Source organism: Shewanella sp. M-Br (genome assembly GCF_036245925.1).
Lineage (GTDB): Bacteria > Pseudomonadota > Gammaproteobacteria > Enterobacterales > Shewanellaceae > Shewanella > Shewanella oncorhynchi.
The window spans coordinates 173,015-230,685 of record NZ_BJBV01000001.1 but is presented as its reverse complement, the minus strand read 5'-3'; the positions used below and the strand labels follow the sequence as shown (position 1 = coordinate 230,685).

Annotated in this window: 48 protein-coding genes and 1 pseudogene (2 of these 49 running past the window's edge); 34 read left to right on the top strand and 15 right to left on the bottom strand. The window is 46.0% G+C overall.

The genetic code is table 11. The features are described 5' to 3' along the window. Both AAA952_RS01005 and AAA952_RS01000 read right to left on the bottom strand, forming a co-directional pair. On the bottom strand, nucleotides 1-2,035 hold the 5' portion of the coding sequence (locus tag AAA952_RS01005) for a phosphopantetheine-binding protein (protein ID WP_338253605.1). It extends 6,149 nt beyond the left edge of the window; only the first 2,035 of its 8,184 coding nucleotides appear in the window; its start codon is at nucleotides 2,033-2,035; its stop codon lies beyond the left edge, outside the window. Further along, nucleotides 2,032-2,901, bottom strand: a complete 870-nt coding sequence (locus AAA952_RS01000; protein ID WP_338253603.1) for a transcriptional regulator — start codon at nucleotides 2,899-2,901, stop codon at nucleotides 2,032-2,034. Before AAA952_RS01000 ends, AAA952_RS01005 begins: the two co-directional genes overlap by 4 nt. 636 nt (nucleotides 2,902-3,537) lie before the next feature. On the opposite strand from AAA952_RS01000, the gene AAA952_RS00995 reads away from it, so the two are divergent. After that, nucleotides 3,538-4,407: a 4'-phosphopantetheinyl transferase family protein gene (locus AAA952_RS00995; protein WP_338253601.1), complete on the top strand. Its 870-nt coding sequence runs from the start codon at nucleotides 3,538-3,540 to the stop codon at nucleotides 4,405-4,407. A gap of 88 nt (nucleotides 4,408-4,495) precedes the next feature. Then, nucleotides 4,496-5,041 carry a hypothetical protein gene (locus tag AAA952_RS00990; protein WP_338253599.1) on the top strand — a complete coding sequence of 182 codons (546 nt, stop codon included), beginning with the start codon at nucleotides 4,496-4,498 and terminating at the stop codon, nucleotides 5,039-5,041. 138 nt (nucleotides 5,042-5,179) lie between these two features. Here the strand turns inward: AAA952_RS00990 and AAA952_RS00985 are convergent, their stop codons facing one another. After that, the gene (locus AAA952_RS00985) at nucleotides 5,180-7,168 is read right to left on the bottom strand and encodes an alkyl/aryl-sulfatase (RefSeq protein ID WP_338253597.1); all 1,989 of its coding nucleotides are present in this window, start codon (nucleotides 7,166-7,168) and stop codon (nucleotides 5,180-5,182) included. A gap of 123 nt (nucleotides 7,169-7,291) precedes the next feature. Between AAA952_RS00985 and AAA952_RS00980 the strand changes: the two genes are divergently transcribed. Beyond that, nucleotides 7,292-8,233, top strand: a complete 942-nt coding sequence (locus AAA952_RS00980) for a LysR family transcriptional regulator (RefSeq protein WP_338253595.1) — start codon at nucleotides 7,292-7,294, stop codon at nucleotides 8,231-8,233. 82 nt (nucleotides 8,234-8,315) lie between these two features. Here AAA952_RS00980 and queF read toward each other — a convergent pair whose 3' ends face one another. Beyond that, nucleotides 8,316-9,173, bottom strand: coding sequence for an NADPH-dependent 7-cyano-7-deazaguanine reductase QueF (gene queF, locus AAA952_RS00975; RefSeq protein WP_263180963.1), 858 nt, complete (start codon nucleotides 9,171-9,173; stop codon nucleotides 8,316-8,318). A 59-nt stretch (nucleotides 9,174-9,232) separates the two neighbouring features. On the opposite strand from queF, the gene syd reads away from it, so the two are divergent. Then, on the top strand, nucleotides 9,233-9,883 hold the full coding sequence (syd, locus tag AAA952_RS00970; protein ID WP_028760624.1) for a SecY-interacting protein: 651 nt from the start codon (nucleotides 9,233-9,235) through the stop codon (nucleotides 9,881-9,883). Nucleotides 9,884-9,978: 95 nt separating this feature from the next. Here the strand turns inward: syd and AAA952_RS00965 are convergent, their stop codons facing one another. Together AAA952_RS00965 and AAA952_RS00960 are read right to left on the bottom strand one after the other, a co-directional pair. Then, nucleotides 9,979-10,752: a Zn-ribbon-containing protein gene (locus AAA952_RS00965; protein ID WP_263179966.1), complete on the bottom strand. Its 774-nt coding sequence runs from the start codon at nucleotides 10,750-10,752 to the stop codon at nucleotides 9,979-9,981. Beyond that, nucleotides 10,752-11,135 carry a hypothetical protein gene (locus AAA952_RS00960; RefSeq protein ID WP_263179968.1) on the bottom strand — a complete coding sequence of 128 codons (384 nt, stop codon included), beginning with the start codon at nucleotides 11,133-11,135 and terminating at the stop codon, nucleotides 10,752-10,754. Before AAA952_RS00960 ends, AAA952_RS00965 begins: the two co-directional genes overlap by 1 nt. Nucleotides 11,136-11,299: 164 nt before the next feature. On the opposite strand from AAA952_RS00960, the gene AAA952_RS00955 reads away from it, so the two are divergent. Then, the gene (locus AAA952_RS00955; protein WP_028760621.1) at nucleotides 11,300-11,707 is read left to right on the top strand and encodes a DUF3192 domain-containing protein; all 408 of its coding nucleotides are present in this window, start codon (nucleotides 11,300-11,302) and stop codon (nucleotides 11,705-11,707) included. 11 nt (nucleotides 11,708-11,718) lie between these two features. Here the strand turns inward: AAA952_RS00955 and AAA952_RS00950 are convergent, their stop codons facing one another. Then, entirely contained in the window at nucleotides 11,719-11,952 is a 234-nt protein-coding gene (locus AAA952_RS00950; RefSeq protein ID WP_028760620.1) for a DUF2789 domain-containing protein, read from the bottom strand. Between the two features lie 150 nt (nucleotides 11,953-12,102). Here AAA952_RS00950 and AAA952_RS00945 point away from each other — a divergent pair, with 150 nt between their 5' ends. Together AAA952_RS00945 and AAA952_RS00940 are read left to right on the top strand one after the other, a co-directional pair. Beyond that, entirely contained in the window at nucleotides 12,103-12,741 is a 639-nt protein-coding gene (locus tag AAA952_RS00945) for a GNAT family N-acetyltransferase (protein WP_028760619.1), read from the top strand. Then, the gene (locus tag AAA952_RS00940) at nucleotides 12,734-13,039 is read left to right on the top strand and encodes a DUF962 domain-containing protein (protein WP_263196743.1); all 306 of its coding nucleotides are present in this window, start codon (nucleotides 12,734-12,736) and stop codon (nucleotides 13,037-13,039) included. The genes AAA952_RS00945 and AAA952_RS00940 overlap by 8 nt, the downstream gene beginning before the upstream one ends. 1,734 nt (nucleotides 13,040-14,773) lie before the next feature. On the opposite strand, the gene AAA952_RS00935 is transcribed toward AAA952_RS00940, so the two are convergent. After that, a complete protein-coding gene (locus AAA952_RS00935) occupies nucleotides 14,774-15,160 on the bottom strand; it encodes a DUF3301 domain-containing protein (protein ID WP_263165811.1) in 387 nt (128 codons plus the stop codon). Further along, a complete protein-coding gene (locus AAA952_RS00930) occupies nucleotides 15,157-16,170 on the bottom strand; it encodes a DUF3549 family protein (protein ID WP_338253585.1) in 1,014 nt (337 codons plus the stop codon). The genes AAA952_RS00935 and AAA952_RS00930 overlap by 4 nt, the downstream gene beginning before the upstream one ends. Nucleotides 16,171-16,332: 162 nt before the next feature. Between AAA952_RS00930 and AAA952_RS00925 the strand changes: the two genes are divergently transcribed. After that, nucleotides 16,333-16,653, top strand: coding sequence for a YqcC family protein (locus AAA952_RS00925; RefSeq protein ID WP_028760615.1), 321 nt, complete (start codon nucleotides 16,333-16,335; stop codon nucleotides 16,651-16,653). After that, a complete protein-coding gene (truC, locus tag AAA952_RS00920; protein ID WP_113938962.1) occupies nucleotides 16,640-17,485 on the top strand; it encodes a tRNA pseudouridine(65) synthase TruC in 846 nt (281 codons plus the stop codon). The genes AAA952_RS00925 and truC overlap by 14 nt, the downstream gene beginning before the upstream one ends. 121 nt (nucleotides 17,486-17,606) lie before the next feature. Here the strand turns inward: truC and AAA952_RS00915 are convergent, their stop codons facing one another. Continuing rightward, complete coding sequence (locus tag AAA952_RS00915) at nucleotides 17,607-17,801, bottom strand: hypothetical protein (RefSeq protein ID WP_105249725.1); 195 nt, start codon at nucleotides 17,799-17,801, stop codon at nucleotides 17,607-17,609. A 121-nt stretch (nucleotides 17,802-17,922) separates the two neighbouring features. On the opposite strand from AAA952_RS00915, the gene AAA952_RS00910 reads away from it, so the two are divergent. The 4 genes from AAA952_RS00910 (at nucleotide 17,923) to AAA952_RS00895 (ending at nucleotide 22,956) form a co-directional block, all read left to right on the top strand. Further along, nucleotides 17,923-18,387 (top strand): flavodoxin, encoded by a 465-nt coding sequence (locus AAA952_RS00910; protein WP_113938961.1) that lies wholly within the window; start codon nucleotides 17,923-17,925, stop codon nucleotides 18,385-18,387. Then, entirely contained in the window at nucleotides 18,339-19,820 is a 1,482-nt protein-coding gene (locus AAA952_RS00905) for a PTS transporter subunit EIIC (RefSeq protein WP_113938960.1), read from the top strand. The genes AAA952_RS00910 and AAA952_RS00905 overlap by 49 nt, the downstream gene beginning before the upstream one ends. Before the next feature lie 165 nt (nucleotides 19,821-19,985). After that, a complete protein-coding gene (gene purU, locus AAA952_RS00900; protein WP_173497916.1) occupies nucleotides 19,986-20,852 on the top strand; it encodes a formyltetrahydrofolate deformylase in 867 nt (288 codons plus the stop codon). Nucleotides 20,853-21,024: 172 nt separating this feature from the next. Further along, entirely contained in the window at nucleotides 21,025-22,956 is a 1,932-nt protein-coding gene (locus tag AAA952_RS00895) for an HD domain-containing phosphohydrolase (protein ID WP_338253578.1), read from the top strand. 134 nt (nucleotides 22,957-23,090) lie between these two features. Here the strand turns inward: AAA952_RS00895 and dapD are convergent, their stop codons facing one another. The 3 genes from dapD to map are packed head-to-tail and all read right to left on the bottom strand — an operon-like array spanning nucleotide 23,091 to nucleotide 27,383. Then, nucleotides 23,091-23,915: a 2,3,4,5-tetrahydropyridine-2,6-dicarboxylate N-succinyltransferase gene (dapD, locus tag AAA952_RS00890; RefSeq protein WP_028760609.1), complete on the bottom strand. Its 825-nt coding sequence runs from the start codon at nucleotides 23,913-23,915 to the stop codon at nucleotides 23,091-23,093. A gap of 21 nt (nucleotides 23,916-23,936) precedes the next feature. Next, nucleotides 23,937-26,522 (bottom strand): bifunctional uridylyltransferase/uridylyl-removing protein GlnD, encoded by a 2,586-nt coding sequence (gene glnD / locus AAA952_RS00885; RefSeq protein ID WP_168823186.1) that lies wholly within the window; start codon nucleotides 26,520-26,522, stop codon nucleotides 23,937-23,939. A 30-nt stretch (nucleotides 26,523-26,552) separates the two neighbouring features. Further along, a complete protein-coding gene (gene map, locus AAA952_RS00880) occupies nucleotides 26,553-27,383 on the bottom strand; it encodes a type I methionyl aminopeptidase (protein ID WP_226058787.1) in 831 nt (276 codons plus the stop codon). A gap of 283 nt (nucleotides 27,384-27,666) precedes the next feature. Between map and rpsB the strand changes: the two genes are divergently transcribed. The 17 genes from rpsB to tilS all read left to right on the top strand — a co-directional run bounded on the left by rpsB (nucleotide 27,667) and on the right by tilS (nucleotide 47,668). Further along, nucleotides 27,667-28,395 carry a 30S ribosomal protein S2 gene (gene rpsB / locus AAA952_RS00875; protein ID WP_028760607.1) on the top strand — a complete coding sequence of 243 codons (729 nt, stop codon included), beginning with the start codon at nucleotides 27,667-27,669 and terminating at the stop codon, nucleotides 28,393-28,395. Between the two features lie 120 nt (nucleotides 28,396-28,515). Then, a complete protein-coding gene (gene tsf / locus AAA952_RS00870) occupies nucleotides 28,516-29,367 on the top strand; it encodes a translation elongation factor Ts (RefSeq protein WP_028760606.1) in 852 nt (283 codons plus the stop codon). 68 nt (nucleotides 29,368-29,435) lie between these two features. Further along, a complete protein-coding gene (pyrH, locus tag AAA952_RS00865; protein ID WP_006080981.1) occupies nucleotides 29,436-30,173 on the top strand; it encodes a UMP kinase in 738 nt (245 codons plus the stop codon). 21 nt (nucleotides 30,174-30,194) lie between these two features. Continuing rightward, complete coding sequence (gene frr / locus AAA952_RS00860) at nucleotides 30,195-30,752, top strand: ribosome recycling factor (protein WP_012088724.1); 558 nt, start codon at nucleotides 30,195-30,197, stop codon at nucleotides 30,750-30,752. Between the two features lie 81 nt (nucleotides 30,753-30,833). Beyond that, on the top strand, nucleotides 30,834-31,661 hold the full coding sequence (locus AAA952_RS00855) for an isoprenyl transferase (protein WP_212600030.1): 828 nt from the start codon (nucleotides 30,834-30,836) through the stop codon (nucleotides 31,659-31,661). Nucleotides 31,662-31,682: 21 nt separating this feature from the next. Further along, the gene (locus AAA952_RS00850; RefSeq protein WP_105249720.1) at nucleotides 31,683-32,540 is read left to right on the top strand and encodes a phosphatidate cytidylyltransferase; all 858 of its coding nucleotides are present in this window, start codon (nucleotides 31,683-31,685) and stop codon (nucleotides 32,538-32,540) included. Between the two features lie 4 nt (nucleotides 32,541-32,544). Beyond that, nucleotides 32,545-33,735 (top strand): 1-deoxy-D-xylulose-5-phosphate reductoisomerase, encoded by a 1,191-nt coding sequence (ispC, locus tag AAA952_RS00845; protein ID WP_338253569.1) that lies wholly within the window; start codon nucleotides 32,545-32,547, stop codon nucleotides 33,733-33,735. A 39-nt stretch (nucleotides 33,736-33,774) separates the two neighbouring features. Then, complete coding sequence (rseP, locus tag AAA952_RS00840) at nucleotides 33,775-35,145, top strand: sigma E protease regulator RseP (RefSeq protein WP_338253568.1); 1,371 nt, start codon at nucleotides 33,775-33,777, stop codon at nucleotides 35,143-35,145. A 31-nt stretch (nucleotides 35,146-35,176) separates the two neighbouring features. Then, nucleotides 35,177-37,657 carry an outer membrane protein assembly factor BamA gene (gene bamA / locus AAA952_RS00835; RefSeq protein ID WP_338253566.1) on the top strand — a complete coding sequence of 827 codons (2,481 nt, stop codon included), beginning with the start codon at nucleotides 35,177-35,179 and terminating at the stop codon, nucleotides 37,655-37,657. Nucleotides 37,658-37,721: 64 nt separating this feature from the next. After that, on the top strand, nucleotides 37,722-38,219 hold the full coding sequence (locus AAA952_RS00830) for an OmpH family outer membrane protein (RefSeq protein WP_028760600.1): 498 nt from the start codon (nucleotides 37,722-37,724) through the stop codon (nucleotides 38,217-38,219). 3 nt (nucleotides 38,220-38,222) lie between these two features. After that, nucleotides 38,223-39,248 carry a UDP-3-O-(3-hydroxymyristoyl)glucosamine N-acyltransferase gene (gene lpxD / locus AAA952_RS00825; protein WP_105249717.1) on the top strand — a complete coding sequence of 342 codons (1,026 nt, stop codon included), beginning with the start codon at nucleotides 38,223-38,225 and terminating at the stop codon, nucleotides 39,246-39,248. Between the two features lie 31 nt (nucleotides 39,249-39,279). After that, a complete protein-coding gene (gene fabZ, locus AAA952_RS00820; RefSeq protein WP_006080990.1) occupies nucleotides 39,280-39,744 on the top strand; it encodes a 3-hydroxyacyl-ACP dehydratase FabZ in 465 nt (154 codons plus the stop codon). After that, nucleotides 39,741-40,511, top strand: coding sequence for an acyl-ACP--UDP-N-acetylglucosamine O-acyltransferase (lpxA, locus tag AAA952_RS00815; RefSeq protein ID WP_028760598.1), 771 nt, complete (start codon nucleotides 39,741-39,743; stop codon nucleotides 40,509-40,511). Before fabZ ends, lpxA begins: the two co-directional genes overlap by 4 nt. 241 nt (nucleotides 40,512-40,752) lie before the next feature. Continuing rightward, the gene (gene lpxB, locus AAA952_RS00810) at nucleotides 40,753-41,931 is read left to right on the top strand and encodes a lipid-A-disaccharide synthase (RefSeq protein WP_338253562.1); all 1,179 of its coding nucleotides are present in this window, start codon (nucleotides 40,753-40,755) and stop codon (nucleotides 41,929-41,931) included. Beyond that, entirely contained in the window at nucleotides 41,931-42,563 is a 633-nt protein-coding gene (rnhB, locus tag AAA952_RS00805) for a ribonuclease HII (protein ID WP_338253560.1), read from the top strand. The genes lpxB and rnhB overlap by 1 nt, the downstream gene beginning before the upstream one ends. A 150-nt stretch (nucleotides 42,564-42,713) precedes the next feature. After that, nucleotides 42,714-46,187 carry a DNA polymerase III subunit alpha gene (dnaE, locus tag AAA952_RS00800; protein WP_338253558.1) on the top strand — a complete coding sequence of 1,158 codons (3,474 nt, stop codon included), beginning with the start codon at nucleotides 42,714-42,716 and terminating at the stop codon, nucleotides 46,185-46,187. Nucleotides 46,188-46,228: 41 nt separating this feature from the next. Continuing rightward, nucleotides 46,229-47,668 (top strand): tRNA lysidine(34) synthetase TilS, encoded by a 1,440-nt coding sequence (tilS, locus tag AAA952_RS00795; protein ID WP_338253556.1) that lies wholly within the window; start codon nucleotides 46,229-46,231, stop codon nucleotides 47,666-47,668. 140 nt (nucleotides 47,669-47,808) lie between these two features. On the opposite strand, the gene dgcS is transcribed toward tilS, so the two are convergent. Continuing rightward, on the bottom strand, nucleotides 47,809-48,699 hold the full coding sequence (gene dgcS, locus AAA952_RS00790) for a diguanylate cyclase DgcS (protein WP_338253554.1): 891 nt from the start codon (nucleotides 48,697-48,699) through the stop codon (nucleotides 47,809-47,811). A 170-nt stretch (nucleotides 48,700-48,869) separates the two neighbouring features. On the opposite strand from dgcS, the gene AAA952_RS00785 reads away from it, so the two are divergent. After that, nucleotides 48,870-50,816 (top strand): monovalent cation:proton antiporter family protein, encoded by a 1,947-nt coding sequence (locus tag AAA952_RS00785; protein ID WP_212600036.1) that lies wholly within the window; start codon nucleotides 48,870-48,872, stop codon nucleotides 50,814-50,816. 110 nt (nucleotides 50,817-50,926) lie between these two features. Here the strand turns inward: AAA952_RS00785 and cspE are convergent, their stop codons facing one another. Beyond that, on the bottom strand, nucleotides 50,927-51,136 hold the full coding sequence (cspE, locus tag AAA952_RS00780) for a transcription antiterminator/RNA stability regulator CspE (RefSeq protein ID WP_006080998.1): 210 nt from the start codon (nucleotides 51,134-51,136) through the stop codon (nucleotides 50,927-50,929). 567 nt (nucleotides 51,137-51,703) lie between these two features. Here cspE and AAA952_RS00775 point away from each other — a divergent pair. The 3 genes and pseudogenes from AAA952_RS00775 to AAA952_RS00765 all read left to right on the top strand — a co-directional run. After that, nucleotides 51,704-53,578, top strand: a complete 1,875-nt coding sequence (locus AAA952_RS00775; RefSeq protein WP_338253547.1) for a DUF885 domain-containing protein — start codon at nucleotides 51,704-51,706, stop codon at nucleotides 53,576-53,578. 261 nt (nucleotides 53,579-53,839) lie between these two features. Then, nucleotides 53,840-57,060: pseudogene (locus AAA952_RS00770) on the top strand (DEAD/DEAH box helicase). Between the two features lie 49 nt (nucleotides 57,061-57,109). After that, nucleotides 57,110-57,671, top strand: the 5' portion of a protein-coding gene (locus tag AAA952_RS00765; protein WP_028760589.1) for a phosphatase. The gene runs 203 nt beyond the window's last position; 562 of the gene's 765 nt are visible here — the first part of the coding sequence; its start codon is at nucleotides 57,110-57,112; the stop codon falls past the right edge of the window.

Genomic DNA, 57,671 nt, shown 5'->3' with positions numbered 1-57,671 from the left:
CCGCATCGGCATCGAATGCCGGAATAGGGTAGAGGATATTGGATAACGGAGTTTGACCGTGGTGAGCAAATACTTTATCGCTGGCCATCACTTGCTGGCGCATTTCTGGGAAATGGCAGGCGAGTTCGCGGCCCATGTTGAGGTACTGTGAACCTTGACCAGCAAACAGGGCGGCTACTTTCTTTGATTCATCTTTAGCAACTAAAGCTTTTGCGCGGTAGCTGATCCCAGAAGGTAACTGCCACGCCTCGCTTGCATTGCTTTCTAGGTGCCCGCTTTCTAAATGCGCACTGCTTTCTAGATGAGAGATGGCTTGATTTAACTGAGCTTGCAGCTGTGCGATATCCTTAGCCACAAAACCTAAACGGGCATCTGCGTCTGCCAGCGGGCGCAGCGGATATTGCTGAGCGATAGCGTTCAGGCTCGCAGCGCTGCTCTTATTCGCTTTCGTGTTCACGCTTTGGCTCAGCGCAGCTTTTAACTCGCTAAGCAGCGCGGCTTTATTGGCTGCGGCAAACAATAGTGTCTGCGGCACACTGCGCTGACGATATTGCTCGTCACGGCTGTGCTCAGGTTTGTATTCTTCTAATACGAGATGGAAGTTGGTGCCGCCAAAACCAAAGGAGCTCACGCCTGCACGGCGCGGCGTTGCATCGGCGCGCTGGAACCATGGGCGAGTTTCGGTATTTAAATAGAATGGCGAGCTTTCAATATTCAGTTTTGGATTAGGCTTGCTGACGTTAATGGTCGCAGGCAATACCTTGTGGTGCAGTGCCAGCGCGGCTTTTATCACCCCGGCAGTACCTGCGGTGGATTTTGTGTGGCCCACTTGGGATTTCACTGAACCTAACGCGATATGTTGATTGGTGTCGTTGCCTTGGGCAAATACCGATTTTAAGCCATTAAATTCAGCCACATCACCTGCGGCAGTGCCCGTGCCATGGGCTTCAACTAAGCCAATGCTGTGCGGGGCAAAACCGGCATCGTCGTAAGCGCGCTCCAATGCTTTAGCTTGGCCTTCAGGGCGCGGCGCATAAATACTCTTAAATTTACCGTCCGATGAGGCGCCAACGCCTTTGATGACGGCATAAATCCGGTCGCCATCGCGTTCGGCATCTTCAAGGCGCTTAAGCGCTACCATGCCGATACCTTCGCCGATCATCATACCTTTTGAATCGATATCAAAGGGTTGAATGGTTTCATTGGTAGTGAAGGCAGGCGTTTTTGAGAAGCTCATGTACATGGACGGCGAGTTGTCGGTACAGACACCGCCGGTTAACATCATGTCGCTGCGACCTTCGGTCAGTTCAGTCAACGCCATACGCATAGCGGCAAGCGAGCCCGCGCAGGCAGCATCGACCACACAGTTCATGCCGCCAAAATCAAACCGGTTGGCTATACGGCCTGCAATCACGTTGCCGAGCGATCCAGGGAAAGAGTTTTCTTCCCAGTGGATATATTGGTCTTGGAACTTTTTGATCAGCATTTCGCTGTCTTCATCGCTCAGGCCGCTGCTTTTGAATACTTTTTTAAGCACTGGATATTGCAGGCGCGAGTTTAAGCTCTGACTGATTTTTTGACCACCGCCCACGCCTAGCGTGATGCCGATACGATCGCGATCGTAATCGGTGGGCAGATTGGCATCGGCAAGCACTTCTTTGGCGACAATCAGCGACAGCAGTTGTGAGGTATCTGTCAGCTCTAAAATATTGGGCGGTAGACCGAACTCCATGGGATTAAAGACGACTTCAGGCAAAAAACCACCGCGTTTACAGTAGCTTTTATCGGCTTTGCTTTTGTCTGCATCGTAGTAATCTTCGGCGCGCCAATGGGTGTCTGGGATGTCAGTAATGGCATCGATTTTTTCGCTGATCAAATCCCAAAATTTATTTAAATAACGCGAGTTGGCGAAGATACTGGCCATGCCGACGATGGCAACGGGCATATCTTTTAAACGTTTGTTGAGTCGTTTATCTTTTTTTGACTCTTTCGTAGAATCAGTTGCTGAATTAGGTACAGAAGGGGTATGGCTCATAAAGAGTCTCCACGGGTCGACCTAGATACGGTGACCTTGTTTTGGGATTCAGCCGCGCTTGTCTTTGGCGTGCCATGGGCACCGGGAAAACGGGCTAAGAAGGTGTGATAGTTGCGAACGAGCAACTTTCGTAAATGAAACGGCCCATGTTTGAGGACATAGGCGATATATCTATTGGTCGCTTGGGTATTGCTGTCTTGATAAATATCGAGGTAAATCCAATCACTTGCTGTGTCTACGCCTAATAGTACTGAGCTTGGAGCTTGCTCAGTGAGCTGCGGCGGTATGGTGAGAGAGACCACTTGCACCACAGTATTGCCGTCGGTACTCGGCAATGCGAGCGCCTTAGCCAAGGTTTCTGGATTGACCGTATAGGTTTGGATATCGCTGCCTTGCGTCACAGGCAATTGATTAAAATAGCGTTCGGGGACTTGCGGTGCTTCAAATTCATCGAGCCGCGATATGCCATAGCGCTTTAAGCAACGGGCAAGGCCGGAGCGCGACACATTGGGATTAATAAAGGTTTGGGTGACGTTGAGCAATCTATCTAAGGTGAGTTTGAGTTGATAGCGTAATCCCACCACCACATATTCTTCCATCGGCGTGAGCGTGGTATTGAGGTGATGGGGCGTGTTCGAACTGTTACTAATGGACTCACGCTTCCGCCATTTGCGGACTGTTGCCTCAGTAATATTTAAAATTTTTGCCAGCTGGCTGACGCTCAGATCCGATTGCTGGATAAAGAGTCGCATTTCAGGCGTGGTGGTGGCGTTGCGATGCCGAGGTGCGCTGTCTTTTTTCGCCGCTTGAGTCGTGCTCTTGGGGGCGTAAGACGGCGCTTTAGATTGAGAGTCGCGAGCTGCCATTAATAATAATTATCATCCGACATAATCTATTGGGACTGAGAAGCCATTTTGGCTGAGTCAGCTGTGGCACTCTTGACGAACATAGTGACACTTATCGTAAAACCTGTACTTATCATCTGCATCACTTAATGGGGATGCAGATTACCTGAGGTTTCGGGTCGATACAATCATCTGGGACTGGAATTTATTGGCTTTCGTTGAGTAATGGTATTTTCTGTGCGTTATGTTGGGTTTTTACTGACCGCTTGGGCTTTTTAATACTTTGATGGTGGAAGAGTTAAATTTTTAGGATCGATAAAGGCCGCTTTTTTGAGTTCGCGGGGTAAAATAGCCCAATATTGGCTTACGTCCCTTTCGTCATGAATGAGACTGTGCGGCTAAACCTATTAATTTGGGCGCAAAACCTTGGCGCAATTGCAGCAAAAATTTGCGGCTAGGATGGCGTTTAGAGTCGTTCTAAGAATTGCTCTTATTAGAGTGTGGCTAAGAATTGAAATAGGGCTTAGTTGAAACTATTTAAGATGCATAATGAACTCAAATAATGATGAACCCAGATAAGAATGTTGCTAAGTGCTCTCCCAAAAGCCAGACAATGATAATCATCAGCCGCAAGGCTTTGTCCTGCAAGGCTCTCAAATGACCGACTCCAGTACATCTAGCAAAAACGGCGTGAATGTGGATCTATTTTTTATTCCACTGAGCGATATTTCATCGCCGCAAACATCACTCGCTCAGTCTTGGTTAAGTGATGATGAACTCGCCAAGGTCGCGCGTTATCACGATCCCAAGGCGCAAATGAAGGGATTACAGGTCAGGGCAGCGTTGCGGGCCGTGTTATCTCGCTATGCGGATTTATCGCCACACGAGTGGTGTTTTGAATATGGCGCTAAGGGGAAGCCGAGTTTAACGGCAAAATTGCAACAGCAAACGGGGCTTGAGTTTAACCTAAGCCATAGCGGCGATTGGTTATTGATTGGTGTGACTCAGTTTCATGGTGTTGAGTCTGGTTTATTTGGGGTCGATATTGAAAGATCGCGGCCGAAGACGGATATCTATCCAATCCTAAATCATTATTTTTCCGCCCAAGAAACTGCGGCTTTGTTGACCCTTGTCGATGAAGCGAGTCAACGGCAGCGCTTTTTCGATTTATGGGCGTTAAAGGAGTCCTATATCAAGGCGACAGGTCTAGGTTTAGCGCAGTCGCTTAAATCCTTCGGCTTTGATCTAAAGCCATTCGATAAATTGGTGGCCGGATCGGTTGAGCTTAGATGCCAAGATGCAGCGTTGATGCCGTTCTATGGCGTGGCGCCTTTGCTGAGTGTCTATTCTAATATCCCGCTGCAAACCATTGATGCAAGTTCATTGTATTGGCAAATCTATTTTGGGCGTTTGACCGAGGAGTACCGTTTTGCCGTGAGCTTAGGGCATGCTGGTAACACCGAGATTTCCATAATGCTAACGGCGCAACTGAGCAGCATAGAAGCCTTACTTGCCGATTATGGTTAACTGGTCTTATTCATCTTCGGTTAAACATTGCTGGGTATAGTCACGCCTATAATATTTTGAATTTGAATGAAATAAATGAGGTTTAACAATGAAACGGATTAAGTGCCTAATACCTGCCACTATGATGGTGTTGCTATCTGGTTGTGGTTATTTTGGTGGCGATGAAAAGCAGCAATTGGAGCAGGCTTGGTTAGCCCAAGATCCACAGTTGCAGCAAGTGGTTGAGCAAATTCGTGCCAATGGCTTAGATGTTGTGGCTCAAAGCGCGGCAGCAGGCACAGTTTCGGCCTGTGTGGCTGGAAAACTCAGCCAAGATCCGTTGGGTAAGTTAGTCAATGTTGAAGGTTCGCTGGTGGAGTCGGCCAAGGTGGCAGAATTGCTGGGTGACTTACAGAAAGTAATGGAACAAGACATCAGTTTTGATCAGGTCGCGAGCTTGCTGCAAAAGGGCGCCGATGCGGCGGCCTATGCTAAAAGCCTTATCGAGCAACAAGGTTTAGATCAAGCCTTACAAAGCCTTAAGCAAATGGCGACTGCGAGCGAGCAATTTGCCCAACAAGACTTAGGTGCGCATTTTCAGCAGTTATTGCTTGAGTGCAAAACTTCAGTCCCAACGCCAGAGTCTGCGAATTAATTCTGCTTTGTTAATCTGACAATATATCCTGAATCACTTGGGATGATGCCCTCCAGTGCTAGAGCCGTTCAAGGCGAATATACGCTAGTCAGTCTTTTATCCATAAAAAAGCCCTGAAGATTCAGGGCATTAATTTGGTTATTTCGTGCTTGGTAGTGGGACGATTTCAAAGCTTTCATCGAACTTTACTAAGGTCGACGCTATCTTACCGAAGGCATCTTTATCACCCTCTAACTTGGCAGTACCCTTAGCCAGTAACTCTTTAAGTGTGACTTTTCCGAGTAAAATCCCCGTAATATAGCGTTTATCAATATAAAGATTGGCATCGGCCTCCATCGGTTTATCAACCTTAATATTGCTTAAATTACCGTTACTTAGTTCAACATAGAGCGTTTCTTGGGTGTCAGGGTTAATCACATTAAGCCGGATTAGCCCAAGTTCAGCAGCTTTGAGGCTATCGACTTTTACGGCGAGGAAGTCAAATAGGGTCGATATGTCCATTTCTCCTAAAATATCTGCTGAGGCCGATTTAGGCGCGCCGGGTTGAATGCCTACGCGTAACTCTTGGGCGCCAGTGAGGTAAATGTTGCGCCAGCCAGCCCCTTCGGCTTGATAACCCAGTTGCTCATAGGTATCGGCAAGTAATTGTCTTGCCTCTTTATTATTAGGTTCTGCCATCACGACCTTATTGAGTGCGGTGGCCACAAAACGGTATTCGCCTTGGGCATAGTCGGCTTTGGCGTGTTTCACTACGGCTTTGGCACCGCCCATATACTCCACAAATTTCGTCGCTTCATCTTTTGTCGGTAGTGGGTTTAAGTTGGCGGGATTCATATCGAAATAGCCAAGGTACATGTTGTACACGGCTTTGGCATTATGGCTGTAGGTGCCATGGTAACCATTGGTGTACCAAGTATCGCGCACAGCCTTAGGGATAGTGGTTTGAATCGCATCGCCAATATCTTGAATACCCACGCCATTATTGGCTAAACGCAGGGTTTGATTATGCACTAGGCCATAGTTATCCCTTTGCATTCTTAAGTATTGGTTTATATCAGTATTGCCAAATACGGGGGCTGAGTGGGCAGTGAATATAACCTGTGCATCATTACCAAAATGAGTCAGTAATTCGTTGATATCCTTAGACCATTTTATCGCATCTCGAACTTTTGCCCCGCGTAAGGTATAAATGTTGTGCATGCCGTGGTAGGTGAGCTCAGCGGTCCACAATGCTTTCATTGAGGGAATATAGGTGGCCATTTCCGAGGCGGCTTCTGTGCCTGATGCATCCATAAACACCATGTCGATGCCATCAATGGTGAGTGTTTCCCACTTATCTTTGGCATTTAAGGTGACATCGGGTTTAACGTAGGTCACTTCGCCTTTGGATAATCCCTTAGCAAGTGCGGCATCGACAATGCCTTGATCGTTTCGCTCTAATGTTGCGCCGTATTGATAGGCGGCGCGGCGGCTCATGGCATTACCGGCAAGCACGTTTTCGTCGACAATTTCTTTGGTGATGTTATTGGAACCATAGACTTTGACGTTTGGGAACATGTCTTTGATTGCGCGGGAGCCGCCAAAATGATCTCCATGACTGTGGGAATAAATCATCGCGACTACGGGTAAGTTATTGCCCTCGGGCAAGTGTTTTAGCGCAAACTCGAGGGATAATTTTGCCGCTTCTTTGGTCAGCAGCACGTCATAAAGGATCCAACCCGTTTTACCGCGGATAAGGGTTAAGTTCGATAAGTCTGTGCCACGCACTTGATAAATGCCATCTGTGACCTTGTATAAGCCGTTAGACACCATATTCAATTGAGCTTGGCGATAAAGTGAAGGGTTTACTGTGTCTGGAGTTTTGTCGCCAATAAAGCTGAAATCGGCACGTAAAATGGCTGCTGTTGGTTCATCGAGTTCAGCAATAAGATTTTTAGAAAACTCTTCAAAGGCTTTTTTGTCAGCAAAATTAAGGCTTGCTGCTGAGGTTTTATTTACCGCAATGGTTTGCTCGGTGGCAGGCTTTCCCTGATAGTGCAGGCTGATATGTTCATGCTCGTGTTCAGCGGCCACGGCGCTTAAAGAGAAGCTTGCGATAATACTCATTGTCATCAAAGATTTTTGCATTATTTTACCTACCGAAAAGTGGGATAGTGTCGTTGATGGTTTGAGTATAGCCAGCTTGTGTATTTAGATAACTCGAGTTAGTTTGGGTTGTAATATTCATATAGTGAATGAGTGCACTCCCTTATGCCGACACGAAAGCCATTAGATTTAAATTTATTACGCGTGTTTATGGTGGTTTACCTTACTCGTTCATTCACCCAAGCGGCACAGGAGTTAGATTTAACTCAGTCTTCCGTGAGCAATGCGATAAGCCGGTTCAGGGCTTGGGTCGGGGAGTCACTGTTTAATCGAGTTGGACGGGGAATTGAGCCTACATCGGTGGCACGGGAGATGTACCGTAAATTTGAGCAGCCCATGGCGGATATTGAAACCGTATTACTGGGGTTTGAGCATTTTGATCCCAACACGAGCCAGCGGCGCTTTTATGTATATGCTAATGAGTCGGTTATCGAAGCGCTGCAATCAGGCGTGCAGGCTTTGTTACAGACTGCTGATATTGAAGTGATTTTCCGCGAGTCGCCGCCGCAGGAGGATGAGCTATATCGCGATATTTTGCTTGAGCGGGTCGCCGTTGCCATAGACATTAAGCCCGCGCAGCAAAGTTTGCTCTCGAGCAAATTGCTCTTTACCGAAAATTTAGTTTGTATCGTCAGTCGGCAGCATCCTCGTATTCAAGGTGTCATTAGCCATGAACAGTATTTTGAGGAGAAACACGTCTTTTTGAATCTAAGGCGTTTTAATTTGACTGCAGGGGATTTGTTTACCGAAGGCGTGTTACCAAGGCGCAAAATGTACAGTGAGCAATCATCTCTATTGAGTATGTTTGCAACTGTCGGTAAAAGTGAGGCGATAGGCATAGCGCCTTTGCGTTACGCCAGTCAGTACGCTGAGATGTTCGGCTTACAGATTTTATCTATGCCCCTGAAAACTCGGCCAATTGATTTGTATATGGTGTGGAGCAGTAAATATACCCAAAACCCGAGCCATCAATGGTTACGGCGTTTATTGCTCAATGCGAGTGCAAACACTGTGAATAAAAAAGCTCTGAATCTAGCGAGCAGCTAGGGCTAGCGATTCAGAGCTTTGTTGCAGTTTTTAAATTTTATTTTCTATCTCAGATTGTTAATCTAATAGCCTAAGAAGGTCATTACTGTCTTGCGAGTCTGTGGCTTTCACCAGGTTGCTCGAAATCACTGCGATAAGGGTTGATATCTAAACCACCGCGACGCGTGTAGCGGGCGTAAACCGTCAATTTAGTGCAATGACAGAAACGTTTTAAATCGACGAAAATTCGCTCGACACATTGCTCGTGGAATTCGTTATGTTGGCGGAAAGAAATCAAATAGCGCAGCAGTTTCTCGCGATCGATTTTAGGGCCTTGATAACGGATCATCACGCTGCCCCAATCGGGTTGCGAAGTGATCAAACAGTTGGATTTCAGTAGGTTTGAATTAAGCGTTTCTGCGACCGTTTGCTTATCGTCTGTACTGTTAACTAAGTAATCAGGATTAAAACTATAATCGCTGACTTCAATATCGAGATCGTCAATACAAGTGCCTGGTAACTCAATAATACGCTGAATACCAAAGCTTTTTGGCTCGATAATCTTAACGCTAACATCACCTTGAGCACACTGACTTAAGTCTTGCACTAAGGTTTTTTGCAGTGAATCTAGATTATCAAACTTGGTTTGATTAAAGCTATTGAGATACAGTTTGAACGATTTCGACTCAATCAGATTCAGGCTTTCATAGCTTAAATGAAATTCAGCTATGGCCACCATAGGCTTACCTTTGGCATTTAACCAAGACAGCTCATAACCCGTCCAGATATCGGCACCATGAAACGGTAACGTCCCAGTGAGTGCAATAGCATTACGGTTTAGTGAGCGTGGAACCCCTTGCAGCAGCGACGCATCATACTCGGCTTGGTAGTCGGTGGCTTTACCTAAAGTCAGGCCAACAAGCGCTTGCGCATCACTATAGGGATCGTGATTCTGTGTCATCAATACTGTTTCCATGTCAAAATAGGCGCACATTATACCTGAAATTGGATTGTGCTTAAGTGTCTTGTCTGCCCGCACTCGATAAATTTTTGCAAAACTATCATCAAGCTTACTTAACGAGTTTAGGTGAACTACCGCGTTATTACCCACAGGGTGAGCCTTCTGTGTGTATTCAAGGCGAATTTCAACCGGATCTTGAACAGGCCGTTTCTTGGCAGCCAGTGAAACGCAAAGTTGAAGGCAGTTTCGCCAATGTAGAGCATGCACTGGAGTTAACTTTATGGCCAGAGATCAATGATTTTTACGGTCATTATTTCTCCGCCCCAGTATTATTTGACTCTAAGTGGGGCACTGGGGAGTTACTGCAAGTCTGGAATGATGACGATTTTAACTGCCTGCAACAAAACTTGATTGGTCATCTGATGATGAAGAAAAAACTGAAGCAGTCACCGACTTGGTTTATCGGTCTGTTAGATGAGGGAGATAAAATGCTCACCATCAATAACAGTGATGGTAGCGTATGGATTGAAATCCCTGGTGAAGTGCAATCTGAGCAATTGTCCTCGAGTTTGACTGCGTTTATCGAAGCATTATCGCCACGGATAGCACCACCCGTTAAACATGAAGAACTACCTATGCCCGCATTAGAACATCCTGGTATTTTCGCCAGTTTTAAACGTATGTGGCAAAACCTTTTCGGTAAACGTTAACTTCTGTGATCGACATTTTTATTCTCAACCTAAGTATTAACTCAACCTAAGCGTGGCTTATCTTAGGTTGAGTTTTGCAAGGGGATAAACAGATGTTATTGATGATCCCAAGACAGATTCGACACTATGCGGCAAGGCTCGCAGCGAAAATGGAACATATCCAATAAAGGTTCATCGAGTTTCCAATCATGACTGCCACAACGTGGGCAAGGTCGCGTTTTTTCTGTGGCTAAATCTTGGCCGCCAACGCGATATAAGTAGTAATAGGTCGGGATCTGAGTGAGATATTCGATACGACCGCGCAAATCCCAACCTCTGCGAAATAAATCACTGTCAGGACTCGATAATTCCTCTAGCGCGGCAAATTCTGCCTTAGTGGCCGCCGCCATTTGCAGCTCGTCGCAGGCTTGCCATTCGCTCTGCCAACGGATAATACGTTTATGATCGCCATTAAAGGTTGCGGGTATACGGTACAGGGGAATGGGCAATAAATTGTCGCCGCTGCGTAGGGGCGAGCACATATGCACAAAACTGGTGTATAGCAGTTGCCAGCTGGGTGTTTCGGTATTACTTACTTCAGAATTGATATCCTGACCAATAAACTTTTCCCGCGGCGCGAGTAGTTTAGCGTCGGTTAATTCTACTAAGGCTTTTTTGACCCAAGGGCTGTGATATTTGTGCGTTAAACTGCTTTTCTCTGGCATCAATAAACGCACTCTAAACTCACCGTCATTAAAGGCGACCGCAAATTCTCGTCCTAAGATTTGGCCATTAGCTCGATAGGCTTCAAGGAGCTGATTAATGGCCTTCTCGGCGGCAGATATCGTGGTGTCGGCGAAGCATTCGAAGCGCAGTTCAGTGACAAACATTAAGCTGTTTTTCCTTGGGTTTCTAATAAGTTTATGCGTTGTTTAAGTTCAAGCAGTTCGTTTTTTAATTGCATTATTTCTGTTTTTTGCTGCTCAGCATGACGTTCAAAATACGCCTGTTGCATCTGCATGCGCTCGGCGAGCACAGCAAGGGTTAAGGTATCGTTAGTTGCGGGAACGTCAGTTGTAGGGCTGATAGTTTGCAACTCAGCTAAACGCTCGCGATCTGCCTTAGGCATAGATTTAAATTGCTGTAAGCCTTGGATCAATATAGGTAAAGGTAGGCTACTACCTAAACGGGTTTTAATTAAGGCAAGGCTCGGTACTTTACCGCAGGCTTCGAGCGAACGTGCGGCCGCTAATACTTGGTCAAGGGGACTCATAATTAGCAAAATTCCTTAATTTGTTGAATTGTTTAAACCAATTTTAAAATAATAATTAATTTTTTCATTTAAAAACAGTGTGTTGTCTTGTGGCATTTATTTTGCTTATTGTCCAGCCGAAATACCATTTTTTAAGCTTCAATAATAATTACACAGGATGTCACATGATGAACCATAAATTGAATAACAAACTTATCGCCATCACTTTTTTAGGGCTCGCAAGCTTAGGTCTTAGCGGCTGCGTGGTCAATGTCGGTGATGGAGAATCGGGCTGGGATAGCAGCGAATCTTGGGAGAAAGTGCAGGATAAAAATCGCACTAACTTAACCAAACTGAGCTTAGGCATGCCTAAAGACCAAGTGATGATCTTAATGGGCACCGCTGATTTTAGTGAAGCCTATATTCAACAAAGTGCTCAACAAGGTGAAGCCAATAAAGAAGTCTTAGTGTTGTTTTATCGTACCCAGCGTAATAATGGCGATGGAAAAACCACTAAGGATGAATGTACGCCTATCGTGCTGAGCAACAATGCCTTAGTGGGTTGGGGTGAAACGGCTTACGGTAAAATCTGAACCAACGAGTCTTATCGTTTACGTAGCTGAGTGTCTAATTGCTCAATGGGCTCAGTCCAGAGGGCATCGGCTTCTAAACCTTCAATGATAAAGCTCTTTTGGGCAGGGGTCCAAAAGGGCGCTTGGCTTAAATGGATGTGATGGTCGATATCATGGGTTGCAATAAACTGCGCTATGGCCTCGTCGCTACTGTCTAAACCGAGTTGCTCAAACAAGTGGCTTAAGTCTACTGGAGTTGTATCCATCATTATTTCCTTTTCAGTATAGTGCCTTCGTTTAGAGTAAGCGCCTGATTGAAAAATGCAATCTATGATTAAAATTTGCACTTTTTAGTTTCCTTGGTAGATTAACAGTTACGCATAAAAAAGTGTGAGCTAAGTCAAGGAATGCTAACGATGGACAATGAAATTCTAGAGGACTGCCGCGCAGTCTATTTGACCGCGGAAGACTTACGCATTGCCGCTTCTATTCTCTATAACGCTTACCATGATGATCCTTTTTTTGTCGATTCACTCTTTACCTCAGACAAAGCCGCTTATGAGCAAAAATTGCGCGCCGCAATCAGGGAAGAACTCAATACGTTATGGCAACAAAAACAAGCCCTCATTGGTTTATTCGACCATGAAAGACTCTTTGGGTTAGCCTGTGTAGTTACTCAAGAAGTGCCTTTAGGGGAAGGGCGTTATTGGCATTGGCGCTTAAAGATGTTGTTAGGTACAGGTTGGCAATCGACTCAAGCACTAATGAACAAAGAGTCCAGTATTATTGAACTTTTACCCAGTAAGCACTGCGGTATTTTGCAGTTTATTGCTCTTGCACCAAATGAACAGCACAAAGGACTTGGACATAAGTTGGTGCAAGCTGTGGTGAGTTGGTGTGATGAGCAGCCTGATTTGGATGGCATTGGTGTGTTTATCGCTCAGGAGAACCACTTGCAACTGTTTACTCAGCATGACTTTGTATCCATAGGCGAGCTGAGTATCGGCAGTGTCCATGGCCAGCTTTTATTCTATTCGGTTCAACAAGATGACTAACTCTTATAAACGTTTCGCCGATTTTTATCCTTTCTATTTATCCCAACACCAGCACCCGACTTGTCGGCAATTACACTTTGTTGGCAGTTGTTTAGTTCTGCTGCTGATTGGCATTGCCTTGGTTTCACAAGACTGGTGGCTATGCTGGTTTATTCCTATTGTTGGTTATGGTTTTGCATGGGTGGGACACTTCGTATTTGAGAAGAATCGACCCGCGACATTTCAGTATCCTTTTTACAGTTTGATGGCAGATTGGGTGATGTTTGCGCAGATGATTCGCCGCTTTTTTAAACATTAAAAAAACTGCCCGAGTGAGATGCCCATGCCCGTGTGAGAGATCGCTTACAAACGTTGTAGGACATAATGTTTTCTTTTTGATTGTTTTTTGTCCTACAATATTTAATTTTAAATAGAATCATTGGTTTGTATTTATTTTTCTTTGGTTGGTCCGTAATTAATTTTGTAGTCCGTTCTTTGAGCCGAACAAAAACGTTAGGGTTAACGTAGAATTCACTCATGGCCAAAGCAAATGGATAGCAAGGAAAGCGAAACAGGCCAAAGGGACGCAAGAAGCAACGAATTAAGATTTCAAGGTTGAAATCGCTGACGGTAGGAAAACTGTCATTCGCCTCGGATAGGCTAAGGAAAAGCAAGATTGCTTTTCAAGGATGATTAGGGACAGTGATTTGTATCGTCAGGATGATGAATTTCAGGAAGAATACAGGACACGCTTAAGGATTAAGCATGAACTCGAAACAGGATGTGTCGAGATAAGGATAAAGTATAAGGGTGAACAGCTTGTACTAATCTATGGAAAATAAATTTTGCAGGATGCAATAGGAATACGTCATAGGAAGTGACAGGCTCTGTAAAAAGGATTTACAGGTCAAGGGACTGAGTGTTATCTCACGTAAGTTTGATACACAGGGACGAAAAGGGATTACAGGGACGACGCAGGACGCAAGCAGACGCATGGATGGTGCAGGGAGCACAAATCGAGCAGGACGGCTTACAAAGGATAAATGGGGCGCACTTTAGTTGCGCCCTTTTCTTTGGTTCATTTTCAGCATTAATCTGGCTTTGCCAAGCTATAACGCTATTCACACAGACTTTATCTTAACGCTGCTTAAAGACATCTTGCCGTAAAACATGTTTACCAGTCTTACTTCTCTTATTGCCCAATGATTTACTCTCTGTGTTCTGGTCATTCGCCGAATGCTTGTCGAATTTTGAGCGATAGCGGTTTATGCATAAGTCCTTCAGGGGAGAACATCTAGCACTTGCTTACTTTTGATTTGAATTGCCATCCTCCGTGTAAGAGATCTCTCACAAGTATGTAAGTAATTTGTAAGTCTAAAGGGTGGTTATGTCTCTGGGTTAGTTATTATTTTAATTTATATCAGTAGGTTAACCTGTTTGTTATCAGTTGGGTTCACCATTTTTGTTAACATTTTAAATAATCCACAATGAGTACTTTCGTTGGTTGGCGTAGAATTCATCTTGTAGAAGGAATTGCGGGCAACAGGATGTTGGCGATCAGGATGATCGAACAGTGACTAAGGAATGTGACTTAAGGAAAGATAGGGATATAGGCCTTTCAGGATGAAAGAGAGCCAATACCAAGGAAGGGAGACTATCAAGGATTGATAGACTCATTGCATAGGATGGCAATGGCACAGGGAGTGCAATTGAATGGATGCAATACCCGTTTCATGGATGATGATGGAACCGCTCAGGAAAGAGCAAGCTTGGGACTGGATGACCAAGAGATAGGGAAGTACATGAGTACAAGGACCTCAAGGATTGAGCAGGGATGAAGCAGGACGCAGATTGACGCATGGATGGTGCAGGGAGCACAAAAATAGCGGGATAGCTTAACAGAGAATAGGAGGGCGTGGCTTTAGGGCCGCGCCCTTTCTTTTTTAACTTTTACAGTGATCTATTTTTTAGCCGTATTTACGATAAAAAAGAATGCTGTCTTGCTCTCAATATTAGCTCACATTTTATTTGAGCCAACATTGTCGATAAAAGCTTAATGGCATTTGCCTGAGTTACAACCACTTTGCGTACCACAACCGCCAAATTTTCCCTGCGCTGTAGGTGCTTCTTGCCATTCGGGCTCTGGGAAGATAGGCCATTCTATTTTTTGAATTTTCTTACCTTGCATCCAAATATGGCCACGGTATTGGTTAATGCCGTCGGTGCTGAATTCAAATAAATATTTCGCTTTCCAACAAATTCCCGTGGTGCCGCCAATACTTGGGCGGGCAGTTTCCATGGCAATGGCTAACAGTTGAACTTTTTGTCGCCAACATTCTTTTTCGGCAAAAATACGGCTCAACTCTGCCATTTGGCGTAGTTGCCAAAAGAATGCGGCAATCACGACGAGGCCAATAATTAACAGTAAATCTGACATCATTTGCTAGCTGCCTTAAACAAACCACCTATGGCTTGTGATAGTTGAATGCTTCGATTGGGATTTCTTAACTCGCCTAGTAGTTGATTGCGCAAACTAGGAATAGCCACAATATCAGCAAAGACCTGATTAAAAAAGGCTTGGGGCTGCAGTGCTAGGGCTTCTAAGTAAAGACTGCGACTTGAATCTTGTTTTAATACCGACCAGTTACGTCCGGCAATGCTGATGAGGGCATTGGTATCTAAAGAGGCTTGGCCGTGTAGATGCGCAAACGCTTTTTGGCTGTGTTTGGCGCTAGAAGCCAAAGCGCGAAGGAAATAGGCTTGGTGCTCTGGCGCTGCGTCTTGAAGTTTCGCGAGAATCTTATCGGCGAGTGTGTCGCTAAGCTGTAAGTGTTCAAGGCATTGGCATAGCGCGATTTGCACTTCGATAGCGGCTGTATCAAAACTCGATACCAAGTGCTGCTCATGATCAAATTCTTTTGTGCGTACACACACATCGGCTATGCCTTGCATTCCAATATGTTGCCATTGTGATGGGGCAATTTGGCCTGACAGATATTGCACGGCAAACTCGTATTGTGATGAAGCGCGTTGGCCAAGTTGTTTACGAACAAGCGCGTTGAATACGGCAAGTTTTTCTTGGCTTGGCTTGAAGTTAAACGGATTATTCGCGAGCCGTTCTTGCTGCTCATCACTGAGTGGCTGAGTGGGATCTTGCCCTAATGCCGCTAATATCATTTCGATAAATTGTGAGCGAGGCGCGGGCGACAGTAATCCTTGCTCATCTAACGCCAGCTTTAGAAACCAAATAAAGTGCTGCTGACTCGCATCCCAAAAGACGATAGCAAACTGCGCATGTCCTTGAATGGGGTAAGGATAAGGGGTAGCGAGAGATTCTATTTGGTGAAACGCGAGCATATCAATATGTTGCACCCTACGGCCAAGATCATACACTTGGAACTGGGTTTTGGCTGTGGTTAAAAACTGGCTTAAAGTTGTAATTTCAGTCATTTGGCTGCCATATCAATCAAAGAGGCTCAATAAATTGGCGCCATTATAGGGGGAAGTGCGTCTGGATGGTATGATTGCGGCACTTTAATCGACCTATTCGGCCAGTGAATTGTGGTGAGTTCTTGAATCGCAATGGCTAACATGAGAATGGATCTGAAAGCTATGTTATACAGTCAAACCCAAGCTAAATTGGCTCAGATTACCCACGCGCTGCAAGCGGCCGAGTTGTGGTCTGAGCAAGCGCCTTCTGCCGCAGCAATGGCAAGCACAGCACCTTTTGCCTGTGATCTTATGCCCCTTGAGCAGTGGCTGCAGTTTATTTTGCTGCCTAGAATGCAGACTTTAATCGAAACGGGGGCGCCATTGCCGACGCAAATTGCGATTGCCCCTATGGCTGAACATGTTTGGCTGGATATGCCCCCGCGCCAAACTTTAATTAGCCTATTGAATGAATTGGATATGTTGTTAAATGAATCAAGATGATATCTGGCTTGAAACGCCTGAAAATGCAGTGAATGTATCCCAAGAGGATGATTTAGAAGAGCAGGCGCCTGAGATTGAAATTCTTTATGAAGATGAGCACTTAGTGGCAATTCATAAACCCGCAGGCTTATTGGTCCATCGCAGTTATTTAGCGCGTCGGGAGCGATTTTTTGCCATGCAGCTGACCCGTGACTTAGTGGGCTGCCATGTGTTTCCTGTACATCGTCTCGACAGGCCGACATCCGGCGTGCTCTTGTTTGCCAAGAGTAGTGAAGTGGCCAATGCTCTGTGTGAGCAATTTGCCTCCCATACGATTGAAAAACAATATCTGGCTTTAGTGCGCGGTAATATGCATGAGAGCGGTATTTTAGACTATGCGCTTAAGGTTGAGTTGGATGAATTAGGCGATAAGAATGCCGATCCTAATAAAGCGGCGCAGGAGGCTGTGACGGCGTATGAGCCGTTACTCAATACTGAAATTCCGTATCCGTCAGGTCGATATCCCACTAGCCGATTCGCACTGGTACGCTTGAGTCCTAAAACGGGGCGTAAGCATCAGCTCAGAAGACACATGGCGCATTTACGCCACCCCATCGTCGGTGATACCACCCATGGCGATGGTAAGCAAAATGCATTTTTTCGTGAGCATTTCGGTATTAATCGCCTGTGGCTTATCGCAAAAAAACTCACCTTTACACACCCTATAACTCAAACTCGGCTCAGCATAGAAACCGAGCTCGAGCCTGAGTGGGAAACCGTGTTTGCCGAGCTAGGTTGGGATGAGGCGACCTTGAGTCAGCAAGCAGAGTTATTCATCGCCCAAGAGGCGTGAACAGCAAGCGGCCAATGCTTGATATGGTGATATCAACTTAGCCGCGTGAATAAAATTAAGTGCATTCACTTTGCTTTGTTATTGAAACTAAAGTCATCGAATTTAAAACGAGGTGGATTGCTTAATCGAGGAGTTGTGGCGTTTGTGCTGTTTGTGGCCGCAGCTCTTGCATCATGACGGCTAAGGTTGAGAATCCAGACGTGAGTGCAAGTGGCGATATGAGATTTTGCTGGGCGGAGTGGAAGTAGTTTTTACGTCGAATATGGGTTGTTTTGTGGTGCTGCTTGAGGTGTTTTTGGCGGGTGGACTGTCGCATTAGATATTTTCTCACGCTCAATGGCTTGATTTATAAAAAATTTGCGCCTTAGCTTGCTCATACGCTGAACAATAAAGTAAGGTCAGCCTAATAAGGTTTGCAACGCGATGTGGAGTGTATCATGAAAAAGGTGAATCTGGTGTTTGGCACTGTATATGGTAGTGCACAATTTGCCGCTGAAACCCTAGAGAAAGAAATGCAAGTTTTAGGTTATGATGTCACATTGTGGCAACCTAATGAGGTAGCAAGCTTTATTCCTCCTCAGGATGAATTGTTAGTGGTGGTGACTTCGACGACCGGACAAGGGGACTTACCCGATGATATTCAGTCTTGGTACCATAATCTTAAACATCTAGCCCCCTATTTACCTGAGCTTAGATACAGTGTGATAGCTCTAGGTGATTCAAGTTATGAGACTTTCTGCGGTGCAGGTAAGTCGGTAGATGCACTCTTGAGTGAACTTGGCGCTAAGCCGCTGGTGGAATTACTCGAAATTGATGCCTGTGAAACCATGGAACCTGAGGTTGAAGCGATAAAATGGCTAGAACGCTGGAATCAAGTCGTCAAAACCGAGCTCGTCGCTTAGGTAGTTTCGTCAATCTACAGTGGTTTAAATTTGCCCAGCGCTTAAGCCAAGCGCTGCTTATTCCTATTGCCATTTTACCCGCCGCTGGGGTTATGCTCGGCTTAACCGTTAGTCCAATTCCTTTTATGCCCGAAGAGCTGACAGTGCTGATGCTGGCGGTGGGCAAACTCATTTTCGCCATTATGCCGATGTTATTTGCCGTGGCTGTCGCTATTGGTTTTTGTCGCGATCAAGGCATTGCCGCCTTTTCGGCAGTGTTTGGTTATGGGGTGATGACGGCGACGTTAGCCGCACTGGCCGATTTGTATCGACTTCCAACCCAACCTTTATTAGGAATGGATACCTTAGATACTGGAATTGCAGGTGGCATGATGCTCGGTGGTATCACTTGCCTCGCAGTCCGTTGGAGTCAATATATTCGCTTGCCTGCGATTTTCTCTTTCTTCGAGGGACGTCGCAGTGCATCTTTACTTATTATTCCCCTAGCGATGAGCCTAGGTTATGTACTAGCCCATGTGTGGCCACCCTTAGCTTTATTGATTGAGCGCGTATCCGACTGGGCGGTTTATCAAAAACCGGCCATCGCCTTTGGTGTTTATGGCGCATTAGAGCGGTTACTTATACCCCTTGGTCTACACCATATTTGGAATGCGCCTTTTTACCTAGAGGTGGGCCAATATCAGTTATTGGGGCATGAAGTCGTTCGTGGTGAGGTGGCGCGCTATTTAGCGGGCGATCCGCAGGCAGGAAACCTTGCCGGTGGTTATCTGATTAAAATGTGGGGATTACCGGCGGCTGCACTGGCAATGTGGCGCTGTGCTGATCCCTCAGAGCGGAATCGCGTGGCGGGTATTATGCTCTCGGCGGGGGCGGCCAGTTGGTTAACTGGGGTGACTGAACCTATCGAATTTGCTTTTATGTTTGTGGCGCCGATTCTATTTATTATTCACGCCTTACTCACTGGGCTCGCTTATTTTGTCTGTATTATGCTGGATATTCACCACAGCATAGTATTCTCCCAAGGGCTGGTGGACTTTACGCTGCTATTTCCATTGTCCCGTAATGCCAGCTGGTTTATTTTCCTTGGGCCTTTAACCGCCATAATATATTACCTGTTGTTTAGACTGAGTATTTTAGCTTTTAATTTGAAAACTCCCGGTAGGCTTGAGCATAACGACAGTAAAGGACCTAAAGAAAGTTTACGGGCGATTATTGCGGCGCTCGGCGGGCGTGAAAATATCGTTGAACTTAATGCTTGTTTGACACGGTTACGCTTGAGCGTGCACAAGCCCGAGTTAGTCAATAAGGTGCGTTTGAGTCAGTTGGGTGCTAAGGGCGTGATTGTTATGGGCAAAGGTGTGCAGGTGGTTTACGGCACTAAGGCCGAAACCCTGCGTAAAGTATTGCAGCGTTACTTAGATACTCGCCGCTAGGATTGTGTTTTTACAAAATTAACTGCTTAATTTTTACATTTTATTGATTCAAGCCTCTGAAATATCATTTTTATTTTCACATTATAGGGTTTTCATACTGTTCAGCATGATTTGCTATGGCAAACTCGATGTAGGGACAATATAGGAGAGCCAACTTTGCAACAAATGACTGAAACTCGCGGTAATACTTCGCCATCCATAGAACGTAAAATCTTACTGACGGATTGCGCTGATGCCCAAGGCCTCATCGCTAAAATCACCAGTGTTTGTTTTACTCATAAACTGAATATCATCAAAAACAGTGAGTTTGTGGATAATGCCCAAGGGCGTTTCTTTATGCGAACTGAGTTAGAGGGCATTTTTAACAGCGAACTGTTATTGCAGGATCTGCGTGACGTACTGCCTACGCAAAATCATATGACGTTAGTTAGCGCGGGTAAAAAACGCATTGTGGTGTTAGTCACAAAGGAAGCACACTGTTTAGGCGATTTGTTAATGAAAGCCTATTACGGTGGTTTAAGTGTCGAGATTGCCGCTGTGGTGGGTAACCATGATGCACTACGTGAATTGGCAGAGAAGTTTAACATCCCTTTTCATCTGGTGAGTCACGAAGGCTTAGACCGAATTCAACACGAGCAAGCACTGTTGGCTGCGGTATCTCAATACGAACCCGATTATTTAGTCTTGGCTAAGTATATGCGGGTATTAACGCCTGATTTTGTGGCGCAATATCCTAATCGCATCATCAACATCCATCATTCTTTTTTACCTGCTTTTATCGGCGCAGCACCCTATCGCCAAGCCTGGGAGCGCGGGGTGAAAATTATCGGTGCGACGGCGCATTTTGTGAATAATTGCCTCGATGAAGGGCCGATCATTAAACAAGACGTGATTCCCGTCGACCACAGTTATAGCGCCTTAGAAATGGCACGTGCTGGGCGCGATGTTGAAAAGAGTGTATTGAGTAAAGCGCTGCAATTAGTGCTCAACGAACAAGTGGTCGTGTACGGCAATAAAACGATCGTTTTTTAAGATGTAGGTGAGTCGTGGCAATGGCATGACATTCAGCGGCATTTATTTTAACCCGCGTCTGTCATGAAATCAGCTATCATTATGTTTATTGGAGATTTTATAGTGCTCACATTGGGGTGAACATAGCGGTATAGTGTATTGCCCATGCTCGAATTACAGGTCGGAGTGCTGGATGTCAACTCGTCAAAGCCTTATTGTTGGAATGAAAGACTTGCCCGATAGTTTGAATTTATCTTGGGCACAGCTAGATGAGCAGTTTTGTGTGCTACGGATGAGCCAAGCCTTTTACAGCCGTTGCAAACGCTCTGCGGCGCAAATCATTAATCAACCCATTAGCCAATTGTTTAGTGCTTTTAATGCTGAACTATGCGCCGATATTGTGAGGCGACGCGGCCAAGAAATCGGTTTTCAATTACAAGATCATCGCGGCATACGTGTGCATCTCGCGCTGCATTCTTTGCCTGAAATGGGATGGTATTTGATTCTATCCGACATCAATTTTGAAGATCCGCAGATGAAGGAGTTGCACTCGGATTATCGTCGAGCGATTCAAGCCAGCGATGCTTGGCTGCAACACATTGAAGATGTGATTAAATCCTCCCAAGAAGAAGTATTTAAAGTCGCAGTTTCTAAGGCGATGTCACTCACTGGCAGTCGATATGGCTTTATTCTGTTGCATAACGAAAAGTTAAAAACACTCACACTCGCCGCGCGTTCTGAGTATCCCCACGCAGAGGCTAATCAAGCCGATTTTGTTGAAGATAATACCCAAGTGTCAGAACTTGAAAGCCGCGTATGGCTCGAATGTGTGCGAGATTATAAGCCGATCATCCAAAATCAAACCGACTCCCAAAGGCGCTTAGGGGATTTGCCCTTAGATAAACTGCTACTTGGAGGGCGTTACTTGGCGGTGCCGATTTTATTTCGCAGTCGCTTAGTGGGCATGCTGTGCGTGGTCGACCGTAAAGAGCCTTATAGTCGTAATGATGCGAGATCATTACTGACTTTTGCCAGCATTTTATGGCACAGCATTGAACTACCACGCACATTGCGCGCGGTATCCCGCCAGTCCAAAATCATTAAAGCGCAAAAAGAGCAATTATCTCAATCGTTAACCCAGCTTATTAGTGCTATTTCTGAGGCATTAGAACTGAAAGATGCCTATACCGCAGGGCATCAAAAGTCGGTGGCGCAATTAAGTTATTTGATTGGTGAGAAATTAGGTTTAGACCCGCTGCGTTTAGAAGGGCTGAAGATTGGTGCCTTAGTCCATGATATCGGCAAGTTAGCGATTCCATCGCAGATCTTGACAAAACCGTCAAAACTTTCAAAAGAAGAATACGCATTAATTCAGACTCACCCATTACATGGTGCTGAAATTATTGAGGATGTGGAGTTTCCTTGGCCCATTAAAGAGATGATTTTACAGCATCATGAGCGGCTCGATGGCTCAGGTTATCCCGCGGGCTTAAAGGATGAGGCGATTTTATATGAGGCGAAAATTATTGCCGTAGCCGATGTTGCCGATTCGATATTGTCCCACAGGCCTTATCGCCCATCGTTAGGGCTGGAGAAAATGACTGAAGTGCTGCGTGCGGGTAAAGGGACACTTTTTGACCCTGAGATAGTCGAAACTTGTTTAGCGATTTTGATTAATCGAGAGTTGAGTATTAGCGATCATATCGGTGCTGCGCCGCTTGAACCTTTAGTCACTATTTCACTCGACCATGAGTTAGTTGATATTAAGCGTTTACTTACGACTGCCCATGCTAAGGTGGCCGTGGTATTGGATGAGCAACATAAGATACTAGGGGTGATCACGAGTCGCTTACTGGAACATTGGTTTAGCCCATTACTTGGCACTGCGGCTGAGCGTGAGCAGGATAGGGCATCACTGCATAAAAAAGCCCATCAGATCATGCAGCATTCGGTGCCAACCATCAGTGAGGTGGCGACATCGGAAGATGCCTTATTGCAGTTGAATCTTTTGGATTCAGAATATCTTGTGGTGATAAACAAAGCACAGCAGCCATTGGGGATTATCGGCTGGCGGGCCATTGCCATGACAAGAAACGCTTTTCGCGAAGTTGAGAGTTTGATTTAAGTGTCTTATTAAACACTTTATTTTTAAGCCTGATAATGACAGCGCAACCGTAGGCTAAATTTTACCGACAATAAAAAAGATGCCCTTAGGCATCTTTTTATGGAACTCATGTTATCGAACAAATGCTGTGACTGTTAATCAACAATACGCAGTAATTCGTTGATACCCACTTTACTGCGAGTTTTTGCATCCACTTTCTTAACGATAATGGCGGCATAGAGGCTGTATTTGCCACAGGCAGATGGCAGGTTGCCAGAAACAACAACAGAGCCTGCTGGCACACGACCGTAATGCACTTCGCCGGTTTCGCGATCGTAAATTCGAGTGCTTTGGCCGATATACACGCCCATAGAAATCACTGAGCCTTCTTCAACCACAACGCCTTCAACAATCTCAGAACGTGCACCGATAAAACAGTTATCTTCGATGATAGTTGGGCCCGCTTGCAATGGCTCAAGTACGCCACCAATGCCCACTCCGCCAGATAAATGCACGTTTTTACCGATTTGTGCGCATGAGCCAACCGTTGCCCAAGTGTCAACCATAGTGCCTTCATCAACATAAGCACCTAAGTTCACATAGGATGGCATCAACACGGTATTTTTACCTATGAATGAGCCTTTACGTACTGTCGCCGAAGGCACTACACGAATGGCTTCTGCTTTAAAGCGGGCTTCATCATATTCGGCAAATTTTAACGGCACTTTGTCGAAGTATTTGGTTTCGGCGCCATCGATAACCACGTTATCGAAAATACGGAAGGACAGTAATACCGCCTTTTTCAGCCATTGGTGCACATGCCATTGTCCGTCGATTTTCTCGGCGACACGGACTTCACCTTTATCGAGCATATTGATGACATTTTGTACATCGCTGCGCACACCTGCGTCAACTGTGCTTGGCGTGATGTCGGCGCGAGCTTCAAAAGCCGCCTCAATACGTTGGCGTAAAGCCTCCATTTACTTCTCCCACTGGTCTCGTTAATTAACTGATTCGATATTCTTTGCACTCAGGGCACTGATTAAAGCATCCCTGAGGGTATTCTCTTGGGTTTCGTTAAGTTGCAAGCCGTCATTGGTCTGCAGCATAAAAAAGTCTTCGGCTCGCTCACCAATGGTGGTGATTTTGGCCGCGAGTAATGTTGTGTTGCAACGGTAAAAGATATCCCCGACTTTTGCCAGTAATCCTGGCGAATCTAAGGCGATAAGCTCCATCATACTTGTACCATGACGACTGCTTTCGAGGAAACTCACTTGTGTCGGCACATTAAAAGGTTTCATCTTGCGCGATAGTTTTCTAAAGCGCGGCAGTTTTGGACTGTCGCTCGACAGGGCTTTCTCAAGCGCCTTACGGATACTTTGGATGCGTGAAAGCTGGCTAACGGGCTCACCATCCTGCTCTAAGATCACAAAGGTATCGAGGGCATAATTATCTTTTGACGTCATGATGTTGGCATCATGGACGTTGATATTTTTATTGTCGAGTACCGCCATCACAGTTGCGAACAATTTAGGTCTGTCTTGGCAATAGACAAATAGCTCAGTACCACCACGGGTGGTGTGTTTGGACACTAAGACTAAAGGCTCATCCTGTTGTTTGTGCTTTAAAATCGCTTCGGCGTGCCACGCGACTTGATTTGGCTGATGGCGTAAAAAGTAATCTGCCTTAAAACGTTGCCACAGGGCATCGAGATCTTTCTCTTTCAGTCCACGGCGCAGCAGCTCTTTTTTCGCCTTAGCTTGGTATTCACGCACTCTGGCACGAATATCGACGGGTTTTTCTTTACCGCGGGCGAGCACCCTTTGGGTCGAAAAGTACAAATCGCGCAGCAGTGAGCCTTTCCAGTTGTTCCAGGTTTTTTCGTTGGTGGCGCAGATATCGGCGACGGTTAAGCAGTACAGATAGCTTAAATGCACGGCATCGCGGACTTTATTGGCAAAGTCGGCCACCACATCGGGATCGGAAATATCACGGCGCTGGGCGGTGACAGACATCACTAGATGATTCTCAACCAGCCAAGCGACTAGACGGCCATCGTGATCGTTTAACCCGTGCAGCTTACAAAAGGCGAGGGCATCGCTTGAGCCTAGTTTACTGTGATCGCCACCGCGGCCTTTGGCGATATCGTGGAAGATAGCGCCTAATACCAGTAAGCCCTTTTTCGGCAGTTGGTTGATCAGAATCGAGCCTAAGGGAAATTCTTCCTTTTGTTCGGCTTGGGAAAAACGCTCGATATTGAGCAGTAATCTGTGGGTGTGTTCATCGACTGTATAGGCGTGGAACAGGTCGAACTGCATCTGGCCTTCAATATTTCGCCATGCGGGTAGATAGGCCGATAACACACCGTGTTTATGCATTAAAGACAAAGCAACAATGCCGCGAGGGTGGCGCAGAATTTCCATAAAGGCTTGGCGACAAAGCGGGTTTTCTTGTAAGGCTTGCGGCTGGGCGCGTCTTGCTCGGCGCAGCGAACGCAGCGTTGGTGCGTAAATGCCTTTGATGTTGGAGTTTTTAGCGACTAACAAAAACAGCCGGACAATTTCTTCGCCGCTATCGAAAAGATCATCGCTTAGCGCTTCGATAAAAGTGCCGCGGCGCTGGTAGTGTTTATCTATCGATTGAATTTCTAAAGCTTTTGTGTGCCCCAGTGTTGCCCGTTTAAACAGCTGCAGCAACATTTCGTTTAGCTCCATCACTCGGCGTACCGTGCGATAGTAACGTTTCATCATTTGCTCAACAGCAAGCTGGGTGGCGTCTTCATACCCCATAAGCTCGGCAACTTGGCGTTGTACATCAAAGAGTAAGCGATTTTCATCGCGACCGACCACCATATGCAGAGCAAAGCGTAACTTCCACAAAAAGTGCTGACATTCGAGCAGCTCTTCTAATTCACCGGGCTCTAAAAAGTCGTATTGGACTAATTCTTCGAGGCGAGCGGCGCCAAAGTGACGCATGGCTACCCAAGCAATGGTTTGAATATCCCTAAGACCACCGGGACAACTCTTGATATTGGGTTCTAAATCGAAGGCACTGGCTCTGGCATGGCGGGCATTTTGCTCATCCCGTTTTGCGATAAAAAAATCGCTTGAAGTCCAAAAGTCACTCTGACGAATCGCATCATAAAGTTGATCGAATAAAAATTCGGGCCCTTCGAGCAATCGTGCCTCTAACAGATTGGTGGCTATGGTGATGTCTTCACGGCCGAGGATAATCGTGTCGTTTAACGTACGGACACTGTGGCCGATTTCCAGATTGGCATCCCATAGAAAGGCAATAAACTGACTGAGTGCTGCTTCGGCGGCGGGTGACAAGATATCATTAAACAGGAACAGCAAGTCTACATCTGAGTGGGGATGCAGCTCCCCACGGCCATAGCCGCCCACGGCAATCAGGGCAATATCATATTCCCTTAGACCGTGCTGTTCCCAAGCTTGCTTGACAAGGGCATCGACAAATTGACAGCGCTGCGTGACGAGCTCTTCAATCGGGGTTTTAGCCTTAAAACTGGCCAAAAGAATCTGATTCTGTTCGATTAATGATTGTTTAGCGAGCAGAGCTATATTCATCGAGTCCCTTGTTTTTATTTTTGTGGTGGCCTATCGCTCGTGATTGATGATACGTGGGAAATCCTCATCCTCACGCAGGGTAAGTACTTCAACTCCTTTTTCAGTCACCAGTAAGGTATGTTCCCACTGGGCTGAATTTTTACCATCGGAGGTCGTTACCGTCCACTTATCATCGCGATCGAGTATGGTCGTGTGGCGACCGGCATTGATCATAGGTTCAATGGTGAAACACATGCCTGGGCGTAATACTGTGTTATCGCCGTTACGGTAATGCATAACCTGAGGTTCTTCATGGAAACCCGAGCCAATACCGTGGCCACAATAATCTTGCACGATGGAATATTTCTCAAGGCCTGTTTTACTTGCTTTGATGAATTTTTCGATAGTATTGCCAATTTCACCCAGTTTTAAACCTGGACGCACCTTACGAATAGCTAAATACAGGCTTTCTTGCGCGATGCGGCACAGACGTTTGTCCTTCGCACTCACTTCACCGATTAAAAACATCATCGAGGTATCGCCGTGATAACCGTCTTTAATCACTGTGATGTCGATATTGAGGATATCGCCTTCTTTCAATGGTGGGTTGTCGTTTGGAATGCCGTGGCAAATCACATGGTTTACAGAAGTACAAATGGATTTAGGAAAACCATGGTAGTTAAGCGGCGCCGAAATCGCACCTTGCTCTTCGGTATATTTGGCGCAGAGGTCATTGAGCTCATTGGTGGTCACGCCCGGTTTAACATGCGGCGCGATCATTTCTAATACCTGTGCGGCTAGTTTGCCCGCAGCACGCATTTTTTCAATTTCTTCAGCGGTCTTGATGACTATACTCATTGCGTTTTCTCTTGTGTCTTTAATGTCTGTTGGCCACGCAACCTAATGCAAAAATTTGTGCTTTAGGGCTATTTATGGTATAAAGCGCGCCGTTATGTTTAAGTCTTGATGAATTGTCCAAGCCAGCTTTTGCGCTGCTTTGATACTTGCAAGACTAAAGATGGCGGCCATTATACATGGCTATTTGTCTAAATACTAAATCACACACGTGTCGACACATTCTTCGGGGTGCCCTCAGTTGTTATATAAGGGGTCGAAGACATGGGATACGTGGAGGTCTAACCCCCTAAATTTTAAGGTAATAGAAATGACTACAGTTTCAATGCGCGATATGCTTCAGGCCGGTGTCCACTTCGGTCACCAAACCCGTTACTGGAACCCAAAAATGAAGCCATTCATTTTCGGTGCTCGCAACGGTGTTCACATCATCAACCTTGAGCATACTGTGCCAATGTTCAATGAAGCGCTAGCTTTCATCAGCAACGTAGCTTCAAAGAAAGGTAAAGTATTATTCGTTGGTACTAAACGTGCTGCTGGCGAAGCGATCAAAGAAGCTGCTCTGTCTTGTGACCAGTACTATGTTGATCACCGCTGGTTAGGCGGTATGCTGACTAACTGGAAAACCGTTCGTCAGTCAATCAAACGTCTGAAAGAACTGGAAAGCCAATCAGTAGACGGTACTTTCGACAAGCTGACCAAGAAAGAAGCGCTGATGCGTACTCGTGAGCTTGAAAAGCTGGAAAAATCTTTAGGTGGTATTAAAAACATGGGCGGCCTGCCAGACGTATTATTCGTCATTGGTGCTGACCATGAGCATATCGCTATTAAAGAAGCTAACAACCTGGGTATCCCTGTTGTTGCAGTTGTTGATACTAACTCTGCGCCAGATGGTGTTAACTACATCGTTCCTGGTAACGACGACGCTATGCGTGCTATCCGCCTGTACACTTCTTCTGTTGCTGCTGCTGCAAAAGCTGGCCGTGGTCAAGATTTGGCTGTTCAAGCTGAGCAAGACGGTTTCGTAGAAGCCGAATAATAATAAGGCGGGATGATTATCATCACCCTTATTAACCAAGATTTTTGATTGGTTAACAGGGGCCATTCGGCCCCTGTTTTATATCTGCAAATTAGTCGATTTTTTATAGAGGATTTAACAATGGCAATTACTGCTGCCCAAGTTAAAGAACTGCGCGACCGTACTGGCGCAGGCATGATGGATTGTAAAAACGCTCTGACAGAAGCTAACGGCGACATGGAGTTAGCAATTGACAACATGCGTAAGTCTGGCGCTGCTAAAGCGGCTAAAAAAGCGGGTAACATCGCTGCTGACGGTACAATTCTGATCAAGAATGGCGAAGGTTTCGCTGCGCTATTAGAAGTTAACTGTCAAACTGACTTCGTTGCTAAAGATTCAAACTTCTTAGCATTCGCGAACGCAGTATTAGATGCCGCTGCTGCATCTAAAGTGACTCTTGAAGATTTAAAAGCACAGTTTGAAGATGCACGCGTTGCATTGGTAACTAAAATCGGTGAAAACATCAACATTCGTCGTGTTGAGTACATCGATGGTGCAAACCTATCTTCATACCGTCATGGTGAGCGCATTGGCGTTGTTGTTGCTGGTGAAGCTGACGAAGAAACCTTAAAGCACATCGCAATGCACGTTGCTGCTTCTAAGCCTGAATACGTGAACCCAGAAGATGTTCCTGCAGAAATCGTTGCAAGAGAACAAGCTCTGCAAATCGAAATGTCAATGAACGAAGGCAAATCGGCAGAGATCGCTGAGAAGATGGTTCTAGGTCGTATGAAGAAGTTCACCGGTGAGATTTCTCTGACTGGTCAAGCTTACATCATGGAACCAAAGAAAACTGTTGGCGAAATTCTGAAAGAGAAAGGCGCTAAAGTCACTAACTTCATTCGTTTAGAAGTGGGTGAAGGTATTGAGAAGAAAGAAGAAGATTTCGCGGCTGAAGTTGCTGCTCAAATCGCTGCTTCTAAAAAGGCTTAATCGCCAACGCTAAATACCCCCAAGACCGCGGCAATAGCTGCGGTCTTGTTATGACCAGGATAAAAATTATGAGCACCAATCCAAAACCCGCATTTAGACGCATTCTTCTTAAATTAAGTGGCGAAGCACTGATGGGCGACGAAGGCTTCGGCATCGACCCCAAAGTATTAGATCGCATGGCTCAGGAAGTGAAAGAGCTGGTTGAGCTGGGTATTCAGGTGGGTGTGGTTATTGGTGGTGGTAATCTGTTTCGCGGTGAAGGCCTAGCAAAAGCAGGCATGAACCGTGTGGTGGGCGATCACATGGGTATGCTGGCAACGGTTATGAACGGCTTGGCAATGCGAGACGCCCTGCACCGTGCCTATGTTAATGCTCGTCTGATGTCAGCTATCCCGTTAAAGGGTGTGTGTGATGATTACAATTGGGCTGAAGCGATCAGCTTGCTAAAATCTGGCCGAGTGGTTATTTTTGCTGCCGGTACAGGTAATCCTTTCTGCACGACCGATTCTGCGGCCTGTTTACGCGGCATTGAAATCGAAGCTGAAGTCGTATTGAAAGGCACTAAAGTCGACGGTGTATACTCCGAAGATCCAATGAAGAACCCAGACGCCGTTAAGTATGATGAAGTGACTTATGCGGAAATTCTGGAAAAAGAATTAAAAGTAATGGACTTAGCCGCCTTTACTATGGCGCGTGATCACGACATGCCTATTTTAGTCTTCAACATGAATAAACCTGGCGCTCTACGCCGCGTTATCATGGGTGAAGAAGAAGGCACGCTGATCAGAGCGAAAAAAGTTATTTAATGACCAAGAAGGACATTTAACGTGATTGAGAACATTAAGAAAGATGCGCAAGAGCGTATGGGTAAATGCGTTGACGCGACTAAAAACCAAATGGCAAAAGTGCGTACCGGTCGTGCCCACCCAAGCCTGCTGGATTCCATTCAAGTCTCTTACTACGGCACTATGACGCCACTAAACCAAGTGGCTAACGTGGGCGTTGAAGATTCACGCACTCTGTCTGTGACTGTGTTTGACCGTAGTGCTATCCAAGCTGTTGAAAAGGCTATTATGAGCTCTGATTTAGGTCTGAACCCTATGTCAGCTGGCGCGACATTACGTATTCCATTACCCGCGCTGACCGAAGAACGTCGTAAAGACTTCATCAAAGTGGTGCGTAACGAAGCTGAAAACGGTCGTATTGCTATCCGTAACGTGCGTCGTGATGCGATTTCTGAAGTGAAAAAGCTTGAAAAAGCTAAAGCTTGTACTGAAGATGATGTGCGTCGCAGTGAAGAAGAAGTGCAAAAGTTCACCGATGCTCACATTAAAAAGGTCGATGAGATTTTAGCGGCCAAAGAAATTGAGTTGATGGAAGTCTAATCTCAGTTCGATAAGCTAGAGTTGATGCGCCGTGTAGGGGTATACTACACGGCGTTTGTCTATTTTAAAGGGCTGTATTAGATGTCATCCACAGTGGAACTTGATCCGCACCCTAGGACGAGTGAGAGTGATTTATACACTCAAACGACCTTGCCGGGACAATTACCCGAACTCGTGAAACAGTCGTTACCTAAGCATGTTGCTATTATCATGGATGGCAATGGGCGTTGGGCACAAACCCAAGGTAAACCACGAGTGATGGGACATAAGGCTGGTGTTAAGGCCGTTAGAAGAGCTGTAAGCACGGCAAGCCAATTAGGGATTGAATCGCTAACCTTATTCGCATTTTCTAGCGAGAATTGGCGTAGACCCGATAAAGAAGTCAGCTTGCTGATGGAGTTGTTTTTTACCGTATTACAGCGCGAAATTAAATTGCTGGATAAGAATCAGGTTAAGCTCAACATTATTGGTGATATCAGCCGCTTTTCGGCGCGATTACAGAAGCAAATTGCTGCTGCTCAAGAGAAGACATCTCGCAATACTGGCTTGATTCTAAATGTTGCGGCTAACTATGGTGGCCGTTGGGACATACTTCAAGCAGCACAAAAATTAGCGGAAAAGGTCGAAACTGGCGAAATGACCAGCAGTCAGTTCACCGAAGAAGCCTTAAGTGCACATTTGTGCATGCAAAATCAGAGTGAAGTTGATTTAATGATCCGCACGGGCGGGGACTGTCGCATCAGCAATTTTGTGCTGTGGCAGGCGGCCTATGCAGAATTGGTGTTTACCGACACCCTTTGGCCTGATTTCGATGAACAGGCTTTTCATGAAGCGATAGCCATTTTTGCAAGTCGCCAGCGCCGTTTTGGTCTGACTGGAAGTCAGATTGATGAGATGCGTGCATTGTAAAACCTCATGAGGGATTTTTTTTTGCTAAAACAACGAATAATAACAGCAACTTGGTTAGTTCCATTAGTTTTGGGGGCGATATTTTTGCTCCCTGCCAGCTACTTCGCCTGGGCCTTAGTTGCCGTCTTCCTTATTGCAGCAAAGGAATGGGGAAGAATTATCGATAATCAGTGTGATGTCACTCAGTGGAGCTTTACCTTCACAGTTGGTATCTTATTGGTGGCAATTAATCTGATCGTGCCAATTGATGCAGTTTGGTTAAGCCACCAATTACATCCTATCTATTTGGCCATTCTCTATATTGGCGCATTCTGGTGGTTAGCATCACTATTATTAGTGGTAACTTATCCTAAAAGCGCTAAGTTCTGGCAAAAGAATCCTATGTTTAAGTCCATGTTTGGACAGTTAACCTTAGTGCCTTGCTTTGTTGCTCTTATCGCACTCAAATCTATTAGCTCACAAACTTCACCCTATTACGGCCCAGTATTAGTACTGTTAGTGATGTTGATTGTGTGGGCCGCAGATTCTGGGGCTTACTTCGTCGGTAAAGCGATAGGTAAAACGAAACTGATGCCTGCAGTGAGCCCTGCTAAAACCTTGGAAGGCCTAGTTGGTGGTTTAGTGACGACTATGCTCGTGGTTGCAGGTGTTATGTATTATTCGCCAGAGCAAGAACTGGGTTTGGTTGTGGCAGTGACCTTATTTGTTGCTTTAGTGTCAGCGCTGGGCGATTTATCTGAGAGTATGTTTAAGCGTGCGGCCTGTATTAAAGATTCTGGCACTATTTTGCCCGGTCACGGCGGCGTGCTCGACCGCATCGACAGCCTGACTGCAGCCTTGCCGGTGTTTACCCTGATCTACATTGCATTCTGGATGTAACGCTATGCAAAATATGGTGATTTTGGGTGCTACCGGTTCAATTGGTGCTAGTACCTTAAGCGTGATTTCGGCTAATCCATTGGCTTATAGCATCTATGGATTGGTGGCCAATGCGAGCGTTGATAAGATGCTGGCTTTGTGTGTAGCCCATAAACCGAAAGTCGCGCATATGGTGGATGAAGAGGCTGCGAAACAGTTACGCGCCGTTTTACCCGCTGCGCTCAATATCCAAGTCACTACTGGCATGAACGATTTACTCGGTTTAGTGACGGCTGCCGAAGTGGATACTGTAATGGCAGCGATTGTCGGGGCGGCAGGGCTAGTACCAACCCTTGAAGCCGTGAAGGCGGGAAAGCGAGTATTACTGGCCAATAAAGAAGCTTTAGTCATGTCGGGTGAGTTGTTTATTGAGGCGACTAAGCGCTCTGGTGCTGTGCTCTTGCCCGTGGACAGTGAGCATAATGCTATCTTTCAATGTTTACCCCTAGAAGTGCAGGCTAACCTCGGCCGTTGCGATTTAGCTGCGTCGGGTATATCCCATATTTTGTTAACCGGTTCTGGCGGACCTTTCCTGCGGTCGGATCTTGCGACACTTGCGGCCATGACGCCTGCCCAAGCCTGTAAACACCCTAATTGGTCCATGGGACCTAAAATCTCTGTCGACTCCGCCACTATGATGAATAAGGGCTTAGAGTTCATTGAGGCGCGGTGGTTGTTTAACACTCAGGCTGAGCAACTTAAAGTGGTTATTCATCCGCAAAGCGTGATCCACTCTATGGTGCAGTACCGTGATGGTTCGGTTATCGCCCAAATGGGTAACCCTGATATGCGCACACCGATTGCCCATTGCATGGCTTATCCGCAAAGAATTCATTCGGGCGTTGAACCTTTAGATTTTTTCAAAGTCGGACAGTTAAGCTTTTATGAACCTGATTTTGAACGTTTCCCCTGTTTGGCTTTGGCTATGGAGGCGTGTGCCCAAGGTCAAGAGGCAACAACCGTATTAAATGCTGCCAATGAGGTCGCTGTTGAAGCATTCTTGCAGGGGAAAATTGGTTTTACGCAAATTGCAAAAGTGAATGAGGCTTGTTTAGTCACTGTGCCTAAACGTCCTATGGGCAGCATAGAAGATATTTTAGCCTTAGATGCGCAAACCCGCGTCTATGCGCGTGAGACATTAGCAAGCATCGCTTAGCAATAGCTGAGTGATTAAATTTATAACGTAAGGAGTGGGATGTTAGATTTTTTATGGAACTTAGGTTCTTTCATCGTTGCACTGGGTCTGTTAATTACTGCCCACGAATACGGCCATTTCTATATCGCGCGACGTTGTGGCGTGAAAGTCGAACGTTTCTCCATTGGTTTTGGTAAGGCTATTTGGCGCCGTGTTGGTAAAGACGGCACTGAATATGTGTTAGCCATGATCCCCCTTGGCGGCTATGTCAAAATGCTCGATGAGCGTGTTGAAGATGTTCCCGATGAATTAAAAGATCAAGCGTTCAATCGTAAAACCGTATGGCAACGTATTGCGATTGTGGCCGCAGGTCCAATTGCTAACTTTATTTTTGCCATCGTTGCCCTGTATTTTATGTATCTGATTGGTGTGCCATCACTTAAGCCTGTGATCACCTCGACGACACCCGGGACTGCTGCTGCGCAAATTCAAATCACAGAGCCAATGCAAATAACGGCCATTTCCGGTCAGGCTGTGCGTAACTGGGAAGAAGTGAATTTAGCTTTAGTCGGCCACATAGGTGATGAAAGTCTGAGTGTATCGCTAACGCCATTGAATGGTTTGCAAGGTTTAGACTCTAGTGCGCGGTCTTATACCTTAGATACGCGTAATTGGCGTTTTGATCCTGAAAAAGAATCCCCGATTACGGCATTAGGGTTAGGGATTTATCGTCCCGAAATCGTCCCCACCATTGCTGCGATTAGTCCTGACAGTGCCGCTGCGAATAGTGAGCTAAAAGTCGGTGACACCTTAGTCGCAATAAATGGTAAAAATTATACCGATTGGCAGGCTTTTGTTGACATTATTCAACATTCTGCCAATGTGCCTGTGAGTTTAACTGTGCGTCGCAATGGCGAACAGTTTAATGTGGCAGTGACACCCTTAAGCAGTAAAAATGCCGATGGCCAAGAGATAGGTATGCTCGGGGTGAGCCCAACCCAAGCACAATGGCCAGACAATATGCGTTTACAACTTGAATATGGACCAATCGATTCTTTCGGTATAGCAGCAGATAAAACATGGCAACTTGTTGCTGTGAGCTTTAAGATGATTGGCAAATTATTTACCGGCGATGTGTCGGTGAAAAACCTGAGTGGACCCATTTCGATCGCACAGGGTGCGGGCAGTAGTGCAAACTATGGCTTGGTCTATTTTCTCGGGTTCCTCGCGCTCATCAGCGTCAATTTAGGCATCATTAACTTGCTGCCTTTACCTGTGCTCGATGGGGGACACCTGCTGTATTACTTTATTGAAGTAATAACTGGTAAACCTGTACCTGAAAAGGTGCAGGAAATAGGATTCAGATTTGGGGCAGCAATACCGCTGATGTTGATGAGCGTTGCGCTTTTCAATGATTTTGCCCGACTCTGAGCAAGGACAGACTAATAATTAGAAGTGCTCTATGAGATTGAATAAACTTTTTGCCTCGATGTTATTCGTCGGTGCGTCGTTTTCAGGGACTGTGTTGGCAGATACTTTCCAACCGTTTGAAGTGACCGACATCCAAGTTGAAGGTTTGCAACGAGTTGCACTCGGTGCTGCCTTGTTAAGCTTACCAGTAAAAGTAGGTGACACTGTTGACCAGTTAAGAATCCAGCAAGCGATTAAAAGCTTGTATGTATCGACTAACTTTGAAAATGTCTCCGTGAGCCGAGATGGCGGCGTGTTGGTGGTGAAAGTCACTGAACGTCCAACTATTAGTGCCGTGACATTCGATGGCAACAAAGACATTAAAGACGAACAGTTACAGGAAAGTCTGGACGGTTCTGGCGTTAAAGTCGGTGAGTCGCTCGATCGCACTATGTTGACCGGTATTGAAAAGGGTCTGCAGGATTTCTACTACGGCGTGGGTAAATACGGCGCGAAAGTGGAAGCCCAAGTGATTAACTTACCCCGTAATCGGGTTGAACTGAAATTTAAGTTTACCGAAGGTTTAGCGGCCGAAATCCGTCAAATTAACGTGGTCGGTAATCATGAGTTCACCGATGCTGAGTTGATTGGCATGCTGGAACTTAAAGATTATGTGGCTTGGTGGGATCTGTTCGGCGAACGCCGTTATCAGAAGCAAAAGCTGCAGGCCGATCTCGAGACCATCAAAACCTATTATCACAATAAAGGTTATATCCGCTTCGAAGTCACCTCGACTCAAGTGGCCATGACGCCTGACCGTAAAGGTTTATATATCACCATCAACGTAGATGAAGGTGAGAAATATAAAGTTAAAGAAGTAAACCTGACGGGTGATTTGATGGGCCGTGAAGAGTTGATGAAATCAATTCTGCCAATCAAAGCGGGTGATATGTACAACGGCGGTGATGTGACTTTCACCGAAGAAATGTACAGCAAGTATTTAGGCCGCTTCGGTTATGCTTACCCTGAAGTGAAAACCTACCCTGAAATTGATGATAAGACTAAAGAAGTCACCTTAAACATCAATGTTAAACCGGGTAAACGTGTTTACGTACGGGCGATTAACTTCACTGGTAACACAGTGACTAAAGATGAAGTGATGCGCCGTGAGCTGCGTCAGATGGAAGGCGCTTGGTTAAACTCAGCGCAAGTTGAGCAATCTAAAGCGCGTCTTAACCGTTTGGGCTTCTTCGAAACCGTTGACACTGAAACCATTCAAGTGCCGGGTACCGATGACTTAGTTGATGTTGCGGTTAAAGTGAAAGAGCAGCCATCGGGCTCATTTAACGCGGGTGTCGGTTATGGTACTGAATCAGGCCTGAGCTTGCAGTTTGGTGTACAGCAAAACAACTTCTTAGGCACAGGTAATCAAGCTGGTATTAGCTTGAGCACCAACAAGTACTCTAAAAACGTTAACTTATCCTATACCGATCCGTACTGGACAAAAGACGGTGTGAGTTTAGGCGGGAGCGTTTATTGGAGTGAGTTTGACGCCAATGAAGCTAACTTAGAACGCTATAAAAACAGTTCTTATGGTGTGGCGCTTAACTCGGGTTTCCCGATTAACGAATACAACCGTATCAATGGTGGTATTGGCTATCGTCACAACACGATTTCTGAGATCTCAGCTTATGAGCAGGCGCTGCGTTTCTATAACATCTATCGTGATGACGATCCAAACGCGGACTTAAGTTTCGATAACTTTGAACTCAGCCTGGGCTGGTATCGTAGCACCTTGAACCGTGGCACTTTCCCAACAGACGGCTCTTCTCAGCGTCTGAACGGCAAAATGACTTCACCAGGGTCTGATTTACAGTATTTTAAGACAGACTTTGACACTAACTACTATTTCCCTGTTAACCGCAGTCAGAGCGTTGTGCTCTTGGCCCGTGGTCGATTAGGTTATGGTAACGGTTATGGTCAATTTAATGATAATGACCAAATTTTGCCTTTCTGGGAAAACTATTACTCAGGTGGTAGTAGCTCGCTACGTGGCTTTAAGTCGAACTCTGTAGGTCCACGTTCATTCTATCTCTATCGAGGTAGTGAGCCGTGTGCACCGGATCCATCGGGCGATGGCTGTAGCTTGCCTGGCGATCCTAATAGTATCCAAGTCAGTTCTGGCCGCTCTATCGGTGGTAATGCCCTTGCAACGGCAAGTATGGAGTTGATTGTACCAACCCCATTCCTGGATGAGGCTTACACTAACTCAGTTCGTACTAGTTTCTTCGTCGATGCGGGTAACGTCTGGGATACTGAGTTTGATTACGAGTCATATCAAACACTTCCGGCGGACGAGTTTGCTAAGTTACAAGACTATAGTGATCCAGCTCGCCTGCGCGCCTCTTGGGGCTTGAGTGTTCAATGGTTATCACCTATGGGACCTATGGTGTTCAGCTTGGCGTGGCCGCTTAAAGAATATGAAGGTGACCAAACGGAGATCTTCTCTTTCAATATTGGCAAAACTTTTTAAAAGGCATACACTCGGCAAGTTTTGCTGACAATAACAAGGTAACAAGGAGTTTATTTTGAACAAGATGGTAAATTGCGCGCTGATGACGTTAGTTTTGTTAGGCGCGCCGTTAGTGGCACATGCTGAGAAAATTGCCGTAGTGGATATGGGCGCTGTGTTTGAACAGCTCCCACAACGTGAACAGATCTCTCAATCTCTGAAGAAAGAGTTTGGTGATCGCGTAGCTGATGTCCAAAAAATGCAAGAAGAAATGCGTTCTCTGATGGAGAAGCAGCAACGTGATGGTGCGTTAATGAACGATGCACAAAAAACTGAGCTGGTTCGTAAAATGGAATCGCTAAAATCTGAATATCAGTTAAAAGGCAAAGCATTGGATGAAGACCTACGTCGTCGCCAAGGTGAAGAGCAAAATAAACTGTTAGTTAAAGTGCAAAAAGCCATCAACACTATCGCTGAAAAAGACCAATATGATTTGGTATTACAACGTGGTGCTGTCATTTATGTTAAGCCTAACGCTGACATCAGTGGCAAAGTGGTTGAAGCCTTAAGCAAAGGCAAGTAATAGATGAATAGTGTGACTTTAAAAGAGCTATGCCTGTTATTAGACGGTGATATCCAAGGCGACGAAACGCTAATTATTAATAGTGTGGCGACCTTAGAAAATGCCAAGGCGGGTCAGATCTCTTTTTTAGCCAACAGTAAATACCGCTCTCAGCTTGAGGCAACTCAAGCGAGTGCGGTGTTATTGTCAGCTAAAGATGCGCAGGATTATCAAGGTACTGCGTTAATTGTAAAAGATCCATATGTCGGTTTTGCTCGTGTTGCTCAGTATTTGGACACTACACCCAAAGCGGCGGTGGGTATCCATCCTTCGGCACAAATTGATCCTTCAGCCCATTTAGGGGAAGGTGTCGCTATTGGCGCGAATGCTGTGATTGGTGCGAACGTCATTTTAGGTGAAAATGTGCAGATTGGTGCCGGTGTTGTGCTGGGACAAGATGTGGTTATTGGCTCAAAAACACGTTTGTGGGCTAATGTCACCGTCTATCATGATGTGCATTTAGGACAGGATTGTATTATCCATTCGGGTGCCGTATTAGGCTCCGATGGTTTTGGTTATGCTAACGAGCGTGGTCAGTGGATAAAAATTCCGCAGACAGGTGGCGTGCGTATTGGCGATCGGGTTGAGATTGGTGCGAATTCAACGGTAGATCGTGGGGCATTAGGCCATACAGAGATCCACGACGGTGTGATTATTGATAACCAAGTACAAATTGCCCATAACGATATAATCGGCGAAAATACTGCTATTGCAGGCAGCACTACTGTTGCAGGCAGTGTCACTATTGGTAAATATTGTATTATTGGCGGTAGCTGTGCCATCGCAGGTCATTTGAGCATAGCCGATGGTGTGCATGTGTCTGGTGCTACCAATATCACCACTAATATGCGTGAGCCTGGTTTATACTCTTCCGCCACCGTGGCAATGGATAATAAACTTTGGCGTAAAAATACAGTTCGTTTCCGTCAGTTAGATGAACTGTTCCAGCGTGTTAAAACGTTGGAAAAAAATTTAAAAACACCAGATTAATTGCCCCAAGGCAATTTGAGGAACTCGGTTCGTGTCTAATCAAATGAACACTATGGATATTAAAGAAATACTTAAATATCTACCCCATAGATATCCATTCCTATTGATCGATCGTGTGCTTGATTACACTCCTGGTGTTAGTCTGCAGGCGATCAAAAACGTTTCAATAAATGAGCCATTTTTTCAGGGACATTTCCCGATACAACCTGTGATGCCAGGTGTGCTTATTTTAGAAGCGATGGCACAGGCAACTGGCCTGTTAGCCTTTAAAACGATGAGTAGTGATGTACCTCCACCAGGTGTGTTGTATTACTTTGCTGGTATCGATAATGCGCGTTTTAGACGTGTGGTTGAGCCAGGAGATCAAATTCATTTTGATGTCAAAATGATTAAAGAGCGCCGCGGGATTGGCGTTTTCTACGGTGAGGCCAAAGTGGATGGTGAAGTGGTTTGTTCCGCTGAAATCATGTGTGCCCGCAGAGAGATTAGTCAGTGATAGATACATTAGCGTTTGTGCATCCCGATGCAAAAATTGGCAATAACGTCACTATTGGCCCTTGGACCTATATCGGTGCGGGCGTCGAAATTGGTGATGATTGTTGGTTGAGTTCCCATGTGGTGGTCAAAGGTCCAACGATTATCGGCAAAGGGAATCGTATTTTTCAATTCGCCTCCGTTGGTGAAGAATGCCAAGACAAAAAGTACGCTGGCGAGCCGACACGACTGATCATTGGCGACAATAACGTCATCCGTGAAAACGTGACCATTCACCGCGGTACAGTTCAAGATAACAGTGAAACCCGTATTGGTTCGAATAACTTGTTTATGAACTATGTGCATATCGCCCATGACTGTGTGGTCGGCGATAATGTCATCATGGCGAATAACGCATCTATTGCAGGTCACGTGCATGTCGGTGACTGGGCGATTTTAGGCGGTATGACAGGTGTGCATCAGTTTGTGCATATTGGTGCCCATGCATTTACTGCTGGTTGTTCTTTAGTACTGCAGGATGTGCCTCCCTTTGTGATGGCAGCGGGTCAACCGACAGTGCCTCGCGGCTTAAACAGCGAGGGTATGAAGCGTCGCGGTTTTTCTAAAGAAAGCCAGTTAGCCGTGCGTCGTGCTTATAAGACCTTATACCGTAGCAGCTTAACGGTAGAAGAAGCGATTGAAGCATTAGCTGAAGATGCGCAGAACGATGAGCAAGTCAAATTACTGCTTGAGTTTGTAAAGTCATCGAGTCGCGGCATTATTCGCTAACTTGATGACCACATGACAACAAAAGGGCATTTATATGCCCTTTTGTATTATTGGTTTAAGCCTTTTTTGTGGTAGACGTAGTCGTTAAAAATGCGTTTATTCATCAATGCATTCGACCATAAATGAGCTTAGTCATTAATTGAATCATTAACTTAACATAAGTGTAGGCTTGGAACGATGCATTTTAGGTGCGGTTTACCTCTTCATCCAATGCCATTAATTCATGAGACGTGATTGGTTTATGAGCAATAAAACTCCATTAGTGTTTGCCATGGTTGCCGGAGAACTCTCAGGCGATATTTTAGGTGCAGGTTTAATGGCTGCGCTGCAAAAGACCCATCCCGATGCGCGCTTTGTCGGTATCGGTGGACCCCGCATGGAAGCCCTAGGCTTCAAATCCCTGTTTGCGATGGAAGAACTCGCAGTGATGGGAATCGTTGAAGTGTTATCCCGTCTACCTCGCTTATTAAAAGTGCGGTCATCCTTGATTAAAGAGATCACCGCGCTTAAGCCCGATTGTTTTATTGGTATAGATGCACCGGATTTTAATATAGGCCTCGAGCTTAAACTTAAAGCGTGCGGTATTAAAACCGTCCATTATGTGAGCCCATCCGTGTGGGCATGGCGCCCAAAACGTATATTCAAAATCGCGAAGGCGACCCATATGGTGTTGTCGCTATTGCCATTTGAGAAAGCTTTTTATGACAAGCATCAAGTACCTTGTACCTTTGTGGGTCATACCTTAGCGGATGATATTCCGTTGCGAAGCGATAAAGCGGCGGCGCGCCAGTTACTTGAACTCGATGCCGATGCAGAATATTTAGCGATTCTACCGGGATCCCGTGGTGGCGAGTTAAAGCAATTGGCCGAGCCTTTCGTAAAGGCGGCTTTACTGATTAAACAGAACTTCCCTGATATACGTTTTGTGACGCCGCTGGTCAATCAAAAACGCCGTGAGCAATTTGAGCAAGCGCTGAAGGATTTTGCACCGGATCTCGAAATTCATATGGTCGAAGGTCAGTCGCGCGAAGTCATGGCGGCTGCCGATGGCATTTTATTAGCATCTGGCACCGCGACGTTAGAAGCCATGTTGGTCAAGCGTCCAATGGTGGTGGCTTATCGTGTTAGCCCTATGACCTATTGGATTGCTAAGCGCATGATGCAAGTCGAGCGTTTTTCTTTACCGAATCTACTGGCTGGAAAAGATCTCGTCCCTGAGCTCATTCAAGAAGATTGCACCCCAGAGAAAATAGCTGCGGCGGTCACAGTCGAGTTAAATCGAGATTTTACGCCGCTCAAAGCTGAGTTTGATGCCCTGCACCAAGTGTTACGCCGTGATGCGAGCTTAAAAGCCGCTGAAGCGGTAATGGCACTGGTTGAGTCTAAACCAAGTCATGCTAAAACGCAGGAGGCTAACTAGTGGCAACTTTTAAAAGTTTAACTGACGCCGATTTGCTGACCTTTTCGACGGGTTTAATTGCTGGTGTGGATGAAGTCGGCCGTGGGCCTTTAGTTGGTGATGTGGTGACTGCGGCTGTGATTTTAGATCCAAACAAGCCCATCAGTGGTCTGAATGATTCCAAGAAACTCAGTGAGAAGCGTCGCGAAGCTTTGTTTGATGAGATTTGTGAAAAAGCCCTGTGTTATCACGTGGGCCGCGCAAGTCCTGCTGAAATCGATACGCTTAATATCTTGCATGCCACTATGTTGGCAATGCAGCGCGCGGTTGCTGGGCTTAAGATTGCGCCTGCGTTGGTGTTAGTCGATGGCAATCGCAGTCCGGCATTTGTTGCCCATAATGGCGTCTTACTTACCAGTCACTGCATCATTAAAGGTGATGGTTTAATTGCCAGTATTAGTGCCGCATCGATTATCGCCAAAGTGACGCGGGATCGTGAGATGGATGTGCTCGATGCTGCTTATCCGCAATATGGTTTTGCTAAGCATAAGGGCTATCCGACTAAGGCACATTTTGAGGCCATCGCCGAACATGGGGTATTTGACCAATATCGTAAAAGTTTCAAACCCGTCAAGGCATTACTGGGACTGTAAGCTGTGCTCCCAAGCTACCTGAAGATACGAGTTTCAGGTTGTTTGGGTATAAGTTCCCGTTATCCAGCAAAGTCACTGGCTCTGGCTGCGTGACTTTGTTAGTCTGCTTTCTAGTTATTGTTAACCTGCTATTCAAAGATAATCCTAATTATGTCCGATCCTCGTTTTGTGCATCTTCGTGTCCACAGTGACTTCTCTATGACCGATGGCGTGGCCAAGGTCAAGCCTATTTTGGCGCAGGTGGAAGCGCAGGGAATGGCCGCGGTCGCCTTGACTGACCAAAATAACTTTTGTGGTTTGGTGAAGTTTTACAGTGGTTGCCATGGTGCGGGGATCAAGCCGATTATTGGTGCCGATTTTTGGATGCAAGTGCCCGGATTTGAAGGCGAATTGTGCGCCTTAACCATTATTGCGATGAACAATGTCGGTTATCAGAATCTGACCCAAATTATCAGTCAAGCCTATTTGCGTGGCCAAGTGGCCGGCCGTGTAGTGATAGACCAAGAGTGGTTACTCACTTATAACGAAGGCATTTTGCTGTTATCGGGCGCCAAAGAAGGCGATCTGGGTAAGGCACTGCTCAAGGGCAATGGCACACAAGTCGAATCTTTATGCGACTTTTATCAGACCCATTTCACTGACCGTTATTTCCTCGAACTTATCCGCACAGGTCGCCCCGATGAAGAGCGTTATCTGCATATGGCGGTGGCCTTAGCGCAGGAGAAGGGCATCCCTGTGGTGGCCACTAATCAGGTGGTGTTTCTTAAACCCGAAGATTTTGATGCCCACGAAATTCGGGTGGCAATTCACGATGGCTTTACCCTTGCCGATCCTCGCCGACCTAAAAAATACAGTGAACAGCAGTATTTGCGTAGCGAAGAGGAAATGTGTGAACTATTCGCCGACATTCCTGCGGCGTTGTCGAACAGTGTCGAAATCGCTAAACGCTGTAATGTAACGATCCGTTTATACGAATATTTCCTGCCCAACTTCCCGACGGGCGATATGTCCATCGAAGACTTTCTGGTCGACTGTTCGAAGAAGGGTCTTGAAGAACGGCTCGAGTTTTTGTTCCCTGATCCTGAGGTGCGCGCCGAGAAACGCGGCGAATACGATGAGCGACTCGACATTGAACTTAAAGTGATCAACCAGATGGGGTTCCCCGGTTACTTCTTGATCGTAATGGAGTTCATCCAATGGGGTAAAGATAACGGTATTCCAGTAGGGCCTGGTCGTGGCTCGGGCGCGGGTTCACTCGTGGCCTATGCGCTTAAGATTACCGACTTAGACCCATTAGAATTTGACTTACTGTTCGAGCGATTCCTCAACCCAGAGCGGGTTTCTATGCCCGACTTTGACGTCGACTTTTGCATGGATAGACGTGATGAAGTGATCGACCATGTGGCCGAATTGTACGGCCGCGAAGCGGTATCGCAAATCATCACCTTCGGAACTATGGCAGCAAAAGCGGTTATTCGCGACGTTGGCCGCGTGCTGGGTCATCCCTATGGCTTCGTTGACCGAATTTCTAAACTCATTCCACCAGAACCTGGGATGACGCTGGCGAAGGCTTTTGAGGTCGAGCCAGCCCTGCAAGAATCCTATGATGCCGATGAAGACGTAAAAGATCTGATCGACATGTGTCGCAAGCTCGAAGGTGTGACGCGTAACGCGGGTAAACACGCGGGTGGTGTGGTGATTGCACCAACTAAAATTACCGATTTTGCGCCGCTCTATTGCGACGCTGAAGGTAAAAATCCAGTAACACAATTCGATAAAAACGACGTCGAAACCGCAGGTTTAGTTAAATTCGACTTTTTGGGTTTACGTACTTTGACAATCATCGACTGGGCACTGGAGATGGTGAACAAGGTCGAGGTCAAAAACGGTCGCCCACCTGTGCGTATCGAAGCGATTCCGTTAACGGATGCGGCATCTTTCCGCTTGTTGCAAAAATATGAAACCACAGCGGTATTCCAGTTGGAATCCCGCGGTATGAAGGATTTGATTAAACGTCTGCAACCCGACTGTTTCGAAGACATGATCGCACTGGTGGCATTGTTCCGCCCTGGGCCTTTGCAATCGGGCATGGTAGATAACTTCATCGAGCGTAAGCATGGGCGCGAGGAAGTATCGTATCCCGATTCTCAGTACCAGCATGAATCCTTAAAAGAACTGTTATCACCGACCTACGGCATTATTCTGTATCAAGAGCAAGTGATGCAGATTGCACAGGTGTTATCGGGTTACACCCTTGGCGGCGCCGACATGTTGCGCCGTGCTATGGGTAAGAAAAAGCCCGAAGAGATGGCCAAGCAGCGCAGTATCTTTAAAGAGGGCGCAATCAATAACGGTGTCGACGGCGACTTGTCGATGAAGATCTTCGACTTAGTGGAAAAGTTCGCCGGCTACGGTTTTAACAAATCTCACTCAGCCGCCTATGCGCTTGTGTCTTATCAGACATTATGGCTAAAAACCCATTATCCTTCGCAGTTTATGGCGGCGGTAATGTCGGCCGATATGGACAACACAGATAAAATTGTGACTTTGGTCGATGAATGTGAGCGTATGGGGCTACCGCTCATTCCTCCGGATGTGAACAAAGGCTTGTTCAAATTTACCGTCGATGATGATTTGCGCATCGTTTATGGCATTGGCGCCATTAAAGGCGTGGGTGAAGGTCCAGTTGAATCGATTTTAGAGGCGCGTAAAGATGGCCCCTTCGTGGATCTATTCGATTTCTGTGCCCGTATTGATTTGAAAAAGCTCAATAAGCGCGTGATTGAAAAGCTGATCTGCGCGGGCGCACTCGATACTCTAGGGCCGCATCGTGCGTCTATGATGGCAACCTTGCCAGAAGCGATTCGCGCCGCCGATCAACATGCCAAAGCCGAGGCGATTGGCCAACACGATATGTTTGGTTTGCTCAACAGTGAACCCGAAGACAGTAAGCAGCAGTTTGTCGAATGTACCCCATGGCCAGATAAAATTTGGCTCGAAGGCGAGCGCGAAACCTTAGGCTTGTATTTGACTGGTCATCCGATCAATCAATATTTAAAAGAGCTTAAGCATTACACGTCCGGTCGCTTGAAAGATGTGCATCCCACCGAACGCGGTAAAACTGCTAAGGCTGCGGGGTTAGTGGTGGCAACGCGAGTGATGCTGACCAAGCGCGGCTCGAAAATGGGCCTGTTGACACTCGATGATAAGAGCGCACGTCTTGAAATCATGTTGTTTACCGAAGCCTTTGAAAAATTTAATCATCTGCTGGAGAAAGACCGCATCCTCATTTGTGAAGGTGAGGTGAGTTACGATGATTTTGCCGGCGGCAACCGTATGACGGCGCGTAACATCATAGATATCAGTGAGGCGCGCAGCCACTTTGCCAAAGCGCTGGAAATTGATATGGATGGCAGCGAGTTAACGCCATCGGCGTTAGACACTTTCGAGCAAGCCCTAAGCCCGTGGCGTAACGGCGCTGTGCCTGTGGTGATCAATTACACTCAGGCTCAAGCCAAAGGCCAGTTTAGACTCGCCGATGTTTGGCGAGTGAATCCGACCGACGACTTGATGCTCTCGCTCGAATCGCTCCTCGGGCCAAACAAGGTGAGAATTTTATTCTAATGTTGGCGAATGTCTTAGGTGTAAACAGATGAAGTTAACTTATGTTGGCTAAGCTTGACGAAGCATTGACAGCTGGCGATCTCAGCGCGCATATCTGTGATTTTTTGGCTGCGCAATCCTTAGCGCCTGACAGCAAGTTAGTGCTGGCTTACAGTGGCGGAGTTGATTCCGAAGTCTTGGCCTTTGGTTTAAGCCAGTTTGCACGGCAACATCCGGAGTTTAATTATCAGCTAGTGTATGTACACCATGGCCTAAGCGATAACGCTGAGGCTTGGGCACGGCATTGCCTTGAGCGGGGCCTGTATTACGATCTGCCCGTGACGGTTGAGCGAGTCACGGTTAATCGTGGGCCAAGATTGAGCCTTGAAGCCGAAGCGCGCAAAGCGCGTTATCTGGCGATTGAGCGGCATTTAAGTGCCAATGATGTGTTGCTGACGGCTCACCATGAAGACGATCAGCTTGAGACTATTTTACTGGCGCTGAAACGTGGTCAGGGGCCGAAAGGGCTGGCGGCCATGGGACAAGTTCAAGCATTAGCACAAGGCAAACAACTGCGGCCGTTATTGGATATCAGCCGTGAGCAAATTGAAGCCTACGCGAAACATCAAGGCTTAGTGCATATCGAAGATGAAAGTAATCAAGACGATAAGTACGATCGAAATTTTTTACGTTTAGAAATCATTCCCCGCTTAAAAGCGCGTTGGCCGAGTATTGCGACAACTGCGAGTCGCAGTGCGGCATTGTGCGCCGAACAACAGGCGACGCTGGATTTACAGGTGAGTGAACGTTTACCTTTATGGTTAACCCAAGCGCCTTACCATACTCAAAGTGTATTCAAGCTTGATGGTTTTGCCGAACAGTCAGCCGACTGGCAAGCGTTACTCTTACGTGGCTTTATTGAATCCCAAGGTTTTGCTTTGCCCTCAAAGGTGCAGCTTAAGCAAATCATCACTCAGCTTCTTAACGCGAAAGACGATGCTAAAGTGCATATTCGAGTGGGTGAGTGTGAAATCCGTCGCTTTGCTAATCAAGTCTATTTATTCAAGTATCAAACTCACAAACGTCACACTCAGCCTGTGAGTTGGACCTTGCCACAGCATGACTTTATTTCTTTATTACAGGGAGATAGTACCGAATTAGTCGTGTCGCCTGCGGGCTTAGCGAATGGTGAGCAGATTAGGCTGATAGTGACAGAACAAGGTCCCAGAGTCCGTTTACCTTGGCCTGATGAAGTGGTCAGTGTGCGTTATCAACTTGCGGGACAATTTCGCTGCCACCCGCATTCTCGGGGTAAGGGGCGAGAATTAAAGAAACTGTGGCAAGAGTTTGCCATTCCGCCTTGGGTACGCGAAAAGGTGGGGTTTGTGTTTTATGGCGAGCAACTGGTGATGGCAATTGGACTGTGGGTTGAAAAGGGCTTTATTGTTGAGTCGAATGGACTTGGTTTACAGGTGTTTGTTGAGGAAGCAAAGGAATTCTAGTCGAGAGTTAATCTTGGAATATTGGTGTGTTCTAGGAAAGCGAGAGGAGAGTGGAACGCAGCGCGTCAGTTTGATTTAGACCTTTATGGGGTACGCGCTGCGAGTGAGTTATCGCATTTCATTTGGCATCCCTGCGCGTGTTAAACTAATTGATTTTGGCTGAGTTTATAGCAGTTACGTCCGGCGGCTTTGGCTTGATAAAGCGCCTTATCGGCAAGTTCATAAAGTTGTTCGGCTTCAATGGTATCGTGTGATTCTGCCGCCCCTAAACTACAGCTCACCCCAAATTGATTGAAACTACTGTGCTGATTGATTACCGAGACAATCCGTTCACATAACAAGCCAGCCGCATGAATATTGCCTTGGACAATAATGACGAATTCATCACCGCCGATACGGAATGCTTGATCCGTATTACGTATGGTCGCACGTATGATGTCGCCAAATTCCTTCAGAATATAATCACCGCATTTATGGCCGAATTTATCATTTAGCTGTTTAAAGTTATCTAAATCGAGCACTATGAGTGCGACAGAACCTTGTTTTCTATGGGCTCTGGCGGTCGCATTGCTGATACTTTGACTGTAGTAATGGCGATTGCCTAAGCCAGTGAGCGAGTCAAACATAGCTTGCATCGACATTTCTTGATATTGCAACGCATTTAATAAAGGTTGCAATAACAGCGGTTCAATATCCTGTAAGTTTGAGGTTTGTGATGGCGTAAATGGCGTCACCAGTTGGTACTGAATCGTTAATGGCATTCCTGCACACATGAGCTGTCGTTTGACGCTGATACCATAACGTTTGCCCCAGCTGAATTTGTGCTCGCCATAGGTTAAGCGCACGCCTTGGATCGGCAAGTGTTGTCCCAGCACTTTGCCATAGCAGGCAAAGACTGTCCTAGGATCTAAACTGGCGTGCAGTTGTTGGATCACTTGTATTAAGTCCAATGGATTATCATTGGGACTATAATGTTCTGTTTGATAGCGATATTCGTCGGGATACAGCTCGGTCGCTAGGCCAAAGTCCATAATCATCACTCCAGCAAATGTTAGTGCGATACATCTCTAACCTAGTCTAAGCAAATACCGTGCCGCAATATTTGTTAATAAAATTTGTCTTTGTTAGTCATTCAGTTAAGCTTAAAACTGAGAGTTAGATTTTTTGACACGTCAGCATTTTGACAGGAGTCATAGCCCCAATGGAACATAGCTTTTTAATCCAAGTATTACTTATGCTCGTGATTGCCATTGTGGCCATTGCTGTGCTGCGCCGTTTGGGCCTACCCGCAATTCTGGCTTATTTACTCACAGGGGTAGTGAGTGGCCCAAGTGGTTTTCACTGGTTTACCCAGCATCAAATGCAATCTGTTGCCGAGCTTGGCGTTGTGCTGCTGATGTTTACCTTAGGCTTAGAGTTCTCTGTGCCGCGGCTGTGGGCCATGCGCCGCACTGTATTTGGCTTAGGCAGTGCGCAGATGGTGATCACGACCCTGTTGACTATGGGCGTGGCCCTATTGTGCGGCCTGAATTGGGTTGAAGCCTTGGTTATCGGTGCTGCCATCGCGTTGTCATCTACTGCTATTGTCCTCAAATTACTCAATGAACAGGGATGGCTGAGGCGCCGCCACGGTGAACTCTCCGTCAGCGTGCTTTTGTTCCAAGATTTAGCGGTTGTGCCGTTGTTGATCCTATTGCCATTATTGGCCAATGGTGGCGAACCTTTGATGGTCGCGGACATCGCCTTTGCCTTGCTTAAAGGCATATTGGCTTTTTTCCTCTTAATGGCGTTTGGTAAGTGGGCGTTGCCGCGGATATTTGATGAGGTTGCGCGTTCTCGCTCCAATGAGCTGTTTGTATTATCGACCTTAGTCGTTGCGCTTGTCACAGGGGCTTTTACTCAGTGGCTAGGATTATCTATGGCGCTGGGGGCATTTATGGCGGGTATGCTGCTGGGAGAAAGCCAGTACCGCCGCCAACTTGAGGCGGATATACGACCGTTTCGCGATCTATTGATGGGACTGTTTTTCATCTCCATTGGCATGATGCTGGACTTTACCTTAGTGATGCGTTTCTGGTGGCAGATACTGCTGATCTTAGTGGCGGTTGTGCTAGGTAAGGCGCTGATCATTCATGGCATTTTAAGATTAGTAGGCGAGCCCTTTCGAATTGCGATGAGTACGGCTATGAGCTTAGCTCAAGTGGGGGAGTTCAGTTTTGTGGTATTGGCTTTAGCGGTCAACTATCAACTTTTAAATAATGAGATCAGTACCATATTAGTCATGGTCGCCGTGCTTTCCATGGCAATAGCTCCTTGGTTAGTTCGTCATAGTGTGGATATTGCTAAGTGGGCGCTGGGGATCCGTCAGGCAAAGCATGTGGATGAAGCTGTGCCATTGATGATGGATGATCATGAGCTGGTGATGATTTTTGGTTACGGCCGAGTAGGACAAACCATTGCCCGTTTTTTAAAAACTGAAGCTGTACCTTATCTGGTATTGGATCTCGATCCAACGCGTGTCACTGAAGCGCGTCGTGCTGGCGAACCTATTTATTTCGGTGATGTGTGTAAACGGGCAATTTTAAAACAAATGGGCGTTAAACAGGCCAAGATGATCGTTATCACTTTTTGTGAGTCACGTAGTTTAGAAGAAGTCTTACCTTTATGTAAGTTATTGGCTCCAGAGGCTAAAATTTTAGTTAGAACTAAAGACGACAGCGATCTAGACTTGCTTAAAAAGGCGGGAGCTAATCAAGTGATCCCTGAGTCTTTAGAGGGGAGCTTGATGTTAGTATCGCAGGTATTACACCAATGTGGTGTGCCATTGGCACGGATCCTAAAACGGCTAGAATCTGAGCGGCGCAATCATTATCAATTTTTACACGGCTTCTTTTCCGGCACAGAAACTGATTTTACTTTAGAGTCATTGCATGCGGTGGCATTACCGCGTGGGGCTGATGCGATTGGTAAAACCGTTGCCGATATCTTGTGGGAAACACTGAAAGTAGAGCTAAGGGCGATTCGTCGCAATGGCGCTGAAGTGGAACATCCTGAGCAGGACTGGGTTTTTCGTGCAGGGGATATCTTACTGATAGTGGGTAAACCACGACGACTTGAGAAAGCTGAGGCTAAGCTCTTACATGGCTAAAGGCCTGAGGTTCACTCTTTTGAGATGGATGAAAATACAGATATAAAAATGCCGACATAGTGTCGGCATTTTTGTCTGGAACTTGTTAACTTAAATTAGACAAAGTCTAATTACAGAATAACTACGTTCGCAGCTTGAGGACCTTTTTGGCCTTGTTCGATGTCAAAAGAAACCTTTTGACCTTCAGCAAGAGTTTTAAAGCCTTCTGAAACGATTGCGCGGAAATGAACGAATGCGTCAGCGCCACCATTGTCAGGAGAAATAAAACCAAAACCTTTATCTTCGTTAAACCATTTAACTACACCAGTAGTTTTAGACATGAATGTCTCCAAAATTTTCAAACAAATAATTCGCAATTATGCGGTATGTTAGCCAGAAATAGAATTATTTACATTGATGATAAGTTATGAGTGGAAAGCTTCATGACAGCAAAAAAAATATTACAGGCGTAGCGAAGGTTTTCAAATACATAATATTGCTTATAAATAGGTCTGAATCACAGGCCGGAGTGCAGATTAACATACTCTAGGGGTTTGTATAGTTTTATTTTTAAATACCTCTCATATTGAAACTGCTTTTTTGCGACTTATTGAGTGCGGAATTAGATATAACTATTAATATTCAATCGTTTATATTGTATTTTTGATTGTTGTCTAGTGTGAAAATATTTTTTATGTTTGCCACGACTGACTTGCGATTAACCTTTTAATCCGTTCCATTAGGCTTAAATGCGGCTTGTATGCTTAGGTAAGGATTCTGTCATGATTCGTTACGTTATTGAATTGTTGCTTATTTGTGGTTAATGGTATTCTCGTCATCCAATAAAAACGTGCTTGAGCTATGGATTCAGGGCGATAACTTTAGATTGAATATAATAAGAATGGAGAATGACGTTGAAAACAGTACTAAAACGGATTGGACTCGGCAGCTTAGTCTTAGTGCTGTTATTAGTGGCGCTGGCCGCCCATGAATGGTTTGCGAAAAAGCCGTTTTTCTTTCGCGCATTTCTAGACCGCAGTGTGGTCAAGATGGCTTTCGAAAGCCCTGAGACCTTAACCTCATTGGGTTTCTTGGAATCGGTAGGGATTACAGGCCATAACGCCGAGTTGGATGACGATAGTCCAGAGGCGATGGATAAGACTTTCGCGCAAGTGCGAGATCTGCATGAAACCTTATTGAGCTATTCCGATACGGATTTAGATGAAAATCAACGCATATCCAAGGATATAGCCTTATATCTTGCCGATTTCGCATTGGTCTCTGAGCCCTATCGTTACCATAACTATCCGCTGAATCAGTTGTTTGGCGTGCAAAACGGGTATCCAAGCTTTATGCAGGCGCAGCACCAAGTGCATTCTGTGGGCGATGCTGAAAACTATCTGTCGCGTTTACAAAAGGTGAAACTTAAGTTTGCGCAAACTCTCGAAGGCTTAAAAATTCGTGAGGCTAAGGGGATTATCCCGCCAAAGTTTGTGATTGAGCGTGTTCTGACCGAGATGAATGAGTTTGTCGCAACGCCGATTCAAGACAATATCCTATACAGTTCATTTAAAACCAAATTGGCTGACACGGATATCAGTGCCGATGAGCAAGCACGGTTATTGGCAGCGGCGGAAGCGGACATTAAAGGTTACGTGCATCCAGCGTATCAATTATTTATCGACTACCTTACCCAGCTACAAGCCAAAGCTGGGACGGATGATGGTTATTGGGCGCTGCCAAATGGCAACCTTGCCTATGAGCAAATGCTGAAGTTCTTTACGACCACTAATTACACTGCGGACGAAATCCATGCCAAAGGGGTCGCTGAGGTAGATCGCATTCAAAATGAAATCATGACTATTTTAGCCGCTGAAGGTTACGATGTGGGCCAAGGTTTCTCGGTCGCGATTGAAGCATTAGCCGCCGATCCTAAGTTTTACTACGAGGATAGCGATGCGGGTAGGGCGCAAATTTTGGTTGATTATCAACATATTCTTGATGAAGTGAATGCGGGACTCGGTGATGCCTTTCGTATTCGACCCGAAGCGGGCATGGAAGTGGTGCGTATTCCTGAGTTTAAAGAGAAAACGGCACCGGGTGCCTATTATCAGCAACCCGCGATTGACGGTAGTCGTCCAGGGCGTTTCTATGCCAATTTATATGACATCAAGGCCACGCCTAAATACGGTATGCGCACTTTAGCCTACCACGAGGGGATCCCTGGGCATCATTTCCAAATTGCGGTGGCGATGGAGTTAGAAGGTATGCCACTTATTCGTAAGATGGCGCCTTTTACGGCGTACATTGAAGGTTGGGCTTTATATAGCGAACGTTTGGCGTGGGAACTTGGTTTTCAAAAGGAACCCTTTGATAATATCGGTCGTCTGCAGGCAGAGTTGTTCCGCGCTGTGCGTCTAGTGGTAGATACGGGTATTCACCATAGCCGTTGGACTCGCGAGCAAGCGATTGACTATATGAAGAAAAATACTGGCATGTCCGATCGCGATGTCACGGCTGAGATTGAGCGTTATATCGTTATGCCAGGTCAAGCGACGGCTTATAAAGTCGGTATGATGAAAATTCTCGAACTGCGCGAAAAAGCCAAGTTGGCCTTAGGTGATAAGTTCGATCTCAGGGATTTCCACGATGTAGTTCTGAAGAATGGTGCAGTTCCTTTGGATATCTTAGAAACATTAGTCGATCGCTACATTGCTGATAAAAAAAGTGCTGATACAAAAAATGCTGAGGCCAAAGCCACAGACGCTAAAGCGCAAGTTTAGCATTTGGTTATAGCAGTTAACGCTCACTCATTGATAATAATTGATATTTATCAATTGCTTTTCTCTCGATAAAGCCCATACCCTGTCTGCGAATAAGTGTGTTCTCTTATCTTGCAGGCAGGGTGGGTTTATCGATAGAGGCTATCATTCTGGCTTTCGGCCAAGGCTTTCAATACAATCCCACACAACTTATTGATAAATGTCGCGCGGCAATGGCTTGCTATTGCTCGGAGTTGATATTTTTAGTTTCAAGGTTTTTACATGAATCGCTTGTCCCCCCAAGATCCTATCCAATTGACTCGAACCACTATTGAGTCATTATTCACGCCGCCAACCTTAATGCGCGCCCGTGATTATGTGATGAAAGGACGGGTGTTGAGCGCCAAAGCGAACGCCGATTTTCGTCATATTGAAGGTCGTGTCATGGGGACGGAATCCCAGCCCTATCGGCAGGATATTCGCCTTGTCAGCATGAACCATAAGTTGATCATGAATGGCTTCTGTTCATGTCCCGCCACTGGGCATTGCAAACATATTGCTGCCGTACTTTACAGTTTATTGAGTGATAGAACCGTTGAAGATCAACGTATTGCTCAGTGGTTACATCTGCTAGACGAAAGTGATGATCTCACGGTTTCAAATGTCGATTTACTCTACGACGATCGCGTGCTCTACGTATTATCTAAAGATGATAATGGTGTGTTTCTTGAGCTAAGAAAAGGCAAGTTAGCGAAGAATGGCGGCTATAACAAAGGCTCGAAAATCGCTTTGTCTGACGTGCAATATTACATGCCCGCTTGGATTGGCGCTGAAGACGTGCTCATCATCAATCTCATCATGTCAACCCGTCGCCACGGGGCCTCGCGTCTGTATCTTAAAGCTCAGTTAGGTGCCATGGCACTGGAAAAAATGCTCGTCACTGGGCGGTGTTTTTGGGAGGAGAGCCGTTTACCGCTCACCCGAGGTGAAGCGAGCAAGCCTGAATTCATTTGGTTAGATAAGGATGCCGAGCATAAACAAATGCAGTTAAGGCTGCCCAATAAAGACAATTGGGAGCTTATCCCCTGTGAGCCACCGACTTATATCGATTTAGATTATTTTAAAGTGGGCGCATTGGACACTGAGATCAGTGTTGAAAAGCTGTTATTACTCAGTCAGATGCCTCCAGTGCCTAGCTCACAGATTGAACTGGTGAGCCACAAACTGATTAAGCATTTTTCGGCGAAAACGGTACCTACGCCTGCTTTGATTGATTTTGTCGAGCTGCAAGTGCCGCTTCAAGTTAGGTTGACCTTAACCTCGCAGGATTTACCTGAGTTTGCTATGGCGCAGCCATTAGTGCTGTTGGAATTTGTCTATCAAGACGTGGTGCTCGGCGGCCAATATCCCGACGAGCCCTTGTCCTTAGTCACTCATCAAGGCAAAACCTATCAAGTCGTGCGTCAACTCGATGCGGAAATGGATGCGATTAATCGTTTGATGGCATTGGAACTGGTGGAGCTGGCGCCTTCTTTTATCCCTAACAGTGGCAGCTATATCAGTATTTGGGGGTTAGGTTCACTGCCTGAAACGATTGATGCTTGGTTGCACTTTATTCAACAGGAAATCCCGGCGCTAGAGGCTTTAGGTTACCAAGTGCATTTTGCCGACAATTTCAGCTTAAATGTCATTGAGACTCCGCTGGCGATTGAGCTGGATGATACGCAAGAGGGTTGGTTTTCTCTGTCACTGAATGCTGACATCGATGGTCAAATAGTGCCTATGCTGCCCTTAATTGCCACTTGGCTTAAGCAGTACGGTGAGCCCGCCGATGATGCAGAACTGCTGTTACCCAGCCCAAATGGTGATTGGTTAAAAGTCAAAGCCAGCGTGATTAAGCCGCTGATCAGCATTATTTTAGAACTATTCGATAGCCACAAAGGCAATAGCGTGTCTTTGCCTAAATACCGTGCCCACCTATTAAATGATTTTGCCGACAGTGATATTCGTCTGCTTAATGGTGAACGAGTGCGCAGTTTAGCGACTAAGCTCGAAAATTTTAACGGTGTGTTAGAGGTCGCAGTCCCAGACAACTTAAATGCTGAGTTACGTCAGTATCAACAGCAAGGGTTGAATTGGCTCTGTTTCTTAAAGGAATATCAGCTTGGCGGTATTTTGGCCGATGATATGGGGCTGGGTAAAACCATTCAAACCTTGGCTTTTTTACTTAAGCAGCAAGAACTAAAATCCACGGTGGCAAGTTGTTCACCGAGTTTAATTATTTGCCCAACGAGCTTGGTGGGCAATTGGGCGAAAGAAGCCGCGAAATTTGCGCCATCGTTAAAGCTTGTCGTCATTCATGGCGCCTTGCGTAAGCCTTTGCTCGAACGCTTAAATGAGTTTGATATTGTGGTGACGACCTATCCGCTGATCGTGCGCGACAGTGACTATTATCAACGGCAGGTGTTTGAACATATAGTGCTGGATGAAGCACAGCAGATAAAAAATGCGCAGGCGAAAGTGACTCAAGTGATTAAAGATCTTAAAGCGCCGTTTAGATTGTGCCTGTCGGGTACGCCGCTTGAAAATCATTTGGGTGAACTTAAGTCTTTGATGGATTTTTGTTTGCCCGGACTACTCGGCACGAATGTTTTTTTAACAAATCCTTTAGGCACAAAATTGAACGTTATGGCGATATGGAGCAAGCGCAAATCTTGAGTCAACGGATTGCGCCTTTTGTGCTGCGTCGAACCAAAGATGAAGTGGTCGGTGAATTACCCCCTAAAACCGAAATCTCCCAGAGCTTAGAGTTAGAAAAAGATCAGCGAAATCTCTACGAGAGTATTCGACTGGTGATGGAGAAAAAACTGCGGGATTTATTTGCCACTCAAGGCGTTGGTAGCAGTCATATTGAGTTTCTCGATGCCTTACTTAAGCTACGCCAAGCCTGCTGTGATCCGCGTTTGGTGAAGTTAGAGCAAGCGCAGAAAGTGAAGAATAATGCTAAGTTAGATTGGCTGAAACAGAACTTACCAGAAATGGTGCAAGAGGGGCGTAAGATATTGATTTTCAGCCAGTTCACTAGCATGCTCAGCTTGATTGAAGCTGAGCTGGTGGACTTGGGGCTCGATTACAGTAAGCTCACAGGACAAACTCGCCTACGCCAAGCGCAGATAGATAAGTTCCAAGAGGGCGATACGCCTGTGTTCTTAATCAGCTTAAAAGCGGGCGGAACTGGGCTTAATCTCACCGCGGCGGATACTGTGATCCACTATGATCCCTGGTGGAATCCGGCGGCGGAAAAACAGGCTACGGATAGAGCCCATCGCATCGGCCAAGATAAGCCAGTGTTTGTCTATAAGCTGATTGCAGAAGGTACAGTAGAAGAAAAAATCCAAGAAATGCAGCAGCATAAGCAAAGTCTGGCGGACAGTATTCTCGAAGGTAAAGGCAAGGGCACATGGCAAGGAAGCGCCGATGAACTGTTATCGCTCTTTAGCTAAATCGTGGCCAGTTTTCTAAATTGATTGAATCATTTGACTGAGGTGAACCATGCAGTACCAAGTCGACACTCATACTCATACTGTGGCTTCGAGCCATGCTTATAGCACGATTCATGACTACTTAGCGGTGGCAAAGCAGAAGGGGATTCGCCTATTTGCTACCACAGATCATGGGCCTGCGATGGCCGATGCGCCGCATTTTTGGCACTTTGTGAATTTAAGAGTTTTGCCGCGTATGGTTGATGGCGTCGGGATTTTGCGGGGTATCGAAGCCAATATCAAAAATATCGACGGCGAGATTGATTTCTTTGGTGATTATTTAAAGCAGCTCGATATTGTGCTCGCAGGATTTCATGAGCCCGTCTATCCTCCGTCAGATAAAGCGACTCACACAGAGGCCATGATTAATGCGATTAAGAGCGGCAAGGTTGATATTATTACTCATCCGGGAAACCCAGCCTATCCAATTGATATTGAAGCCGTTGCCCGCGCCGCTGCCGAATACGGTGTGGCGCTCGAAATTAACAATTCCTCCTTTGAAGTGTCCCGTAAGGGCAGCGAAGCCAATTGCACTGCGATTGCCAAAGCGGCCAAGGAATTTGGCACGATTT

Bases quoted from the DNA above. Each gene is read 5' to 3' on its own strand.
- AAA952_RS01000 (WP_338253603.1), bottom strand. From the start codon at position 2,901: ATGGCAGCTCGCGACTCTCAATCTAAAGCGCCGTCTTACGCCCCCAAG.
- AAA952_RS00995 (WP_338253601.1), top strand. From the start codon at position 3,538: ATGACCGACTCCAGTACATCTAGCAAAAACGGCGTGAATGTGGATCTA.
- AAA952_RS00990 (WP_338253599.1), top strand. From the start codon at position 4,496: ATGAAACGGATTAAGTGCCTAATACCTGCCACTATGATGGTGTTGCTA.
- AAA952_RS00985 (WP_338253597.1), bottom strand. From the start codon at position 7,168: ATGCAAAAATCTTTGATGACAATGAGTATTATCGCAAGCTTCTCTTTA.
- AAA952_RS00980 (WP_338253595.1), top strand. From the start codon at position 7,292: ATGCCGACACGAAAGCCATTAGATTTAAATTTATTACGCGTGTTTATG.
- queF (WP_263180963.1), bottom strand. From the start codon at position 9,173: ATGACACAGAATCACGATCCCTATAGTGATGCGCAAGCGCTTGTTGGC.
- AAA952_RS00965 (WP_263179966.1), bottom strand. From the start codon at position 10,752: ATGTTTGTCACTGAACTGCGCTTCGAATGCTTCGCCGACACCACGATA.
- AAA952_RS00960 (WP_263179968.1), bottom strand. From the start codon at position 11,135: ATGAGTCCCCTTGACCAAGTATTAGCGGCCGCACGTTCGCTCGAAGCC.
- AAA952_RS00955 (WP_028760621.1), top strand. From the start codon at position 11,300: ATGATGAACCATAAATTGAATAACAAACTTATCGCCATCACTTTTTTA.
- AAA952_RS00950 (WP_028760620.1), bottom strand. From the start codon at position 11,952: ATGGATACAACTCCAGTAGACTTAAGCCACTTGTTTGAGCAACTCGGT.
- AAA952_RS00945 (WP_028760619.1), top strand. From the start codon at position 12,103: ATGGACAATGAAATTCTAGAGGACTGCCGCGCAGTCTATTTGACCGCG.
- AAA952_RS00940 (WP_263196743.1), top strand. From the start codon at position 12,734: ATGACTAACTCTTATAAACGTTTCGCCGATTTTTATCCTTTCTATTTA.
- AAA952_RS00935 (WP_263165811.1), bottom strand. From the start codon at position 15,160: ATGATGTCAGATTTACTGTTAATTATTGGCCTCGTCGTGATTGCCGCA.
- AAA952_RS00930 (WP_338253585.1), bottom strand. From the start codon at position 16,170: ATGACTGAAATTACAACTTTAAGCCAGTTTTTAACCACAGCCAAAACC.
- AAA952_RS00925 (WP_028760615.1), top strand. From the start codon at position 16,333: ATGTTATACAGTCAAACCCAAGCTAAATTGGCTCAGATTACCCACGCG.
- truC (WP_113938962.1), top strand. From the start codon at position 16,640: ATGAATCAAGATGATATCTGGCTTGAAACGCCTGAAAATGCAGTGAAT.
- AAA952_RS00915 (WP_105249725.1), bottom strand. From the start codon at position 17,801: ATGCGACAGTCCACCCGCCAAAAACACCTCAAGCAGCACCACAAAACA.
- AAA952_RS00910 (WP_113938961.1), top strand. From the start codon at position 17,923: ATGAAAAAGGTGAATCTGGTGTTTGGCACTGTATATGGTAGTGCACAA.
- AAA952_RS00905 (WP_113938960.1), top strand. From the start codon at position 18,339: ATGGCTAGAACGCTGGAATCAAGTCGTCAAAACCGAGCTCGTCGCTTA.
- purU (WP_173497916.1), top strand. From the start codon at position 19,986: ATGACTGAAACTCGCGGTAATACTTCGCCATCCATAGAACGTAAAATC.
- AAA952_RS00895 (WP_338253578.1), top strand. From the start codon at position 21,025: ATGTCAACTCGTCAAAGCCTTATTGTTGGAATGAAAGACTTGCCCGAT.
- dapD (WP_028760609.1), bottom strand. From the start codon at position 23,915: ATGGAGGCTTTACGCCAACGTATTGAGGCGGCTTTTGAAGCTCGCGCC.
- glnD (WP_168823186.1), bottom strand. From the start codon at position 26,522: ATGAATATAGCTCTGCTCGCTAAACAATCATTAATCGAACAGAATCAG.
- rpsB (WP_028760607.1), top strand. From the start codon at position 27,667: ATGACTACAGTTTCAATGCGCGATATGCTTCAGGCCGGTGTCCACTTC.
- tsf (WP_028760606.1), top strand. From the start codon at position 28,516: ATGGCAATTACTGCTGCCCAAGTTAAAGAACTGCGCGACCGTACTGGC.
- pyrH (WP_006080981.1), top strand. From the start codon at position 29,436: ATGAGCACCAATCCAAAACCCGCATTTAGACGCATTCTTCTTAAATTA.
- AAA952_RS00855 (WP_212600030.1), top strand. From the start codon at position 30,834: ATGTCATCCACAGTGGAACTTGATCCGCACCCTAGGACGAGTGAGAGT.
- ispC (WP_338253569.1), top strand. From the start codon at position 32,545: ATGCAAAATATGGTGATTTTGGGTGCTACCGGTTCAATTGGTGCTAGT.
- rseP (WP_338253568.1), top strand. From the start codon at position 33,775: ATGTTAGATTTTTTATGGAACTTAGGTTCTTTCATCGTTGCACTGGGT.
- bamA (WP_338253566.1), top strand. From the start codon at position 35,177: ATGAGATTGAATAAACTTTTTGCCTCGATGTTATTCGTCGGTGCGTCG.
- AAA952_RS00830 (WP_028760600.1), top strand. From the start codon at position 37,722: ATGGTAAATTGCGCGCTGATGACGTTAGTTTTGTTAGGCGCGCCGTTA.
- lpxD (WP_105249717.1), top strand. From the start codon at position 38,223: ATGAATAGTGTGACTTTAAAAGAGCTATGCCTGTTATTAGACGGTGAT.
- lpxB (WP_338253562.1), top strand. From the start codon at position 40,753: ATGAGCAATAAAACTCCATTAGTGTTTGCCATGGTTGCCGGAGAACTC.
- dnaE (WP_338253558.1), top strand. From the start codon at position 42,714: ATGTCCGATCCTCGTTTTGTGCATCTTCGTGTCCACAGTGACTTCTCT.
- tilS (WP_338253556.1), top strand. From the start codon at position 46,229: ATGTTGGCTAAGCTTGACGAAGCATTGACAGCTGGCGATCTCAGCGCG.
- dgcS (WP_338253554.1), bottom strand. From the start codon at position 48,699: ATGGACTTTGGCCTAGCGACCGAGCTGTATCCCGACGAATATCGCTAT.
- AAA952_RS00785 (WP_212600036.1), top strand. From the start codon at position 48,870: ATGGAACATAGCTTTTTAATCCAAGTATTACTTATGCTCGTGATTGCC.
- cspE (WP_006080998.1), bottom strand. From the start codon at position 51,136: ATGTCTAAAACTACTGGTGTAGTTAAATGGTTTAACGAAGATAAAGGT.
- AAA952_RS00775 (WP_338253547.1), top strand. From the start codon at position 51,704: ATGACGTTGAAAACAGTACTAAAACGGATTGGACTCGGCAGCTTAGTC.